Annotated in this window: 38 protein-coding genes and 1 tRNA gene (1 of these 39 cut by a window edge); 17 read left to right on the top strand and 22 right to left on the bottom strand. The window is 72.1% G+C overall.

The annotated features are described in order from the left end of the window. Positions 1-329 precede the first annotated feature (329 nt). Positions 330-1,883 carry a serine/threonine protein kinase gene (locus tag WMF26_RS15620; RefSeq protein WP_438000962.1) on the top strand — a complete coding sequence of 518 codons (1,554 nt, stop codon included), beginning with the start codon at positions 330-332 and terminating at the stop codon, positions 1,881-1,883. A 218-nt stretch (positions 1,884-2,101) separates the two neighbouring features. Here WMF26_RS15620 and WMF26_RS15615 read toward each other — a convergent pair whose 3' ends face one another. From WMF26_RS15615 to WMF26_RS15605, 3 genes are all read right to left on the bottom strand, one after another. After that, complete coding sequence (locus WMF26_RS15615) at positions 2,102-2,578, bottom strand: single-stranded DNA-binding protein (protein ID WP_061627762.1); 477 nt, start codon at positions 2,576-2,578, stop codon at positions 2,102-2,104. Between the two features lie 278 nt (positions 2,579-2,856). Then, complete coding sequence (gene recA / locus WMF26_RS15610; RefSeq protein WP_437940870.1) at positions 2,857-3,885, bottom strand: recombinase RecA; 1,029 nt, start codon at positions 3,883-3,885, stop codon at positions 2,857-2,859. 156 nt (positions 3,886-4,041) lie between these two features. Continuing rightward, positions 4,042-5,646, bottom strand: a complete 1,605-nt coding sequence (locus WMF26_RS15605; RefSeq protein ID WP_438000961.1) for a YifB family Mg chelatase-like AAA ATPase — start codon at positions 5,644-5,646, stop codon at positions 4,042-4,044. A 250-nt stretch (positions 5,647-5,896) separates the two neighbouring features. Here WMF26_RS15605 and WMF26_RS15600 point away from each other — a divergent pair, with 250 nt between their 5' ends. Further along, complete coding sequence (locus tag WMF26_RS15600; protein ID WP_438000960.1) at positions 5,897-7,033, top strand: hypothetical protein; 1,137 nt, start codon at positions 5,897-5,899, stop codon at positions 7,031-7,033. Positions 7,034-7,150: 117 nt separating this feature from the next. On the opposite strand, the gene WMF26_RS15595 is transcribed toward WMF26_RS15600, so the two are convergent. Next, positions 7,151-9,613: a SpoIIE family protein phosphatase gene (locus WMF26_RS15595; RefSeq protein ID WP_438000959.1), complete on the bottom strand. Its 2,463-nt coding sequence runs from the start codon at positions 9,611-9,613 to the stop codon at positions 7,151-7,153. Between the two features lie 17 nt (positions 9,614-9,630). Continuing rightward, a complete protein-coding gene (locus tag WMF26_RS15590; RefSeq protein ID WP_061626502.1) occupies positions 9,631-10,008 on the bottom strand; it encodes an STAS domain-containing protein in 378 nt (125 codons plus the stop codon). A gap of 604 nt (positions 10,009-10,612) precedes the next feature. Between WMF26_RS15590 and WMF26_RS15585 the strand changes: the two genes are divergently transcribed. After that, positions 10,613-13,408 (top strand): beta-propeller fold lactonase family protein, encoded by a 2,796-nt coding sequence (locus WMF26_RS15585; RefSeq protein ID WP_438000958.1) that lies wholly within the window; start codon positions 10,613-10,615, stop codon positions 13,406-13,408. A gap of 78 nt (positions 13,409-13,486) precedes the next feature. On the opposite strand, the gene WMF26_RS15580 is transcribed toward WMF26_RS15585, so the two are convergent. Together WMF26_RS15580 and WMF26_RS15575 are read right to left on the bottom strand one after the other, a co-directional pair. Beyond that, positions 13,487-18,481 carry an AAA family ATPase gene (locus WMF26_RS15580; RefSeq protein WP_438000957.1) on the bottom strand — a complete coding sequence of 1,665 codons (4,995 nt, stop codon included), beginning with the start codon at positions 18,479-18,481 and terminating at the stop codon, positions 13,487-13,489. A gap of 278 nt (positions 18,482-18,759) precedes the next feature. Then, positions 18,760-19,302 carry an SPW repeat domain-containing protein gene (locus WMF26_RS15575; RefSeq protein ID WP_438000956.1) on the bottom strand — a complete coding sequence of 181 codons (543 nt, stop codon included), beginning with the start codon at positions 19,300-19,302 and terminating at the stop codon, positions 18,760-18,762. A gap of 164 nt (positions 19,303-19,466) precedes the next feature. Between WMF26_RS15575 and WMF26_RS15570 the strand changes: the two genes are divergently transcribed. From WMF26_RS15570 to WMF26_RS15560, 3 genes are all read left to right on the top strand, one after another. After that, on the top strand, positions 19,467-21,110 hold the full coding sequence (locus WMF26_RS15570; protein ID WP_438000955.1) for a ribonuclease J: 1,644 nt from the start codon (positions 19,467-19,469) through the stop codon (positions 21,108-21,110). Between the two features lie 346 nt (positions 21,111-21,456). After that, positions 21,457-22,806 (top strand): RNA polymerase sigma factor RpoD/SigA, encoded by a 1,350-nt coding sequence (locus tag WMF26_RS15565; RefSeq protein WP_438000954.1) that lies wholly within the window; start codon positions 21,457-21,459, stop codon positions 22,804-22,806. A 368-nt stretch (positions 22,807-23,174) separates the two neighbouring features. Continuing rightward, the gene (locus WMF26_RS15560) at positions 23,175-24,191 is read left to right on the top strand and encodes a sugar-binding protein (protein WP_438000953.1); all 1,017 of its coding nucleotides are present in this window, start codon (positions 23,175-23,177) and stop codon (positions 24,189-24,191) included. 48 nt (positions 24,192-24,239) lie between these two features. Here WMF26_RS15560 and WMF26_RS15555 read toward each other — a convergent pair whose 3' ends face one another. From WMF26_RS15555 to WMF26_RS15525, 7 genes are all read right to left on the bottom strand, one after another. Next, positions 24,240-26,711: a substrate-binding domain-containing protein gene (locus WMF26_RS15555; protein ID WP_438000952.1), complete on the bottom strand. Its 2,472-nt coding sequence runs from the start codon at positions 26,709-26,711 to the stop codon at positions 24,240-24,242. 267 nt (positions 26,712-26,978) lie between these two features. Beyond that, entirely contained in the window at positions 26,979-27,974 is a 996-nt protein-coding gene (locus WMF26_RS15550; RefSeq protein WP_438000951.1) for an aldo/keto reductase, read from the bottom strand. A gap of 251 nt (positions 27,975-28,225) precedes the next feature. Continuing rightward, positions 28,226-28,984, bottom strand: coding sequence for an SDR family NAD(P)-dependent oxidoreductase (locus WMF26_RS15545; protein WP_437946917.1), 759 nt, complete (start codon positions 28,982-28,984; stop codon positions 28,226-28,228). Between the two features lie 259 nt (positions 28,985-29,243). Beyond that, entirely contained in the window at positions 29,244-30,008 is a 765-nt protein-coding gene (locus WMF26_RS15540; RefSeq protein WP_438000950.1) for a hypothetical protein, read from the bottom strand. A 25-nt stretch (positions 30,009-30,033) separates the two neighbouring features. Then, positions 30,034-30,885 carry an SDR family NAD(P)-dependent oxidoreductase gene (locus WMF26_RS15535; protein WP_438000949.1) on the bottom strand — a complete coding sequence of 284 codons (852 nt, stop codon included), beginning with the start codon at positions 30,883-30,885 and terminating at the stop codon, positions 30,034-30,036. Between the two features lie 94 nt (positions 30,886-30,979). Next, positions 30,980-33,190: a glycoside hydrolase family 3 N-terminal domain-containing protein gene (locus WMF26_RS15530; RefSeq protein WP_438000948.1), complete on the bottom strand. Its 2,211-nt coding sequence runs from the start codon at positions 33,188-33,190 to the stop codon at positions 30,980-30,982. Between the two features lie 131 nt (positions 33,191-33,321). Beyond that, a complete protein-coding gene (locus WMF26_RS15525) occupies positions 33,322-34,326 on the bottom strand; it encodes a beta-ketoacyl-ACP synthase 3 (protein ID WP_438000947.1) in 1,005 nt (334 codons plus the stop codon). Positions 34,327-34,437: 111 nt separating this feature from the next. Between WMF26_RS15525 and WMF26_RS15520 the strand changes: the two genes are divergently transcribed. Together WMF26_RS15520 and WMF26_RS15515 are read left to right on the top strand one after the other, a co-directional pair. Then, positions 34,438-35,169 (top strand): hypothetical protein, encoded by a 732-nt coding sequence (locus WMF26_RS15520; RefSeq protein WP_437946914.1) that lies wholly within the window; start codon positions 34,438-34,440, stop codon positions 35,167-35,169. Positions 35,170-35,315: 146 nt separating this feature from the next. Continuing rightward, entirely contained in the window at positions 35,316-35,843 is a 528-nt protein-coding gene (locus tag WMF26_RS15515) for a hypothetical protein (RefSeq protein ID WP_438000946.1), read from the top strand. A 168-nt stretch (positions 35,844-36,011) separates the two neighbouring features. Here WMF26_RS15515 and WMF26_RS15510 read toward each other — a convergent pair whose 3' ends face one another. Continuing rightward, positions 36,012-36,383, bottom strand: coding sequence for a hypothetical protein (locus WMF26_RS15510; protein ID WP_437337779.1), 372 nt, complete (start codon positions 36,381-36,383; stop codon positions 36,012-36,014). 253 nt (positions 36,384-36,636) lie between these two features. On the opposite strand from WMF26_RS15510, the gene WMF26_RS15505 reads away from it, so the two are divergent. After that, positions 36,637-37,818, top strand: coding sequence for a hypothetical protein (locus WMF26_RS15505; RefSeq protein WP_438000945.1), 1,182 nt, complete (start codon positions 36,637-36,639; stop codon positions 37,816-37,818). Between the two features lie 256 nt (positions 37,819-38,074). Continuing rightward, positions 38,075-40,075 (top strand): DUF1565 domain-containing protein, encoded by a 2,001-nt coding sequence (locus tag WMF26_RS15500; protein WP_438000944.1) that lies wholly within the window; start codon positions 38,075-38,077, stop codon positions 40,073-40,075. Positions 40,076-40,117: 42 nt separating this feature from the next. Here WMF26_RS15500 and WMF26_RS15495 read toward each other — a convergent pair whose 3' ends face one another. After that, entirely contained in the window at positions 40,118-41,641 is a 1,524-nt protein-coding gene (locus WMF26_RS15495; protein WP_438000943.1) for a cyclic nucleotide-binding domain-containing protein, read from the bottom strand. 231 nt (positions 41,642-41,872) lie between these two features. Here WMF26_RS15495 and WMF26_RS15490 point away from each other — a divergent pair, with 231 nt between their 5' ends. The 4 genes from WMF26_RS15490 (at position 41,873) to WMF26_RS15475 (ending at position 45,640) form a co-directional block, all read left to right on the top strand. Next, positions 41,873-42,709: a metallophosphoesterase family protein gene (locus tag WMF26_RS15490; RefSeq protein WP_438000942.1), complete on the top strand. Its 837-nt coding sequence runs from the start codon at positions 41,873-41,875 to the stop codon at positions 42,707-42,709. Positions 42,710-42,796: 87 nt separating this feature from the next. Beyond that, positions 42,797-43,531 (top strand): AgmX/PglI C-terminal domain-containing protein, encoded by a 735-nt coding sequence (locus WMF26_RS15485; protein ID WP_438000941.1) that lies wholly within the window; start codon positions 42,797-42,799, stop codon positions 43,529-43,531. Between the two features lie 177 nt (positions 43,532-43,708). After that, entirely contained in the window at positions 43,709-43,867 is a 159-nt protein-coding gene (locus WMF26_RS15480; protein ID WP_437337773.1) for a hypothetical protein, read from the top strand. Between the two features lie 75 nt (positions 43,868-43,942). After that, positions 43,943-45,640, top strand: a complete 1,698-nt coding sequence (locus tag WMF26_RS15475) for a L,D-transpeptidase family protein (protein WP_438000940.1) — start codon at positions 43,943-43,945, stop codon at positions 45,638-45,640. Here WMF26_RS15475 and WMF26_RS15470 read toward each other — a convergent pair. The 5 genes from WMF26_RS15470 to WMF26_RS15450 form a co-directional block, all read right to left on the bottom strand. Next, positions 45,627-46,883: a pyridoxal phosphate-dependent aminotransferase gene (locus WMF26_RS15470; protein ID WP_438000939.1), complete on the bottom strand. Its 1,257-nt coding sequence runs from the start codon at positions 46,881-46,883 to the stop codon at positions 45,627-45,629. The two genes, WMF26_RS15475 and WMF26_RS15470, sit on opposite strands and share 14 nt — an antisense overlap. Positions 46,884-47,024: 141 nt before the next feature. Further along, positions 47,025-49,457, bottom strand: a complete 2,433-nt coding sequence (locus WMF26_RS15465) for a S8 family serine peptidase (RefSeq protein WP_438000938.1) — start codon at positions 49,455-49,457, stop codon at positions 47,025-47,027. 107 nt (positions 49,458-49,564) lie between these two features. Beyond that, positions 49,565-51,097 (bottom strand): acyl-CoA carboxylase subunit beta, encoded by a 1,533-nt coding sequence (locus WMF26_RS15460; RefSeq protein ID WP_061625368.1) that lies wholly within the window; start codon positions 51,095-51,097, stop codon positions 49,565-49,567. 16 nt (positions 51,098-51,113) lie between these two features. Further along, positions 51,114-52,517, bottom strand: coding sequence for a VWA domain-containing protein (locus tag WMF26_RS15455; protein ID WP_437946902.1), 1,404 nt, complete (start codon positions 52,515-52,517; stop codon positions 51,114-51,116). 33 nt (positions 52,518-52,550) lie between these two features. After that, positions 52,551-53,321, bottom strand: coding sequence for a redoxin domain-containing protein (locus WMF26_RS15450; RefSeq protein WP_437940838.1), 771 nt, complete (start codon positions 53,319-53,321; stop codon positions 52,551-52,553). Positions 53,322-53,429: 108 nt separating this feature from the next. Between WMF26_RS15450 and WMF26_RS15445 the strand changes: the two genes are divergently transcribed. From WMF26_RS15445 to WMF26_RS15435, 3 genes are all read left to right on the top strand, one after another. Beyond that, the gene (locus WMF26_RS15445) at positions 53,430-54,050 is read left to right on the top strand and encodes a hypothetical protein (protein WP_438000937.1); all 621 of its coding nucleotides are present in this window, start codon (positions 53,430-53,432) and stop codon (positions 54,048-54,050) included. A gap of 813 nt (positions 54,051-54,863) precedes the next feature. Beyond that, positions 54,864-54,937: transfer RNA gene (locus tag WMF26_RS15440), tRNA-Arg, on the top strand. A gap of 34 nt (positions 54,938-54,971) precedes the next feature. Then, entirely contained in the window at positions 54,972-55,511 is a 540-nt protein-coding gene (locus WMF26_RS15435; protein WP_437946899.1) for a nucleoside deaminase, read from the top strand. Positions 55,512-55,672: 161 nt separating this feature from the next. On the opposite strand, the gene WMF26_RS15430 is transcribed toward WMF26_RS15435, so the two are convergent. Beyond that, on the bottom strand, positions 55,673-57,671 hold the 3' portion of the coding sequence (locus WMF26_RS15430) for a biosynthetic peptidoglycan transglycosylase (RefSeq protein ID WP_438000936.1). It continues 341 nt past the right edge of the window; the window shows 1,999 of its 2,340 coding nt (coding positions 342-2,340); the start codon falls outside the window, past its right edge — the gene reads right to left on this strand; it ends in the stop codon at positions 55,673-55,675.

Below are 57,671 nucleotides of genomic sequence, written 5' to 3'. Positions count from 1 at the left end.
CGCTCGTGGCGCCTTAACGCCGCCCCCGCGCGCTGGTCGCTCCGCGGCCCAGCGGCCGTTTCCGCCTCGCCCTCAGGCGCCACGGACGCAGACGCCCTCCGCAGGGTACACGCGTCCAACTGACCGGCTAACCTGATGACTCTACCCGTCTTTTCCAGACGCCATGCGCGCCGGCGCGCCGGCGCTCCACGACCGCGCGCGCCGCGTGAGAGGGCTCGTGAACGCGCCGAGCCCGTGGTATATAAGCTTCCTGGCGGGACGACTGCGGCCCGTACGGCGCAGAATGAGCGACCGCATCACGGTAGAGCACCTTCGAGAACGCTGCGGTTATGAACGCCAGAACGCTCAACGGTAGGTACCTGCTGGGCTCGCTGCTCGGCGAGGGGGGGATGGGAGCGGTCTACGAGGCCGAGGACCTCGCCGAGAAGCGGCGCGTCGCCGTGAAGCTCATCAACCCGGAGCGCGCCGAGCGCAGCGGCTCCGCCATCGGGCGGTTCGAGCGCGAGGCGAGGGTCGCCGGCGGCATCGACACCGACCACATCGCGCGCGTGCTCGACAGCGGCAAGGACGCGGAGAGCGGCGCGCCCTTCATGGTCATCGAGCTGCTCCGCGGCGAAGACCTCGGCCAGCTCCTCGGCCGGCTCGGCCCCCTACCGCCGCCCCTCGCCCTCCGGATCGTCGCGCAGACGTGCGTGGGCCTGCAGAAGGCGCACGAGGCCGGCGTCATGCACCGGGACATCAAGCCGGCCAACCTGTTCCTCGCGCGCCGCGAGGGAGAGCCGACGATCACGGTCAAGCTGCTCGACTTCGGCATCGCCAAGATCAGGCGGCCCCACGGCTCCGAGGACCCGTCGACGGGCCTCACCCAGACAGGGACCATGCTCGGGACCCCGCGGTACATGTCGCCGGAGCAGGCGCGGGGGCGCAGAGAGATGGACCACAGGACCGACATCTGGTCGCTCGGGATCGTCCTCTACCGCGCCCTCGCGGGACGCACGCCGCATGAACATATCGAGGCCTTCGTCGAGCTCATCGCCGCGCTCGTGCAGGAGCCGCCCCCGCCCGTGCAAGACTTCGCGCCGTGGGTCTCGCCGGAGATCTCCAGGATCGTGCACACGGCTCTCCAGCACGACCGGGAGCGGCGCTACCCGAGCGCCGCCGCGATGCTCAAGGCGATCCTGCCGCTGCTCGACGGGGATCTCACCATCGACGAGAGCATGCTCGTTCCCCTCACCGAGACCGAGCGCGCGATGGTGGCCGACCGACCCGACATCGCGACGACCATCGGTGTGACCGCCCGCGACGTGAATACGACGACGCTCACGTCGAGCAACACCATCCCTGAGCCCCCCGCAGCAGCCGCGGCGCCGCAGCCGAACGGGCTGGCGTGGCGTCGCATCTGGCACGCGGCCGGGATCAGCGTGTTGCTCGCTGGGAGCCTCGGCGCCTACACCGTGGTTCGAGCTGTCAACGGCTTCGCGCAGGGTGGCGCCTCCCAGGCGCCACCGCAGGCGACAACCGAGCAGCCCGCACCCAGACGCCGCGTCAACCTGGTGGTGCTGCCCGCCGACGCTTCGGTGGAGATCGACGGGCGCCCCGCGACGATGCGGGACGGCATCCTCGAGCTCGAGGGCGAGCTGGGCAGCATGCGCCGGGTTCGCGTCTTCAAGGGCGAGGTGGAGATCGTCGCGGACGTCGCGGTGACGGAGCTCGGCGCGCATCCGACCAAGCTCGAGCTGCCACAAGCGCCTCGCAAGGATGGAACGGAAGACGCATCGACCGCGCCGTCCCTCGCCTCGACGAGCGCCGCGGCGCCGAACGGCTCCAGCCCTCGGAAGCGCGCGCCCCAATTCTCCCCGCTCGTCCCGAAGAAATTCGAGTAGTCGCTGGTGCTCCGCGCAACGGCGTCGACGACGACGCGCGCAGCGGCCGGGTTGCGACCGGTGCGGGAACTCTGTCCTCGCCCTCGCGGAGATTCCCCGGTCCATCGGGGCGAGCGCGTCATCGCGTGCCCGGCTGGGTTAGGTGAGATAGGCGGCGAGGCGTACTGGGAGCCGCCGCGAGGCGGCTTCACCCAGCCGCCTCGCCCGTCTCTCGTCCCTCAGTACGGCAGCTCATCCAGCGCAGGCACCTCCGGCGGCCGCCCCCGCGCCCCGTTCTTCCCGGGCCGCGCGGTGGCCGGCACCGCGGCCCCGGGCTGCGTCGCCTCGCCGTCGTCCTCCAGCCCGGGCGGCGGCTGCGCCATGGACCGGCGCCCGGTGAAGCGGAGCTCCCGCGCGATCACCTCGGTGCGGTAGCGCCGGATCCCGTCCTTCTCGTAGCTCGACGTCCGCAGCCCGCCCTCGATGAGCACGCCGTCGCCCTTGGTCAGCACCTTCGCGAGCGCCTCGGCGCGCGGCCCCCAGAACACGATGTTGTGCCACTCGGTGCGCTCCTTGGGCTCCTTGTTCTTGTCGACGAACGACTCGTTCGTCGCCATGCGCAGCTGGAGCACCGGCGTGCCGTTGCCGGTGTAGCGCAGCTCCGGATCCGAGCCGAGGTTGCCCATGAGAATCACCTTGTTCATTCCGTCGTTCATGATGCGCTCCAGATCGTGATGTTGTTGTCGTTGTCGTCGTTTGTTGTCGTTGTCGTCGTTTGCTGTCGATTACGTGGTTTGCCGTCGATTACGTCGTTAGCTGTCGCATTCCGCTGTCACCCGTCGCTCGATATCGCTCGAGCGCCGTCCATCGAGATCTCCTGCTGCCTCGCGCCTCTCTCCACGAGGCGCGGTGTCTCCCCGTGAGCAAACCGTCGTTCGAGCCGAGCGGGCGGCGCCCGGCAGCCCCGGGCCGCCGGCGCGCCGCCCGCTCGGGCTCACGCATCCATCGCCGCGCTCGCGCCGGGCCGCGCCGGCGCGGCCGCGTCGACGGCCGCGCGGAGCGACGTGGCGAGCGTCGGCTTGCCGATCAGCGCCTCGCGGGCGCGCTCCCTCCCCTGCCCGATGTGCTCGCCCGCGAAGGACAGGTGCGCTCCGCTCTTCTCCACCACCCCGAGCTGGCACGCGAAGTCGATGAGGTCCGCCGCGCCGTCGATGCCGGCGCCCCAGCGGATGTCGAACTCGGCCTCTCGGAAGGGCGGAGCCATTTTGTTCTTTACCACCTTGACGCGTGTCCTCGATCCTATGGCCTCGTCGCTCACCTTCACCGGCCCCACCCGACGCACGTCGAGCCGCACGCTCGCATAGAACTTGAGCGCGTTGCCGCCGGTCGTCACCTCGGGGTTGCCGAAGACGACGCCGATCTTCTGCCGGAGCTGGTTGATGAAGATGAGCGTCGTGTCCGTCCGGTGGCATATCCCGGTGAGCTTCCGCAGCGCCTGGCTCATCAGCCGCGCCTGGAGGCCCATGTGCGACTCGCCCATGTCGCCCTCGATCTCGGCCTTGGGCGTGAGCGCAGCCACCGAGTCGACGACGATCACGTCGACCGCGCTCGAGCGCGCGAGCATCTCGACGATCTCCAGCGCCTGCTCGCCGTTGTCCGGCTGCGAGACGAGGAGCCGGTCGATGTCGACGCCGATCGAGCGCGCGTACGTGACGTCGAACGCGTGCTCGGCGTCGATGAACGCGGCGACCCCGCCCGCCCGCTGCGCCTCCCGCATCGCGTGGAGCGTGAGCGTGGTCTTCCCCGACGACTCCGGGCCGTAGATCTCCACGATCCGCCCGCGCGGGTAGCCGCCGATCCCGAGCGCCGCGTCCAGCGACAGCGAGCCGGTCCGGATCAGGCCGATGTCCCTGGTCTCGTTCTCATCGTTCAACGACATGATCGCCCCCTTCCCGAACTGCTTCTCGATGGTGCCGACGACGGTCTTCACGGTGCGGAGCTTCTCAGCGATCTCGGTCATCATCTTGGTCTCTTCCTTTCAACGTGCCTTCGTTGCGTGTCGCGTGCTTCGCGTGCGCGCCCCCGAGCGCGCGAACAGCCGATTCGACGCGGCCGTCGGGGCGGCCGCGATCGCGCCTGCGTCGCTGCAGGCGCGATGATCTTGGGTCGCGCGGCAGGCTCAGGCGCCCGCCGCGGCGGTGACGGGCGGAGGCCCGGAGGCGGCCTCACGGTCGAACAGCCGCGCGCCGATCGCCTCGGCCACGTGCGCCGCGCGCACGGCAGCGCTCCTGTCCATGTCGGCGAGCGTCCGGGCGACCCGCAGCACCTTGGTGTACGCCCGCGCCGAGAGGCCGAGCCGCTCCACGGCCGACGCGAGCACGCGCGCCCCGGAGACGTCCGGCATGGCCACGCGCGCGAGATCCCGCGGGCCGAGCTCGGCGTTGTGCGTCGCCGCGACCTCCCCCGCCTCGAAGCGCGCGCGCTGCGCGGCCCGGGCCTCGACCACGCGCGCCCGCACCGCGGCCGAGCTCTCGGGCGCGTGCAAGGGCGCCCGGCCGTCGTCCATCGCCGTCCCGAGCGGCGCGCACAGGTGAGCGACGTCGACCGGAGGCAAGGCGATGTGCAGATCGATGCGATCGAGCAGCGGCCCGCTCAGCCGCGCGCGGTAGGCGCGCACGCGGTCGAGGGAGCAGACGCAGCGATTCCCGCGATCCCCGTAGAAGCCGCACGGACAAGGGTTGATGGCGGCGACCAGGATCGGACGCGCGGGGAAGACGACGCGGGCGCGCGCGCGACAGAGGGCGACCGTGCCCTCCTCGAGGGGCTCGCGGAGGGCCTCGAGGACGCCGCGGCGGAACTCGAGGAGCTCGTCGAGGAACAGGCAACCATGGTGGGCCAGGGAGACCTCGCCCGGGCGGATCGGATCGCCGCCGCCGACGAGGCCCGCGGCGCTCACGGTGTGGTGCGGGGCGCGGAAGGGGCGCGCCGCGACGAGGCCCCGGTCCGGGGAGAGCAGCCCGGCGACCGAGTGGATCGCGGTGATGTCCAGCGCCTCCTCGTAGGACATGGGCGGCATGATCGTGGGCAGTCGGCGAGCCAGCATGGTCTTTCCGCTGCCCGGCGGGCCCAGCATGATGAGGTTGTGTCCACCGGCCGCCGCGATCTCGAGCGCGCGGCGCGCCCCGTGCTGGCCGCGGACCTCGGCGAGATCCACCGCCGCGGCGCTGGGCTCGGCGACGACCGTGGCCACGGAGCCGGCGCCGGGGAGGGCCTTGTTGCCGCGGAGGTGCGAGACGACCTGGCCGAGGTGCTCGGCGATAAAGACGTCGACGCCGGCCACGCTCGCCGCCTCGCGCGCGTTGCCGTGAGGCACGATCGCGCGCAGGATCCCCTGCTCCGCCGCGCCGCGCAGCGCCGGCAGCACGCCGCGCACCGGGCGCACCGCGCCGCTCAACGAGAGCTCGCCGAGCAAGCCGATCTGGTCGAGCCCTCCGGCCGGGACCTTGCCGAGCGCGGCGAGCGCGGCGATGGCGATCGCGAGGTCGTACGCGCCGCCGCTCTTCTTGAGGTCTGCCGGGGCGAGGTTCACGGTGATCACATATTCGTCGAGCTCGACGCCGAGTTGCTGGAGCGCGGCGCGGACGCGCACGCGGCTCTCTCGGACGCTCGCCTCGGCGAGGCCCACCATCTGGAAGAACGAGGGGCCGCGGCCGGAGTCGACCTCCACGCGGATGGGGTGGGCGTCGAGCCCGAGCAGCGAGAACGTGAGCGCCGTGGCCTGCATGTCCGAGCCCTTTCGCGAACGGCGTGCCAGGCAGGGACGCACGCGATTTCAGGTACTTACGGGCAGCCAGGGGTGGCGGATGCGGCGGAGGGGGTGGCGGCCGCCAGGGGCGCCGGGACCGAGGCGCTCGCGGGCCCCTCCCCCCGGCACACCCACGTTGGGTTCGCGGCAGGTCGACATGGCCGCTCTCGGTTCCTCAGGCAGGCAGCGCCTGGCGCGCTCGGCACCTCATTACGTGCGCCAGGCGTGCTTGGTCAGGAATAGCAAGAAAGGTTCTCACGAATGCTCAGGTGGGTCGGCGGGCCTCATCAGACGAGCATCGATCTCCCGACTTGATGCCTCGCCAACTCTTCTCGCGTCGAGTAGAGAGGAGCGCATGCCGGGAACACCGCACGAGGTGCTCATCGTCGCGCTGCGGGACCGTCCAGCGCTGCTCGCCGACCTCTTCCAGCGGCTCACCGGTAGCTCGTTCGGCACGCCGGCGGAGGCGGTCGATGCCACCGTGCGTTTCACCAGGGCCATCGAGGTTCGTCCGGACCTGCTCCTGCGTTCGCGGCGGCCGGGGTGGGTGATGGTCGAGATCCAGAACTCCATCGATGAGCGCAAGCGGAGGAGCTGGCCGCTCGCGGTCAGCGTGCTCGTCCATCAGGAGAAGACGATGGGCGAGGTGATCGTGATCACGGCCAGCCGCCGCGTAGCCTCGTGGGCGAAGCAGGCCGCGCGCTTTCGGGGCGAGCTCGGCACGCGTTTCGAGCTGACGCCGCGGGTGCTGCTCCTTTCGGGTCGGCGCGTCGAGGCGCTGCTCGATCCGGCGTATCCGGAGCTCGCGCTCTTCGCCGCCTGGGCCGTGCACCACCGCCACGGGCCCGCTGCGCGCAGGATCGTGGCGCGCGCCTTGGAGCTCACCGAGCAGCACCTCACCGACGAGCCGTTGCGAGACGCGCAGGCGCGTGCGATCCTGGCCGTGCTGAGCGACGCCATGCTCGCCTCGCTCAGGGAGCTGGCCATGGATCCGAGCAAAGTCCCTGAAACCCAAGCGTCTCGGCGTTTCCGGCTCTTCTTTGAAAAGCGCGGGAGAGCCGCGGGCAAGGCGGAGGGCAAGATCGAGGGCAAGATCGAGGGCATGCAGGAGGCCCTGCTCGCCGTGCTCGACGCGCGCGGCCTGTCGCTGACGGCTGAGGAGCGCGCTCACGTCAAGGCCTGCACAGTCCCGGCGGAGCTCGATCGATGGATCGCCCGCGCCGCAACGGCCGCCTCCGTGAGCGAGGTGTTCGCGCCGGAACCGGCCAGGGCGGCACAGCGCTCGATCCCGGGGAATCGCTCGCGCGTCCCGGAGCGAAAGGTGCGTAAGTCGCCGACCCCGCGGAAGCCGACGCGGGCGTCGTAACGAGCGCGCCGGCTTCCCCGGCGGCATCCGCGGGCCACCGTACGCGAGCGGCTCACCGGCGTGCTCCTGGCGCACGCCGTCCCGAGCACGAATGAGCGCTCGCTGGCCTCGGGCGCGCTACTCGGGCGCGCGATGCCTCGCCACGACGATCGTGATGTCGTCGTCCGGGCTCGGGCACCAGCCCTCCACCGCCTCGAGGATCCGGTCGCGGATCACGTCGACGGGCGCGGTCTGGACCGCCTCGATGATGGCGCACAGCCGCTCCAGCCCGAACTGCTCGTGCTGCGCGTTGCGCGCCTCGGTCACGCCGTCGCTGTAGAGCACGAGCAGGTCCCCGTCCTCCAGGAAGAGCTCGGCGTCCCGCGTCATCGCCCCGATCTCGGGCAGCGCGCCGATCCAGACCCCGGAGCTCGCGATGCACGTGCAGCGCCGGGAGCGCGCCGAACACACGATCATGTCGTCGTGCGCGCCGGCGAACGTCACGCGCCCGCTGCGCTCGTACCGGAGCAAGAGGAGCGTCGCGTGCTCGTCGCGGTCCAGGCGGCCGCGGACGTTCTTGTAAATCGCCTTGTTGAGCGCGACGACGACCCTCGCCGGGCTCGCGCTCGGGTCGTTGCTCGTCAGCGCCGACACCATGCTCTGGATCATCAGCATGATGAGGCCCGCCGCGAGCCCGTGCCCGGCCACGTCGCCGATCCCGAGCCAACCGCCCCCCGGCGTCGCGAGCACATCGTAGTAATCGCCGCCGACCTCGGCCGCCGGCTGCATCACCGCGCAGAGCTCGAGCCCCTCGATCGAGAGCTGCTTCGGCACCAGCGCGGTCTGGATGCGCGCCGCGACCTGGCTCTCCTGGCGCACGCGCTCCTGCTCCAGGCGCTCGCGCAGCTCCACCTCCCGCACGACCTCCCGGTGCAGCGCCGCGGCCTTGACCGCGGAGCCGAGCTGGAGACGCAGCACGTCGTAGCTCATGGCGCTGGCGCGGCTGTCGAGCACCGCGACGCCGAACGTCTCCACGTCGCCGAACGCGACCGGGAGGACGATCATGCTGCTGCGCTCCACGCCGCCGAGGAACCCCGGCGGCGCGAGGCGGCGCGCCGGGAAGCTCACGGGCGGCGCCTCCACCTCGCGGCCACGATCCATCAGGAACAGCGGCCTCAGCGAGGCGCGCTGGGCGTCGTCGTAGAGCGACACCGCCACGTGCGACAGCTGCATCCGCGGCAGCTCCGACGCCAGCAGGCCCTTGAGGACCGGCAGGCTCAAGCACGCGGCGAACCCCCGAGCGCCGTAGATGACCTCGATCGCGGCGAGCTCCACGCGCAGCCGCTGCTCGCCCTCGACGTGCACGGACTCGCTCCCGATGAGGATCCGCGCAGCGTGCCAGAGCGGCTCCAGGGCCGCCGCGTCGCCGGCCGCGGCCGCCGGCCGGACCCGCTCGCGCAAGAGGGAGATCACGGCCTGGAGCTGGTCGAGGAGCACGCCCTCGCGCCTCGCCTCGTCGAGGAGCGCCTGGAGCGCGCGCAGGAAGCGGCCCCGGTCGCCCGCGAGCTCGTCCTCCAGCGCCGTCAGCAGGTCGCCCGCCCAGCCGTCGAGGGCGCCGATCGGGATCGCCACGCTCCTCCTGAGCGCGCTCTCCAGAGAGGCCCGCTGGTCGGAGGCCGGGCGCGGAGAGCCCTGCGCCGGCGGCGACGGCGGGAGGACCGTGTCGCCCGGGCGGTAGCCGCAGCCGCAGGACTCGCGCTGCGTGAGCTCGACCTCCGCGAGCTCCAGCGCCGGGACGGCCTCGCCGCCGATCAGGCGGAGGATCGTGCTCACGGCCATCCCCCCGAGGCGCTTGATCGGCTGATGGACGGTGGTGAGCGACGGCTTCGTGAAGCGGGCAATGCCGACGTCATCGAAGCCGCACACGAGGACGTCCTCGGGGATGCGGAGCCCCTCCGCCTTGAGCACCTCGATCGCCGCGAGCGCCATCCTGTCGTTGGCGGCCACCACGGCGTCGAACTCGGCCCCGCGCGCCAGGATCTCGCGCATCGCCTCGCGCCCGGTCGGTATCGTGAACGCGCCGACCGCCACGAGGCGCTCGTCGCAAGGGAGCGCCCGCGCCGCGAGCGCCCTCCGGTACCCGCTGGCGCGCAGCTGCGCCTCCTCGCTGCTCAGCGGCCCGCCGATATACGCGATGCGCCGGCGCCCGTGCTCGTCGGCCAGGTGCGCGACCGAGATCTCGCTCCCGAGGGCGTTGTCGACCATGAGGCTCGGGACTCCATCGATCGCCGTCCCGATGCTGCACACCGGCAGCGGCGCGAAGGACCGGCAGAACGCCCGCATGACGTCGACGCCGCCGTAGCGGGAGAGCGTCGACGAGGCGACGATGACGCCATCGGCCGTGTCCGGACCGATGAGGTGATAGAAGGTGCTCCGGTCCGTCTCGTCCGGCCGGAGGGCGCTCGACGGGTCGCCGAACGCCGTCAGCAGGTTGACGTCGTGCGCCTCGGCCGCGCGCTCGACCCCCGCGCGCAGCTCCGACTGGTAGTCGCCGACGACATTGTCGATCAGAAACGCGATCGTCCGGCGCTTCCTCGTCATGGCCTCGGGCCCTCGGCTCATGCGTCGGCGATCGAGACGAGCTCCGGGCACATGCGATCCAGGGGCCTGAGGCTCCGGCGCTGCCACGCGAGCTGCGGGTCCGTCACGAACCGTATCCTGCATTTCATGCCGTGGCCGACGAGGCTGCAGATGAGGCTGACGAACGCCTTGAGGCAGCTCGAGCTCATGAAGCACAGCCCGCGCACGTCGAGCTCGAGCGTGCTCACCGACAGGCGCGCCACCTCGCCCTCCAGGGCCTTGACGTACCTGCTGAGCGGCGCGGCAGCCGCCATGTCCCCCCTGCCGGTGAGCTTGACGCTGAGGGTGTCGTCCCTCAGGGCCGGCTCGATCCCGAAGCCGTCGGTAACGAGAGGGTCCACGCGCAAGCTCCTCATAGCTTCTCCATCCCGCGACCGGCGCGCCGTGCCCGCCAGATCGCCTCCCTCGGTACTACAGCCAGAGCTGGTCCGGTGGTCGATACGAGCCCTCCATCCTACAGCGTCCTCGCGCTGGATCCAATCCCCTCCTGCGCGCACAGCCGTTCGGAGCGCGACCCGCGCGCGTCATTCGTGCTCCTCATCACAGCCGAGCCGCCCCCCGCTCCGCCGATGCTCCGATCCCCGCCGGCCCCCGCCGGCACCGGCGACGCGGTCCACCGACGCTGAGCGCGACTCAGGTGACTCGCGTGACTCACGTAACCCAGGTAGACGAGCGCACACGCCGCCTCGCCTCCCGCGTCGCACGCGCGCCCAGCCACGGTGACGCGTCGTCCAGCGCGCCGCCGCTATCGACGCCTACATCAGCGACAGAGACGCGAGATCGGCGATAGGGCGCGAGGACGAGATGACGAGAGGACGAGGACGAGAGAACGAGAGATCGCCCCTTTGCAAAAAATCGCGCCGAGCTTCTTTGCATGCTTGAACAATCATTCGATTTTGTCTTACAGTCTTGGATTGTCGTTGTGTGGCTGGGGAGCCACTCGACACCACGGAGGCATCCATGACTCGATTGCCCGGTTCACGGTGGGCGACGCTAGGCGCTCTCGTCGCATCCCTGACTGCAGTATCGCTCTCCGGGGCCCCGGCGCTCGCCGCGCCGTCGTTCACCGCGTTCGAGAGCGGCCAGGTCCGCCCGCTGGCCATCTCGCCCGACGGGAAGCTGCTCTTCGCCGTCAACACGCCGGACAACCGCCTCGAGGTGTTCCGCATCGGCAGCGGCGGCCTGGAGCACCGCACGTCGATATCTGTCGGCCTGGAGCCGGTGGCCGTGGCCGTCCGCAGCAATAACGAGGTCTGGGTCGTCAACCACCTGTCGGACAGCGTGAGCGTCGTCCAGCTGGGCCTCGGCGGGCAGACCGGGCGCGTCGTGCGCACGCTCCTCGTCGGCGACGAGCCGCGCGACATCGTGTTCGCCGGTCCGGGGCGAAACCGCGCCTTCATCACGACGGCGCACCGCGGCCAGAACGTCCCCTACGACCCTCAGTTCACGACGCCTGGCGTCGGTCGCGCCGACGTGTGGGTCTTCGACGCAAACCAGCTCGGCCAGTCGCTCGGGGGTAATCCGCTCAACATCATCACCCTCTTCAGCGACACGCCGCGCGCCCTCGCCGTGACCCCGGACGGCACCCGCGTGTACGCGGCGGCGTTCCACTCCGGCAACCGCACCGCCACCGTCAACGAGGCGCTGGTCCCCGACGGCTTCGGGCCGAACGGCGCGCCCGGGCCCAGCACCAACTTCGAGGGCGCGCCGGCGCCGGAGGTCGCCGTCATCGTGAAATACGACGGCGGACACTGGTACGACGAGCGGGGCAAGCTCTGGGACGACCAGATGAGGTTCTCGCTGCCCGACAAGGACGTCTTCGTCATCGACGCCACGGCGAACCCCCCGGCGTGGATCAGCGGAGCGCAGGGCTTCTTCTCCGGCGTCGGGACGATCCTCTTCAACATGGCCGTCAACCCGGTGAACGGGAAGGTCTACGTCGCGAACACCGAAGCGTTCAGCCAGCAGAACTTCGAGGGCCCCGGCCTCTTCGCCGGCGAGACCACGCGCGGCCACCTGCACGAGAGCCGGATCACCGTCCTCAGCCCGGGGAGCGTCGCGCCGCGGCACCTCAACAAGCACATCGACTACAGCACCTGCTGCGCCCCGGTCCCCAACGCCGAGAACGCGAAGAGCCTCGCCTTCCCGCAGGAGATGGCCGTGACCAGCAACGGCGCGACGCTGTACGTCGCCGCGCTCGGGTCGAGCAAGATCGGCGTGTTCAGCACCGCCGCGCTCGAGAACGACACGTTCGTGCCGAGCACCGCGAACCAGATCCCGGTGAGCGGCGGCGGGCCGACCGGCCTCGTGCTCGACGAGAGCAGGAATCGCCTCTACGTGCTGACCCGCTTCGACAACTCCATCTCGATCATCAACACCACATCGAAGACCGAGGTGGGACACGTCCCGATGCACAACCCCGAGCCGGCCAGCATCGTGAACGGCCGCCGCTTCCTCTATGACGCCTCGCTCACGTCGAGCCACGGCGACTCGGCCTGCGCGAGCTGCCACGTCTTCGGCGATCTCGACGACCTGGCCTGGAACCTCGGCAACCCCGACGCCCCCGTCGTGCCGGACCCGGGCCCGTTCCCGTTCGGCCTCTACGACGTCATCTTCAACCAGGAGATCACGGACCCGATCTTCCACCCGATGAAGGGGCCGATGATGACGCAGAGCCTGCGCGGCCTCGCCAACCACGGGCCGATGCACTGGCGCGGCGACCGCACCGGGGGCAACCTCGAGCCGTCCGCGCAGCCGGACGACGGGGCGTTCGACGAGCGGGAAGCCTTCCGGCAGTTCCAGGTGGCGTTCGCCGACCTGCTCGGGCGCAGCGGGCCCCTCCCCCCTGAGGACATGGAGGCGTTCACCGACTTCATGCTCCAGGTCACCTACCCGCCGAACCCGATCAGGAACCTGGACAACTCGCTCACGCCCGATCAGCAGGCAGGGAAGGACTTCTACAACGGCCCCGTTGTCAACTCGATCGCGAGCTGCGGCGGCTGCCACGTGGTCGACCCGGACGCCAACCCGGGCGACGACTTCCCCGGCTTCTTCGGGACGAGCGGCGCCTCCGTCTTCGACTTCCAGACGCAGCTCTTCAAGATACCGCAGCTCCGCAACGTGTACACCAAGGTCGGCGCCTTCGGCCTCCCGGATATCCCCTTCGTCTTCCTGCCGCGCGACAACCAGCACATGGGGGACCAGATCCGCGGGTTCGGCATCCTGAACAACGGCACCGTCGACACGATGTACCGGTTCTTCTCCGCGATCGGGTTCTCCGACCAGTTCCCGAACAACCCCGACGCCATCCCCTTCACCCCCGCGGGCGACGTGCTGCGCCGGCAGCTCGAGGCCTACGTGCTCGCCATCGAGAGCAACATGGCGCCGATCGTCGGCCAGCAGGTGACGCTCAAGCATAACAACAGCGCGGTGGCCGGGCCGCGCATCGACCTGCTCATGGATCGCGCCGACGTCGGGGAGTGCGATCTCGTGGCGAAGACCCAGGGATTCCTCCACGAGGTCGGGTTCCTCTACGTCGGCAATGGCCACTTCCTCACCGACCGGCAGCTCCTCCCGCCCATCAGCGACACGGTGCTCCGCCTGCTGTCCACCCAGACGCACCACGATCTGACGTACACGTGCATGCCGCCCGGCTCGGGCGCGCGCGCCGGCATCGATCGCGACAGCGACGGCTTCCTCGACGGGGACGAGCGCGACGCCGGCAGCGACCCCGCCGATCCGAACAGCACGCCCTGACCCCTCCCCGACGCCGCTGCGCGCGCGGCGGCGCCGCCCGCACCGCCTAGGCGGAGCGCGCGCAGCGGCGCCGCGTTATCACGCCTGCCGCGACGCCCCCGGCCGACGCCCGGGCGAGCCGGACAGCCCGTTCGGGCCCAGCGCATACGCGATGCTGCTCTGCAGCGTCCCCATCGTCACGATCGACCCCAGGAAGACGTTCTGCTCGATGAGCGCGCGCGCCACCTCGGGCCGCACCCCCGACAGCACCGTCTTCGCCCCGAGGAGCTGCAGCGCCTTGGCCGTCTTGATCAGCGCGTCCGCCACCGTGGCGTCGACCTGCGCCACGCCGGTGATGTCCAGGATCACCACCTTGGCCTGCCTCGAGTGGAACCCGGTCAGCGCCGTCTCGAGCACCTGCTGCGCGCGCTCCCCGTCCATCGCCCCGACGATCGGCATGACCAGCACGTCGTCCGTGATGGGGATGATCGGCGTCTGCCGGCGCATCATCTCCTGCTGCAAGAGCGCCCGCTCCGCCTCGGACGCGGCGCGCAGCTCGAGCTCCCGCTGCAGCTGCTCGTTCGAGCGCTGCAGCGCCTCGGTGCCCGCGCGGATGCTCGCGATGAGCAGCGCGTTCTCCAGCGCGATGGCCGCCTGCGAGGCGAGGAGCCCGCAGACCTCGACCCTGCCGGGCGTGAACGCCCGCTGCACCACGTTGTTCTCCAGGTACAGGAGCCCCGCCGAGCGCCCCTGGTGCGTCATCGAGAGGCACAGGATCGAGCGCGGCCTCCGCTCCGCGACGTACGGATCCGCCGCGAAGCGACTGTCGTGGCGCGCGTCGTTCACCACGACCGGCTCACGCGTCCTCGCGACGAGCTGGACGACGCTCGCCGCGACCTCCCTGCCGTCGAGCGCCGGGATCGACAGCCCCGTCTCCACCACGTCGGGATCGACGCGCATCGACGCCACGATCGCGAGCTTCCCGTCGCGCTCCAGGATCAGCGCGCCCCGCTGCGCCCCCGCGTTCGCCACCACGCTCCGCATCAGCCGGTCGAGCAGCCGATCGAGCACGTTCTCGCCCGCGACCGCCTGCATGGCCTTCACGACCGTCGCGACGTCGAACGACTCGGTGCTCCCCCGGCGCGTCACCGTCGTGCCGACGACCCGGGCCGGCTGCGCCTCGCCGAGGGACGAGAGGTCGAGCAGCTGCTCGTGCTCCTTCGCGAGGTGCTCCGCCTTCGCGATCGCCCCCCACCGGAGGTACGCCCGGTACGCGTCGGCCATGTGCCACCGCGCGATCCGCTCCCGGCCCCGCTGCAGGTAGAACCGCGCGCACAGCTCGTGCGCGAGCGCCTCCTGGTGCGTGAACTGGCCCTGCCGCGCGCCCTGGATCGCCTGATCGTAGAGCTCCGCCGCCTCCGCGTCGTCGCCGAGGACGCGCGCCACCTCCGCCCCGATCAGCCGCTCCTTGTGCGCGTAGTTCTCCGGCGCGTGCCGCGCCCAGCCCGCGATCTTCGCCCGGTGCTCCGCGACGGCCGCGAGGTGCCGCTCCCGCTCCTCCGCCGTCGCCGTCGCGCAGAGCGCGAGCAGCGCGAGGCTCACGTAGAAGGGGATGTCGTTCGCGAGGAACAGGCCCATCGCGCTCCCGCTGTGCTTCTCGGCGCGCGCCGCCATCAGGAGCGCGCCCTCGGCGTCGCCGTACAGCACCGCGAGCACGAGCATGTTCACGAAGTACCAGCACCGCGGCAGCTCCTGCGCGGGCGCGAGCCCCGCGAGGAACGCGCCCTCGTCGAACGCGCCGTCGCTCAGGCTCCTCCGCCCGTTCGTCCTGCCCTCCAGGCAGGCGATCATCTGCTGCGCGACGACGAGCACCGGCGTGCCGAGCGGATCCTGCGTCCGCTGCAGGAAGCGCAAATACCCGGTCAGATCCTCGCGGAGCGCGCCGAGCTCGTGGCCCGAGCAGAGCAGGATCGTCACGATGTTCAGGCAGGCGTACGCCCCGAAGCTGAAGTCGCCCGAGCTCAGCCCGGCCTCGTACGCCCTGGCGAGGCACGCGACCGAGGCGCGGACCGGCTCGAAGAGGTGGGACGGCGCGCCGCACACGACGTACGCCTTGCACTGGAGCTCCACCCCCGCGGGCCGCTCGCAGAGCGCCAGCGAGACGCCCTGGAACTGCCGCGCCTCCTCCGGCCGCCCCATCCCCCCCGCGAGCAGCAGGCAGTAGAGGCCGTACGCGCACGCCGCCGCGGGCGAGTTGCCGTACCTCAGCGAGAGGTTGACCTGGGTCGCCGCGATGAGCGCGAGCAGCGCCGGGCTCAGCGTGTACGCCCCCGGGATCATCGCCGCCAGGAGCCGCAGCGCGGCCAGCTGCTCCTCGTCGCCGACCCACGGCGCGTCCGCGAGCTCCTCGACGCGGCGGCCGGCCAGGTGGACCGGCACCTCCGCGAGCGCGGCCCCGAACGCCGCCTGGATCGCCTCGAGCGGCTCCGGCAGCTCGATCCCGAAGAGCGCCACGCCCTCGCGGCCGACCCGCAGCACGTCCTCGAACTCCCCGCGCATCGTGTGCACGAGGATCCGGAGGTTATAGACTTCCGCGCGCTCGAGGCGCGAGCGCGCGTGCCCGAGGAGCTCGCGGATCGAGGCCTCCGCGTGCTTCTCGTTGCCGCTCAGCCACTCGGACTCCGCCCGCTCCCGGTGCAGCGCGAAAGAGAGCGCGTAGTCCTCCTCCCACCCCCGCGGCCCGAGCAGCGACAGCCCCGTCCTGAAGTGCTCGGACGCCGCCGCGTGCGCCATGGACGCCTTGGCGCGCTTGCCCACGGTGAGGTTGAGCCGCGCGAGCTCGAGCTGCTCCGCCCGGTCGTCGATCAGCGCCGCGCCGAGGTTGCAGTGGCTCACGACCTTGAACAGATCCTCGTCGCGCGACTCCCCGCTCAGCTGCGCCCGCATGAGGCGGCCGATCCGGAGGTGCACCTCCTGCTTGCGCGCGTCCTCGATCAGGCTGTAGGCCGCCTGCTGCCCCCGGTCGTGCAGGAACCGGTACCGCACCGAGAGCGGCAGCTCCGCCGGCGCGCCGCCCGGCGCGTGCAGCAGCCGGTAATCGGAGTCGAGCGGCAGCACGAGCCCCTCGCGCAGCGCCTCCCAGAGATCGGCCGCGACGTCCGCCGGCGGCAGCTCGCGCACGGTCGCCAGCGTCTTCAGATCGAACTGGTGACCGATGCACGCGGCGAGCTGGAGCACGAGCTGCGTCTCCGGCGAGAGGCGCTGCATCTTGTCGATGAGCAGATCGTGCACGTTCACGGCGCCCCAGCGCTGCCGGATCGGCTCGAGGTCCCACGTCCACCGCCCGGCGCCCGGGTCGAAGGACACGAGCCCCGCCGCATAGAGCTCCTTGAGCAGCTGGCTCAGGAAGAACGGATTGCCCTTGCTCGTCGCATACAGCACCTCCGCGAGCGCCTGCACCTGCTCCGGGCGCGCGCCCAGCGCGTCCGCGACGAGCTTTTGCACGTCCGCGAGCGAGAGCGGCGGGAGCAGGAGCTCGCGCCGCGGGACGCCCGCCGCCTTGAGCTCGCCGAGCCAGGTCATGAGCGGCTGTCCCGCGATCGCCTCCTGGTCGCGGTAGGCGCCGATGATCAGCAGGTAGGCCCCGCCCGGATCGGTCAGGACGACGTGCAAGAGCTTGAGCGAGGCCGAGTCGGCCCACTGGAGGTCGTCGAGGAAGAGCACGACCGGGTGCTCCGCCGACGTGATGACGCGCAAGAAGTCCTGGAACACCAGGTTGAAGCGGTTCTGCGCCTCGTTGGGCCCGAGCTCGGCCACCGCGGGCTGTGGCCCGATGACGAGCTCGAGCTCCGGGACGAGCTCCACGAGGATCTGCGCGTTCTTCCCCGCGGCCGCGAGGAGCTTGTCCTTCCATTGCTCGAGCGACTCGGCCGGCTCGGTCAGGAGCTGCCGGACGCGCTGGCGCAGCGCGCCCGCCACGGGCGCGTGCGGCATGTTCCGGCTCAGCTGATCGAACTTCCCCTCGATGAAGTGCCCGCGCCGCTGCGCGACCTCCTTCTGGAGCTCGTTCACGAGCGCCGATTTCCCGATCCCGGCGCCGCCCGCGATGAGCAGCAGCTCGCACCGGCCCCCGCGCGCCCGCTCGAAGGCCGCGAGCAGCTCCGCCATCTGCGCGTCGCGCCCGTAGAGCTTCTGCGGCAGCCTGAGCTCGCTCGAGACATCGCGCGACCCGAGCTCGAACGGCTCGATACGGCCGGTCGCCTCGAGCGCCGAGAGGCACGCGTCGAGATCGGCCTTGAGCCCGGTCCCGCTCTGGTACCGCTCCTCGGCGACCTTGGACATCAGCTTTTGCACGATGTCGGACACGGCCTTCGGGATCTCCGGCGAGCGCTCGCACAGCGGCGTCGCGACCCGCGCGATGTGGCTGTGCATGAGGTCGACCGGATCGGCCGCCTGAAAGGGGAGCACCCCGGCGAAGAGCTCGTACAGCGTCACTCCCAGCGAGTAGAGGTCAGTCCGGTAATCGATGACGCGGTTCATTCGGCCGGTCTGCTCCGGCGACATGTAGGCCAGCGTCCCCTCGAGCAGATCCGGGCGCTCCGCGGCCAGCGTCTCCTCCGAGAGCCGCGTCGAGCTGCCGAGGTCCGTCAGCTTGACCTGCCACGTCTCCGGGTTGACCAGGATGTTCTGCGGCTTGACGTCCTTGTGGATGACGTGCTTTCCGTGCACCGCCGCCAGCGTGCCGGCCAGCGACGAGGCGATACGCAGCTTGGCCTTGAGGTCGAGCGGCGCCGAGCGGGCGAGCTTGTCGAGCGGCGCCCCCGGGAAGTACTCCATCACGAGCGCCGCCCCGCCCGGGATGCTCTCCAGCCGATGGGCGCGAACGACGCTATCGATGTTGAGGTGACGCGAGATCTCGAGCTCGTGCCGGAGCTGCGCGACATGCCGCTGGCCGGGGTGCTCACCCTTCAGCACCTTGATCGTCACCGGAGTACCATCGGCGTCGCGCTTCGCGCGGTAGATGACGGTATCCGCGGTGTCGTACATCTGCTCAACCAGTGTGAAGGGCAGATCTTCGATCCTGGTCTTGCGCATAGTTTGTCGATGGTTGCATGGGCCGAACGCCCGTGGCAAGCGCTTAAGCTCGCTGCGGCAGGGCGGGCGATGTGCGTTGTGGTGCGGTGATCGCGAGTCCGATCGGCGCGATACCGCAGTTCGCGGAGCGTGGGTGAGCCGGAGAACGGGGGTCTCGGCGCGGGGCGAGTGCGCACCTCGGGAGGCTCGTCGCCGGCCGGGCGCGCATCGCCTAGCCGCGCGCATCGCCTAGCCGCGCGCATCGCCTAGCCGCGCGCATCGCCTAGCCGCGCGCGCGGCTAGGCGATGCGCGCCCGGCGGCCGACGCCCCTCACCGCGCGGTAGTCGGTGAGCAGCGATCCGAGGATGGTGGCCGCGCCCGTCGCGGCGTGGATGAGCGCGGCGAGCGGCGAGCGCTTCGCGTAGCCGAGCACGAACGGCGCCGCGATCGCCGACGCGCCCCACGCGTGGTCGATGGCCTCGTGCACCTCGATGGGAATCAGCTTCGCCAGGCTCAGGCGATAGTCGGTGAGCAGGGATACGGACACGACCGATGCGCCGAGGATCACGCCGGCGATCCTCGCCGACGGCTTGCGCGCCGACAGGCCGGCGAGGGCGACGATGATGCCATTCGAGTAATCGATGACGGAGTGGACGTCCTGGGGGACGACGCGCGCGAGGGGCAGGACGCCGAGGAGCGGCCTCGAGGGGATCGTCGCCCTCCGCTGCGTCTCCCGCGCGAAGAGGCCCGGTCGTTCGAGCTCTGCGGTGGGCCGGTCGTCCGGCGGCAGGCGGGTCGCCGGCAGGTCGTCCGCGCCCAGAGAAACGTTGGATTGTGCCATGGATACCTCCCGTGACGCGGGAGAGGCAATCCGCAGACCGGAGCACAAGCGCACACACCTATTCAGCGAGCGAGCCGGCTCAGCGGGCGAGCCGGCTCATCGGGCGAGCCGGCTCAGCGGACGAGCCGGCTCTCCGGGGATGGGCGATGCTAGGCTGCGCGCCCATGGGAGTCCGGATCATTCCTCTCGGCGGCCTCGGCGAGGTCGGGATGAATGCGATGCTGATCGAGGAGGATGGCCGCCGCGTGCTCGTCGACTGCGGCGTCATGTTCCCCAACGACCAGGTGCTCGGCGTCGAGGTGGCGATCCCCGACCTCAGCTACGTGCGCGAGGCGGGCGGGGTCGACGCGGTGATCGTGACGCACGGCCACGAGGATCACATCGGCGGGCTGCCGTCGCTGCTGCGCGAGTTCCCGGTCCCCGTGTACGGGACGCGCTTCACCCTCCGGCTCGTGCGCGAGCGCCTCGCCGAGCACGGCATCGACGTGCCGCTCCGCGAGGTCGAGCCCCAGCAGCACTTCACGGCGGGCCCGTTCCGCGCCGAGCCCCTGCGCGTGACCCACTCCATCCCCGACGCGGTCGGCTTCGCGATCGAGACGGGCGAGGGCATCCTCATCCACACCGGCGATTACAAGATCGATCTCACCCCCGTGGGCGGCGAGCGGCTCGATCTCGGCCGCTTCGCCGAGTACGGCCGCGCCGGCGTGGCGGCCCTCCTGTCCGACTCCACCAACTCCGAGCGCGACGGCTGGTCGGTGAGCGAGACGGCGGTGGCCGAGGGGTTCCTCCGGCCGTTTCGCGAGGCGAAGGGCCGCATCCTCGTCGCGCTGTTCGCCTCCAACGTCCACCGGGTCCAGAGCGTCCTCGACCTCGCCGCCCAGCTCGGCCGCAAGGTCGTGCTCGCCGGGCGCAGCCTCGCGACCAACACGCGGATCGCCGAGGAGATCGGCATCCTCACCATCCCCCCCGGCGTGCTCGTCGACGACGCCACGGCGGCCACGCTCCCGCGCGAGCGCCTCGTCGTGCTCGCCTCGGGCGCGCAGGGCGAGCCGAACAGCGCGCTCGCGCGCATGGCCGTCGGCGATCACCACCGGCTGCGGGTCGACCCGGGCGACACGGTGATCTTCTCGTCCCGCGCCATCCCCGGCAACGAGATCGCCGTCAGCCAGCTCGCCAACCGCCTGGCGAGGCGCGGCGCCGTGGTGCTCGATCGCGGCCTCGATCCGATCCACGCGAGCGGCCACGCCCAGGCGGAGGAGCAGAAGGTGCTCCTCGACGCGGTCCGGCCGGAGCACTTCGTCCCGATCCACGGCGAGTACCGGATGCTGCTCGCCCACGCGCGCACGGCGCTCCGGATGGGCGTGCCGGCGTCGGGGGTCTTCGTGGTCGAGGACGGCGAGTCGCTGGTCATCGAGGACGGCCGGATGCGGCTCGGGGACGCGGTGAAGAGCGGGCGCGTGTGGCTCGACGCGCGCGGCGGGCTCGACGTCTCCGAGCTGGTGCTGCGCGAGCGCGAGCAGATCTCGGATCAGGGCCTCGTGATGGTGCTGGTCGTGGCCGACCGCAAGACGGGCGAGGTCCTGCGCGGCCCCGAGCTCCTGGGGCGCGGGGTGGCGCACTTCGAGGAGGGCGGCCCGCTGTTCGCGGCCGCGCTCGAGAGCGCGCGCGACGCGCTCGCGGCGCTGTCGCCGGCGGCGCGCACGCTGGCGCCGGCGCTGGAGGACGCGCTCAGCCGCGGCGTGCGGCGGGTGTTCCGGCGCGAAGCCTCGCGCCGCCCCGCCGTGCTCCCCCTGGCCGTGCTCCTGTGAGGGGCCGCGGGCGCGCGGGCGGCGTCGTGCGCCGCACGCGGCGCGGGCGGCGTCGTGAGCCGCGCGCGGCGCGGGCGGCGTCCGGCGGCGGACCGGGGGCCTCAGGCGCCGCGCCGCGCGCTGACGCGCCCATTTCCCGCCTCCTCACGCTGGGCCCTTTCCTGAGCGCAACGAGTGATTACGGTGCAGGGACCGGCGGAGCCCCTTTGCTCTGCCGTGGCACGGCCGGCGTCGGCTCGTGGTTCCTCCTGGGGATTGCCTCCAGGGCTTCGCGCTCCGGTGCGCAGCCGGGTGGACCACCGCGGCACGGCCCCATGGTGGAGCGATCGAGATGAAGGAGAAGCCCATGAGCTCGCTCCTGGCGGGCGAGACCGGAACGACAAAGAGGGAAGAGAGGGACGCTCGCGACGAGGTGCAGCTCGACGCCGGGCTCGGCGCGGCCTTGCCATCTCCGTGGGACGCGCCTCCGGGCGAGCGAGCTGCGCCGCCGGGCGAGGACGTGACCGAGATCTACCTGCAGGAGATCTCGCGCAACGCGCCGCTCAGCCGGGATCTCGAGGTGGAGCTCGGCCGGCGGATCGAGTCGGCGGAGCGCGCGGGGATCGAGGCCTGGGTGGCGTCGCCGGTCGCGCTGCGCGAGCTCGCGGCGCTCGCGGACGACCTCCGGGCGGGGCGGGTCACCGTGAGCGAGCTGCTGCTGAACGCGGACGCGGACGAGGAGGTGCGCGACGCGGCGTCGGCGCGGCTCGCGCGGCTGCTCGGGCTCGCGCAGCCGGTGGCCGACGCCGGCGAGGGCGCGTCGGGCCGAGCCCGGGGCGAGCTCTCGGCCGGGCTCACCGACGCGCGCCTGGGCCCCGCGGTGGAGGAGCGGATCGAGCGCGCGCTGCGCGAGGCCGCGGCCGCGGCCGGCGGGCCCGAGCGAGCGGCGATCGAGGGGACGCTCTCGGCGATGCGCGACGCCCGCCGCGCGGCGGCCGAAGCGCGGGCCGAGATCGTCCGCGCGAACCTGCGCCTGGTGGCGTCGGCCGCCCGGCAGCTGAAGCACCGCGGCGTGCCGCTGCTCGATCTGATCCAGGAGGGCAACCTCGGGCTGATGCGCGCGGCGGAGAAGTTCGACTACCGGCGCGGGTACCGGTTCAGCACGTACGCCACCTGGTGGATCAAGCAGGCGCTCTCGCGCGCGCTGCTCTACCAGGCCCAGGTCATCAAGGTGCCGGTCCACTTCGCCGAGACCCGGCGCCGGGCGCTGCAAGCGCGCAAGGAGCTCGAGCAGGAGCACGCGCGCGAGGCGGCGCCGGAGGAGGTGGCCGAGCGCAGCGGGCTGCCGATGGAGAAGATCCAGACGCTGCGGGAGATGGCGCTGCCGCTCGTGTACCTGGACGCTCCGGCCGGGGACGACGACGGCGCGCGCGCGGGCGACTTCTTCGCGAGCGAGGGAGCGGCGCCGGACGAGCTCCTGGTCCACCGGCGGCTGCACACGCAGGTGCGCTCGCTCCTCCAGTCGCTGACCCCGCGCGAGCGCGAGGTGCTGCGGCTCCGGTTCGGCCTCGACGGCGAGCAGACGCACACGCTCGCCGAGATCGGCGGCATGTTCTCGGTGAGCCGGGAGCGGGTGCGGCAGATCGAGGAGAACGCCCTGAGCAAGCTGCGGACGCTGTCGCGCCGGCGGGCGCTCGACACCCCGCTCGGGGGTTAGGCCGGCCGCGCACCACGGTCCGATTCACCGCCTCTCCGCGCTCCCGATCTGGCCCTCGGTGCGCCTCGCGCGCACCACGTCGCCGCCTCGCGGACACATCCTCGGCAGCAACCCCACAATCAGGAGGTCCGCACGGCATCTCCGACGTACCTCGCCTCACTTGTTCTCCAGATCTGGTGGGCTCGCCCCCCCAGCCATCCGGAACAGGTGGACCGGCGCGTCGCCTCGAGGATCGGACTGGGGCGTTTCCACGAGGCGCGACATCGGCGAGGTGAGTCGCTAGCATCGATCCGGGGGATCACCGATCTCGCGGATCAGCGACGTCGTCTCGACGCACGCTTGGCGCGGACGAACCGAGGAGAACCGCCGTGAATCATCAGAAGGATTTCTGGAGGCTCGCGTGTGCAGCGTTCGCCATGCTGTCGATGGCGTCGATCGCAGGCTGCGATCAGGGGGGTGGGAACGAGGTCAGCAGCAAGGACAACGGCAAAGGGGCCACGACCGACGTCGTCAAGCTCGCGTTCGTGACGAACGGGTCCAGCGACTTCTGGAAGATCGCGTTCGCCGGCGTCCACAAATACGAGCGAGAGGCCAAGATCCAAGTTGACATCAAGGTGCCGCAGATCAGCACGCCCACGGAGCAGAACCAGATCCTCGAGAGCCTCGCCAGCCAGGGCTACGACGCCATCGGCGTGAGCGTCCTGGCGCCGGACGATCAGGTGACCGTGCTCAACAAGGTCGCGGAGAAGGTCAAGCTGATCACGTTCGACTCCGACGCCCCGAAGTCGAACCGGCTGCTCTACATCGGCACGAACAACTACGAGGCCGGCAAGGTGCTCGGCAACGAGATCGTGAAGCTCTTGCCGAACGGCGGGAAGATGGCCGCCTTCGTCGGCATGTTCGCGGTCGACAACGCGGCTCAGCGCCTCAAGGGCATCCAGGACGTGGTCGCTCAGCACGACATCCAGCTCGTCGACAAGCGCGAGGACAACACCGATCTCGCCAAGGCGCGCGCGAACGTGGAGGACATCATCAACGCCCACCCGGACCTCAACGTCGCTATCGGCCTCTGGTCGTACAATGGGCCGGCCATCGCCGCCGCCGTCGACGCGCTCGGGAAGAAGGGCAAGGTCCTCCCGGCCGTGTTCGATGAGGAGGACGCGACGCTCGCCGGCATCGAGAACGGCACCGTCGCCTGCACCGTCGTGCAGAAGCCGTTCCAGTTCGGTTACCTGGGGAGCAAGTGGCTCCACGACCTCGCGACCAAGGGCGACGCGGCCATCGCCGCCATCCCCCCGAGCAAGGTGATCGACACCGGCGTCGACGTGATCAACAAGGAGAACGTCGCTCAGTTCAAGGCCACGCTCGCCGAGATGAAGAAGTAGCCCGTCCCCCCGGCGGCTCGGGCGAGGGCCGCTCCTAGCCGCCCCGGTTCAGCTCGGCTCAGAAGGGCTGGACGCGGGCGAGCGGCGATAGACGATCTGGCCGCCGGTCTTCGACAGCGCGTAAGCGAACCCGAGCTCCAGGGTCGAGCGGGTGATCAGGCTCCCGAGCTCCACGCCCTGCTCCACCATCAGCCGCGCCGCCGCCGGCGTGACGCCGACGAGCACGACCTCGGCGCCGAGCAGCCGCGCCGCCCGCGCCGCCCGCAGGAGGTGCTCCACCGACGCGGCGTCGACGACCGCCATCCCCGTGACGTCGACCAGCACCACGCGCGCGTGGTGCTCGGTGATGTCCTGCAGCATCGACTCGATGAAGCGGCCGGATCGCTGCGCGTCCATCGTCCCGACGATCGGCATCACGAGGATGTTCCGCGCGATGGGCACGACCGGGCTCGAGAGCTCGCGGATCGTGTCGAGCAGCGACTCCTGGTGCCGGTTCGCGCGCTCGAGCTCGTGGGTCCGCTCGGTGATCCGGTGGACGAGCCGCGCGTTCTCGATCGCCACGGCCATCGTGTCGACGACGCGCTCGATCATCGTGAGGTCGTCGAGCGAGCACGCCGCCCGGCGCTCGCTCTCCAGGACCAGGGCGCCGAAGGCAGACCCGCCGGCGAGCAGCGGGACGGCGACCAGGGTGCGCGCTCCCTTCTCGCGCGCCTCGACGACATCGGGCGCGTCGTGGAGCTCGCTGGAGTGCGTATCGACGACGAGCGGCCGGGCCGCGCGCAGCACCCGCCCGACCATCGACCTCGCGTCGAGGGGGGCCCGCTCCTCGCGGTACCCCTCGTTCCCCGCGTCCACCGTGACGAGGAGGAGCTCCTTCGCGCGGCTCTCGTAGGGGATCTGCTCCCTTCGCTTCGCCGCCTTGCGGTTCGCGTCCAGGGCCAGGTAGTCGGAGAGGGGGAGCGACCAGGGCGTGCGCTCGATGGTCACGACGTCGATGCCGGTGTCGATGAAGCGCAGCGCCGACCCTGCCCCGGAGCCGGCGCGCGTGGGCAGCCCGGCCAGGGCCGCCTCGACGCCCTTCGATGCCATGTCGTGGAGCACCTGCACCGCGCGGTAGCCCATCTCGTGCTCGCGCTGGACGAGGACCGCGTGGATGGTCCCTTCCCGGAGCATCGCGAGCGTGTCCGTGAGGAGATCGAAGGCGACGATCTTGAGCTCCCCCGCCCGCCCCAGCGCCCTCGCGGCCGCGCCCCACGACAGGCCGTTCTCGGCGCAGACGCCGAGGGCGCCGGCGATTCCTCCGCTCTGCACGGCCTCCCGGGCGATCCGCATCCCGAGCTCGATGTCGAACCGGTCCTCGGCCGGCGGCTGCAGGTCGAAGGGCGTGCCGGAGGCCGCCGCCCGGAACGCGTCGATGCGCTCGCGGCTGTTGATGGCGCTGAGCCAGAACGTCAGCGCGCCGATCTTGCCTCCGCCCGGGAGCAGCCGGGCCATCATCTCCGCGGCGAGCCGCCCCGCCGCCACGTTGTCGGTGCCGATGTAGGCTCGAGCGCAGCTGCCCTCGGCGGGAGGCGTGTCGATCGTGACCACCGGAACCCCTGCCTCCGCCGCCCGACGGATCGCCGGCTCGAGGACCTCCGGGGTGATCGGCGCCACGGCGATACCGTGCACGCCCCGGTCGATGGCGTCCTCGAGGATCCCGCGCTGCTCGACGGCGCTGTGGGCGGGGGCGTTGCGGACGTCCACGTGGATGCCGACGCTGCGCCCCGCGGTGAGGGCGCCATCGCGGACGTTGTTCCAGAACGACAGCGGCGACCGGTGCGGGACGTGGTAGATGCGGAGCTCGCGGGCCGCGGCGTCGCCGCGCGCGCCCCCGGAGGGGGCGTCGCTCAGCAGGACGAGGTGCACCGAGCGCCATTGCGGCGTGAGCTGCACGCTCTTGATGCCTTTCGAGATCATCTCGACGAGCTCATGCGTGCTGGTCCGCGTGGCCACCGCGTTCAGCACCGCCTCGAGCACGCGCACCTCCTGGGCCGACCGCGCCTTGTCGTTGTAGAGCTCTCGCCGCTCCAGCGCCGCGCCGGCGCTCGCGGCCAGCGCGAGGAGCCGCGCCCAGCGCTCGCCGGAAGGCGCCTGCCCGTCCGGCTGCTCGACGGCGAGCACGCCGATCGTCTGCTCCTGCACGCGCACCGGGGTGAGGACCACGACCGCGCCCGCCGGGACGAGGTGCAGCGCCGACGCCCCCGGCAGGTGCTCGCGGTACCAGTCGGCGGCCGCCACGACCCGAGCGCCGTCCGCGGAGTCATGCCTCGAGAGCGCCGCGATCACGGTGGCCGGCCCCGCGCCGCCGACGACCTCCTGCGCGCTCGCCAGCACGCCAGCGAGGCCCACAGAGGCCTTGTAGACCAGCTGCTCCCCGTCCCGGACCAGGAGGCTCCCGCGCTGCGCGGAGGGCACGGTGCCCACGGCGTCGATCACGATACGATGCAGCGTTGCATGAAGATCGAGACCGGTGACCATGCGCCTTGCGTCCCTGCACCCCACCCCGACGACGGCGCGGCTTCACGCCAGTGGGCGTGATTGGACGGCATCTTGTCAAGGGTGACCGAACCGCCTCCGGGCGCCGTTCGCCTCCTCCGCGCGGCGTCCTCCGCGCAGGGCCGAGGGAAACTTTGGGTTAGGCGGACAGGGACCCAGAAAGGCGAGCGCCGATGCAAAGGACGATCGGCGCGCTTGGCGGGATGGCCTCGAACGTGAGCCGCGGCTGGATATCGCGCGAGGCGCGGCTCAGCGCGGCGAGTCGCCGCGGCGGTACTCCGCGGTCACCTCGTCGAGCCGGGCCTTCAGCTGCGGATCGAGCGTGAGCTCGGCCGCGGCGAGCGTGGCGTCCAGCTGGTCGGGCCGGCTGGCGCCGATGATGGCCGAGGTGATCGCCGGGTTGGCGAGCACCCACGCGACGGCGACGGTCGTGAGCGACTGGCCGGCTTCGGCGACGATGCCCTGCAGCTTCTCCACGGTCGCGAACGCGCGCTCGTTCCAGTAGCGCTGCTGGTAGTTGCTCGCCGCCGTGCCCAGCGTGAAGCGCGTGCCCGGCGTGGGCTCGCCGCGGCGGTGCTTGCCCGTGAGGAGCCCGCCGGCGAGCGGGTTGTACGGGATCACGCCGAGGCCCTCCTCCTGCGCGAGCGGGAGCAGCTCGCGCTCGATCTCGCGGAACAGGAGCGCATAGCGCGGCTGCACGGACACGAACCGCGTGAGCCCGCGCACGTCGGCGCGGCCGAGCGCGCGCGCCAGGCGATAGGCCAGGTAATTGGATACGCCGATGTACCGCGCCTTACCGGAGCGCACCACGGTGTCGAGCGCCTCCAGCGTCTCGTCGATCGGCGTGTCGCGATCGTCGGAGTGGAGCTGATAGAGATCCACGTAATCGGTGCCGAGGCGGCGCAGCGAGGCGTCGATGGCGTCCAGGATGTGCTTGCGCGAGGCGCCCTGATCCCAGTCGTTCGGGCCGACGCGGCCGACGCACTTTGTGGCGAGGATGAAGCGGTCGCGCTTGCCCTTGAGCCAGCGGCCGACGATCTCCTCGGTGCGCCCCGCGGTCGGCAGGCCGCCGCCCAGCGGATACACATCGGCGGTGTCGAGGAAGTTGACGCCGGCGGACGCGGCCTTGTCGAGGATGGCGCGGGAGGTCTCCTCGTCCGTCTGGAAGCCGAACGTCATCGTGCCCAGGCACAGGCGAGAAACGGTGAGGCCGGTACGGCCGAGGCGGGTGGTCGGGATGCTCATGGTCTTCCGTGGGTTCTTCGGGGGCTGGCCCGTACAGTTTCAGACAGGGCGGCTCGGAGCGTCAATCGGGTACGCCGAGCGGGGTGAAGCGGTGTGAAAACGAGAGAGATCGACCGCAGAGGCACAGAGAGCACAGAGGGAGAGACGGAGAGGGAGAGACGGATCCCCGTGCTCTCCGTGGCCCTGTGGTCGATCCGTCGGTGGCCCGCGCCGCTCGGCGCGCGAGCCGAGGGCCGGCCGAGCCGGGCAGATCAGTAATAGATCGGCCCGACGCTGCCGCCGCCGGCGACCACGGCGTCGCCGTTGATCGCGACGCTCCTCGGCGAGGCGAGGAACGTGACGACCCACGCGACCTCGCGCGCGTCGACGATGCGGCCGATGCTCACCGAGGCGGCGAGGTCCTTCTCCGGCTCGGGCCGGACGCGCTCGGTGCGCGTCGCGCCGGGGTGCACGACCGTGACGTTGATCCCCTTCGGGCCCAGCTCGTCCGCGAGGTTCTTCGTGATCGCCGCCACGCCGACGTTGCGCAGGGTGGCGACGGGGCGGCCGGTCTTGCGCACGGCCAGCCCGCCGATGTTGATGATGCGACCCCAGCCGTTCGCGATGAGGTGCGGCGCGACGGCGCGCGCGGTCCGCAGGTAGCCGACGACCTTGATGTTGATGTCCTCGATCACCTGCGCATCGACGATCTGATCGAGGCGCGTGGCGGGCGAGATCCCGCCCGGCAAGGCGGCGTTGTTGACCAGGATGTCCACGCCGCCCAGCGCGGCGACGGCGCGCTCGACGAGCGCGTTGACCGAGGTCTCGTTGCCGGTATCGACCACCAGCGGGACGACGCGGCGGCCGGTCTCCGCCGAGAGCTCGGCGGCGGTCGCCTCCAGCTTGTCCTTGCCGCGCGCGGCGATCACGACGTCGGCGCCCTCGCGCGCGAGCTCGCGCGCGATGGCCTTGCCGATGCCGCGGCTGCCGCCGGTGACGATGGCCCGTTTGCCGGTGAGTTCGAGATCCACGATCAGCTCCCTTTCCTTCGCAGACACGACGCCTGCGGCCTCGTACGTGGCGGGAGCCGCGCAGGGCACGTCTCGTACCATGCTCGTCTCGCCATGTTCGATCCGGGGAGCGAGCGCGCGGCTCGCCCGGTCCTGGTTCCGGCGCGCCCTCCGGGCGGCGCCCGCGGCGAAGGCGGGCCCGGCGCCCGCCTGCTTCGCGAGCAGCAGGCTGCTTCCGCTGTGTTGCCGGCGGAGCAGCCCGCGCGCCGCGCGGCTCGGATCAGCGAGGGGCGGCCTTCCGGAAGAGCCTCCTCGCGACGGCGCGGGTCATGGCGAGGAGGTTGTCGCTGGTGAAGCGGAACCAGAAGCCGGCGTAGCAGCCGTTCGTGCGGAAGCCCGGGTTGACCGCGGCGTAGCGCCTCGCGGCCGGGCGGTCGAAGTAGCGCGGCGGATAGCGGCTCAGCGTCTCTTCGGTCATGAAGATGTTGACCAGGAAGAGCCCGGTCTCGTCGTCGACGTGGTAGTTGCTCTCCCCTGCGAGCCGGAGGAACGCCTCGCGCACGGCCTCGTCCTCCGCGGTGCTCCGGCGCTTCGGATCGAAGATCTCGTAACGCGCGAGCGCCTCGGTGATGGAGACGAAGCCGAAGAGGCTGGCGATCGAGAGCCGGTAAAGACGCGTCCGCGGCGCGCGGCGCTTCGTCTCCAGCAGGAACAGGAGGCCGGAGGCGAGGTGCAGCCCGCGGGTCCGGAAGTCGGGCGCGATCCGCAGCTTCCCACCGACGATGGCCCGGCTGCGAGGCAAGGCGATGGGCGCGGTCTTCCAGAACTGGAATCCGACGATCGCGCCCGTGTCGGCGCGGCGGAAGACATGGACGACGTCGTTGGTCCTGGCGTGGACGCAGAAGTGCTCGAAGCGCTCGGCCATGAGCGCGTTCGAGAGGGCGTGCAGCTCGCGCAGGCGCTGGTCGTCGAAGTCCCGCCGCTCGATGGTCTCGACGCGGACCGCGGGGCGCAGCGGGGAGAGCTGGAGGAGGAGGTTCAGCATGATGGCGCCGGCCCGCGGAGGTCGTCTACGCCCCGTACATGGCGAACAGCGTCCGCCCGGCCTCGTCCGCGGCGGCGTTCACGGGGCCGACCAGCGCCGCGTCCATGCCGAACGTCGTGCGCAGCGGCCTCTGGCCGTGCGGCATCTCGAGGAGCTTCAGCAGCACGCTCGCGAGCTCCGCCGGGTCGGGCCCCGTCAACGTCTTGACCGCCTCGAGCGTGGCGCGTATCACGCCGTCGAGCTCGCCGTACTCGGCGGCGCGCGCCTCGTCGTCGTGCGCCCAGACGTTGTGGAAGATCTTCGTCTGGACCAGCCCCGGCTCCAGGATCACGACGTCGATCCCGAACGACGCGAGGTCGGTCTTGTAGCCCTCGGCCATCATCTCCATCGCGGCCTTGGCCGCGCAGTAGTGCGCCGACCTCGGCATGAGGATGCGCCCTCCCATGCTGGACGTGAAAGCGAGCACCCCCGCCTTGCGCCGGCGCATGTGCGGCAGCACGGCGCGACAGACGCGCTGCGCCCCGAAGACGTGCGTCTCGAAGAACCGTCGCAGCTGATCGACGCTGCTGCACTCGGTCAGGCCGATCAGGCTGTTGCCCGCGTTGTTCAGGACCACATCGATCTGCCCCGCCTTCTCCACCACCGTCGCGACCGCCGCGGCGACGGACGCGTCGTCCGTCACGTCGAGCGCGACCGCCTCGATGGGGACGCCGGCGGCCGAGAGGCCGGCCACCTCGTCGCGCGCCGCCCGGTTCTTGCCCTCGGGATCGCGCATCCCCGCGAAGGCCGCATAGCCGTTTCGCGCGAGCGCCTCCGCCACGCTCCGGCCGATCCCCGTGCTCGCGCCCGTCACCAGCGCCACCCGCTTCGCCGTCATCGCCCCTCGCCTCCTCGAGCGCCGGGGCCCTACCCGGCGCTGCCCGCGCGAGCGATGCTAACACGCGGACTTCTGGATCGAGGTCGGCGCGCGGCTATGCGACGGCGAAGCCGGCGCTCAGCAGGTCTTGCGGCCGGGACGAGGCTCCGATGTGGACGCGGAACTCCCCCGGCTCCACCACGCGGCGCCCCTCCGCGTCGATGATCGACAGCGCCGAGGCGGGGAGCTCGAACCGCACCGTGCGCGCCTCGCCCGCGGCCAGGCTCAGGCGGCGGAACGCCTTGAGCTCCTTCACCGCCCACGTGGACGACGTCACCAGATCCTCGATGTACAGCTGGGCGATCTCGACCCCCTCGCGCTCCCCAGCGTTGGTGATCGTCACCTCGAACGAGGCCACGCCGTCTCGCCCCACGCTGGGCGTCAGGACCTTCAGGTCGGCATAGGCGAAGCGCGTGTAGCTCAGGCCGAAGCCGAAGGCGAACGCCGGCTCCTGCGTGAGGTCGGCGTAACGGCTCCCGTGCTGGCCGCGGGCCTGGTTGTAGAACACCGGCTGCTGGCCCACGTGGTAGGGAAACGAGATCGTCAGCTTGCCCGAGGGGTTGATCCGCCCGAAGAGCGCCTCGGCCACGGCCCGCCCGCCCATCATCCCCGGATTGAACGCCTCGACGATGGCCGACGCGCCGAGCACCGAGCGCGGCAGGACGAGCGGCTTGCTGTTGACGAGGACCGCGACCGTGGGGACGCCCGTCCTGGCGATCGCGTCCGCCAGCGCCTTTTGCCCGCCCATGAGCTCCAGGGTCGCCGTGCTCTTCGTCTCGCCGATGAACTCGATCCGATCCCCGAGGACCAGGACCGCCACGTCGGCGCCCCGGGCGAGCTCCACCGCCGCGGCGATGCCCGACTCGTCCTCGCTGACCACCGAACAGCCTGCCGCGTGCACCACCTCGCACCCCGGCGGCGCGAGCTCCCGGAGCCCGTCCACGATCGTGACGATGCTCGAGCGGGGGTGCTCGGGGCCGTTGCCGCCGCTCATCTGGCCCGATCCGAGCGACCAGTCGCCCAGCTGGGCGATCGGGTCGTCCGCGTTGGGGCCGATCACGGCGATCCGCCGGAGGGCCCTCGGCCCCGCGCCCGCCCCGGCGGCGGCGCTCGCGCCGTCCGCGAGCGGCAACAGGCCGTCGTTCTTCAGCAAGACCAGCGAGGCCCGCGCCGCCTCCAGGTTGAGCGCCCGGTGGGCCTCGCACCCGATGACCTCCTTGATCCGCCGCTCGCTGCTGTACCCGGGGTCCTCGAAGAGCCCGAGGGAGAACTTGAGCGCGAGGACGCGCCGCACCACCGCGTCGATCTCCGCTTCGGCCAGGAGCTCGCGGCGCACCGCCTCCTGCGCCCCCTCGTAGAACTGCGGGGTCGCCATCATCAGGTCGTTGCCGCTCCGGATCGCCACCGTGGCCGCCTCGGCCATGTCCTTGCAGACCTTCTGATCGAGCACGAGGTTGGCCACGTTGTTCCAGTCGGTCACGACGATCCCCTCGAAGCCCCACTCCTCCTTGAGGACCTCGGTCAGCAGCCAGCGGTTGGCGGTCGCCGGTATCCCGTCCATGGACTGATATCCGGTCATGAACGCCATGCAGCCGCTCTGCGCGGCCCTCTCGAAGGGCGGCAAGAAATACGAGCGCAGGTAGCGCCGCGAGATGTTCGCCTCCGAGGCGTCACGGCCGCCCAGCGTCTCCGAGTAGCCCGCGTAGTGCTTGGCCGTGGCCAGCACCGCGTCCGGATCGTCGAGGCCCTTGCCCTGATAGCCCTTGACCATCGCGCACGCGAGCTCCCCGATGAGGTAGGGATCCTCGCCGAACGTCTCCCCCACCCTGCCCCAGCGGAGATCGCGCGTGAGGCACAGGACCGGAGAGAACGTCCACTTGAGCCCCGTGGCCCGCATCTCGGCGGCGGTGACCCGGGCGACCTTCTCCAGGAGCCCCGTGTCCCAGCTGCACGCCATGCCGAGCTGCGTCGGGAAGATCGTGGCGCCCGCCCAGAAGGAATGACCATGAATCCCGTCGTCGGCCATCAGCACCGGAATGCCGAGCCGGGTGCCCAGCGCGCGCTTGATCGCCGCGTCCGCGTCCTTCCCGTTGCAGTGCAGGAGGCTGCCGACCTTCATCCGCCCGATCGCGTCCTCCAGGTCCCCCTGCGCGTCCAGCTGCATGAGCTGGCCGACCTTCTCATCCAGGGTCATCCGGCTCAGGAGATCTTCCACCCGCTTGCCCACGGGCTGCTTGGCGTCTTTGTAAAGGGGAGCGTCGTTCATGAGTCCTCCTGAGCGACTCCTCGAGCCGCCGTTCAGCGAAGCGCGGCGCGCGCTCGTTCGACGGGCGCGCCTTTCGGGCCACCGTCGGCCGCGCCGCGGTCCAATCCCATGTCGGCCTCGCCGCGGTCAAATCACATGCGGACCACCGCGCTGCCCCACGTGAGCCCGCCGCCGAGCGCGCACAGCAGCACGTGATGCCCGGGCAAGATCCGCCCGTCGCGGAGCGCCTCGTCGAGCGCGCTCGCGACCGAGCCGGCGCTCGCGCCGACCGCGCTCTCGCCGTCGCGCGCGCCGAGGACGCGCTGCCGCGGGCACCCGAGGCGATCGGCGAGGTGCGCGGCGAGCTGGGCGTCGGCGTGGTGCGGGATCACCCAGTCGACGTCCGCGGGCGCGAGCCCGGCGGAGGCGAGCGCCGCGAGCGCCTGCGCGCCGAGGTGCTCCTCCACGGCCTGCCGCAGCTCGGGCTGCTTCACGCGCAGGTACTGCCGCCGGTCGGCGAGCCGATCGACCGTGAGCGGCTCCGCGGATCCGCCGCCGGGGACCTGGAGCACGTCGGCCCTCTTCCCGTCGGCCCGGAGGCTGACGCTGAGGATCCCGCGCCCGTCGCCGGCCGCCGACCCGACGACGACCGCGCCGGCGCCGTCGCCGAAGAGCTGGGCCGCGGCCCGATCGCGCGGATCGACGCGGCGCGAGAGCAGGTCCGCGCCGATCACGAGCACGTGCTTCATGGTCCCCGCCGCGACGAACTGGCTCGCCACGGACAGCCCGTAGAGGAAGCCCGTCAGCGAGGCGGAGAGGTCGAACGACGGGATGAGCTCGGCGCCGAGCTTCTGCTGCACGTACACCGCGGTCGCCGGCATCGGCGCGTCGCCGCTCGACGTCGCGAGGATGATCATCTCGAGGTCGCGCGGCCCGAGGCCGGCCGCGTCGAGGGCCGCCTTCGCCGCCCTCGTCGCCAGGTCGCTCGTCGTCTCGCCGGCCGCGCCGCGGCGCCGCTCGTCGGCCGCGCTCGCGTCGCCCGCGGCGCCGTCCGCTGGCGGCGCGCCTGCGTGCGCCTCGCCCTCCGGGGCGGCGAGCGGCAGGGAGCGGCCTGTGCCGAGGATGCGCGCGCGGGGATTTCTGGCATCGGACGTCATTGGAAGCGCAGCCTACATCATGGGCTGCGGGTTGGGACGGGCGATCGCGCGCCGGGCCCGGTACACGGAATGCTTGAGTCGCGGACGCGCTCCGGTACATAAAGCGCCGCGATGGCTACGAGCTCCGAAGACAAAGACCGCCCCGACACGGACGACGCTCCTTCCGGCGAGGCCGACGCGCAGGACACCAGCAGGGAGGACGGCGAGGACCGCGCCGCTGCCCGCGCCGACGCAGCGGCCCCCGCGAGGGCCTCTCGCCCTGCGAAGCCGGCGGGCGCCGCGCGGCGCCCGGCCGGCAAGAAGCCCGGGGCGCGGCCTCGCGCGGCCGCCCAGCCGCAGGGCGGCTCGCTCGGCAAGAGCATGATCCTGTTCCTGATCATCATCGGCGGCCTGGCCGCGGCGTTCGCCTATTTCGGGCGCGAGCCCGCGCCCGGCGCGGCCGGTCCGAAGTGGAAGCCGGGCGACAAGGCGCAGGTCGAGGTCACCCTCGTGGCCAGCGACATCAAGGACCTCGCCTGCTGGTCGGCCGAGGAGATCAGCGGCCGGCACTGCGCGTTCGAGTCGCCCACCAAGGGCTGGTCCAAGGGGGACGCGGACGACAAGAAGCTGCTCCGTCCTTACACGACGACCGACCGCGTGCAGTTCCTCGCCGCCGGCCTCTGGAGTGAGCCCGCCCTCACGAGCAAGCTGCCGTCCGCACGGTTCGCGGTGAAGTGCACCTACACCGTCGAAGGCAAGATGAAGAAGCCCGGCATCCGCTGGTCCAGCGAGGGCGCATGGCTCGACAGGACCGATGACTGGTACACGGGGCTCTTGTCGGATTGCAAGCTCATCAACCCCTGATGTCGCAGGCGCTGCCGCGTTCGCCTGCGTCGCGCGTGGCCCGCGCCGCGCGACGCAGCGCGGGCGGCGCGCCGAGCGTGCTGCGCCATCGCTCTCGTGTGACCGCGACCCCCCGTGGTAGTGTCATGATCGGCTTGGAGGTGCTCATGCCCAGTCATCGGGTGACCGCATTGGTGTCGTTGGCCGCATTGTTCGCCGTTGCTGGATGTGAAGCTGACCCGGGCACCGTCAACGTCCTGCCGATCTACGTCACCGTATCGAGCTCCTCTGGCGGCGGCGCGGGCGGAGAGGCCGGGACGACGACGACGACCACCACCACCACCGTCTCGACGACGAGCGCTGGCGGCGAGGGCGGCGCCGGGGGCGTCGCGTGCACGTGCGACGCCGGGCTCTCGTGCTGTGGACCGGCCTGCGTCAACCTGGCCAACGATCCGCACAACTGCGGAACGTGCGGCACGCGCTGCCCCGACGAGCAGGCATGCATTCAGGGCGAGTGCAAGGATCCCTGCGATCCGAACTTCGGGTGCGAAGAGGGCATCTGCTGCGGGGTCGAGTGCTGCCTTGGCGGCACGATCTGCTGCGACTACGGGACCAGCGCCGAGGCGCCCGACCTGCACTGCCAGCAGCCGGAGAACGGGACCTGCCCGCTCGCCTGCACCGGCTGCGGGAGCTGACGGACATCGACAGCGGCGCGCGGTGCGCCCGGGCGATCCGGGAGCGCCGCGCGTCGGCGCATCGCGCGGCTCCCGTGAGCGACGCGCGACGCGCCGGCCTGCTGCGCGCCGCGCGTGCGGCCCGCGCCGCCCTGCCGAGCGCGCGCAGCGTCCGCGCGCGCGGACGGCTCACGCCTTCTCGAAGGCCTTGCCCGGGTACTTCCGCTCGAAGTGCCCCACGACGCCATGGCCGATCGCCTCGATCGTGAGCCCGGCGATCCCCATCTTGATGGCGGGTCCGACCAAGGGGACGAAGCCGACCGCCCGGGTGGCGAGGAATTTCAAGCCTCGCCCGAGGATGGCGAAGCTCCCGCCGGCGGCGGTCGTCGCCACGGATCCGACGCTCTCGCCGTAGATCGCGCCGATCATCGACATCATGTGGGTCTCGATCGCGACGAGCCCGGCGGACGTCGAGATCGGGAGCGGGAGCGCGGCGAAGGCGGCGCCGCCGATCGCGTAGCGGTGAACCCAGCGAAGAGCTTCATCCCTGCACGTCGTCATGCCTCGAGGTTGCCGCAAGTCGCGCCGTCCGTCCATCGCGCACCGCGCTGACGCCGCGAGCGCGACGATCGGCCGGGGCGCACGGCATGTCGTGTGTGCGCTGCCTTCCCGGCCGGCGGGAATCGCGCATGCATGACCGTCGCTCGGCTCGACCTCCGCGCTCGCGCCGGAGGTCGGCGCCGAGGCCACGCGACCCCGCGAGGGGATGTCGATCCGTCGGAGCCCCGGCCACCCGGGCTCCAGCGAGGTGACCATGACAGCGCGACGCGCGCCCTTCCGCCTGCCCTTCCTCTGCGCCTGCGCCGCCCTCGCGGCGTGCGGCGCGGCGCCACGTCCCGCCTCGCCCCGAGCGGATCCGCGGCCCGGCCACGATGCCGCGGGGGCGCCCTTCGCCGGGCGCGTCCCGCTGTTCGAGGACATCGGCTCACTCCATCACCCCGTGACGACGTCATCGGAGCTCGCGCAGCGCTATTTCGATCAGGGCCTGCGGCTCGTCTATGCGTTCAACCACGACGAGGCGCGACGGGCGTTCGAGGAGGCCGCCCGCCTCGATCCCGGCCTCGCCATGGCCCGCTGGGGCGTCGCGCTCACGCTCGGCCCCAACATCAACCTGCCGGCCGAGCCGGCGCGGGAGCGGGCCGCCTTCGAGGCCGTCGAGCAGGCGCGCGCGCTCGCCGCGTCCGCGACCGCGCGCGAGCGCGATTTCCTCTCGGTCTCCGCGAGCATGGAGGGGCGCAGCGCCGTCGCCGTGCGCGCGGCCCGCGAGCTCGGCGCCGCGGTGCCCGACCGCCACGTCCGGCACATGCCGATGCTCGAGATGTTCCGGCCAGCGCTGCTGTTCGCCCTGGTCCGGTTCGGCCGGTGGCAGGACGTCCTCGCGCAGCCGGCGCCGCCGTCCGAGCAGCGTTACGCGACGGGGATATGGCACTATGCGCGCGGCCGCGCGCTCGCGTCGCTCGCGTCGACGGAGCGCCCCGACGACGCCGCGCGCGAGGCGGCGGCGCTCCGGGCGGTGTCGTCCGAGATCGTCGGGGTCACGATCGGCATGAACCGCGCGGAGGACCTGCTCGAGATCGCCTCGCTCGTGCTGGAGAGCCAGATCGCCTCGGAGCGCGGCCAGGCCGGCGACGCCGTCCGCGTGCTCCAGGCGGCCGTACGCGTCGAGGACACACTGCGTTATTTCGAGCCGCCGGACTGGCCCGAGCCGGTCCGCCACACGCTCGGGGCGGCGCTCCTCAAAGCGGGTCGACCGCGCGACGCCGAGGCGGCTTATCGGGAGGATCTGGCCCGTAATCCCGACAACGGCTGGTCCCTCTCGGGCCTCGAGCAGAGCCTGCGCGCACAGGGCAGGGAAGAGGAGTCGGCCGCCGCACACGAGCGCTTCGAGCGCGCCTTCGCGCGAGCCGACGTGCGGCTGTCCGGGTCGCGCCCGTGAATGTCCGGCCTCGAGCGGCCGCGGACGACGAGGAAAAGCGCGCTTCGCCGGCATGCGCGTCGATTCGATCTGCTACGTTGATGGGGTGTTGTGCGCGAAGCTTGGACTCTCAGCGCTCCTGTGTCTCTTCTCTTTCACTGTCAGCCTGTGCGCCGCGTCGCTCCTCGGTTGCGAGGGCTCCGACTTCCCGCCGAATACGTACGTCCCGCGGAACGACGCGGGCGAGCCCCCGTGTGCGCCGGGGCAACTCCGCGGCATGAGCGGGTGTGTCTCCGTGGGCGTCCAGGGCTGTACCGACGATTCCGTCGGTGAGGACGGGCTCTGCCGTCCCGCGCTCGAGCGGTGCTCGCCCGGGACCGTCCCGACGTTCGACGGGGCCTGCCTCGAAGCCGGGATCCCCGGGTGTGCAGCGGAGTTCGTGGAGGGCGGCGGCTGTCATCCCACGATGGCCAAGTGCCCGGAAGGGACGTTCGCGGTCCCGCAGAGGGGGTGTATCTCCATCGACGGCCCAGACGGCTGCGGCTCGGGGCCGTGGGGCCAAGTCGCCGAGGCGCCCGGCGACATCCACGTCGATCCGAGCTACGCGGGTGGGGGCGGCGACGGGTCGCGGGACAGGCCGTTCGCGACGCTGGCGGAGGCGCTCTCGGCGGTGCAGGCGGACGGCCGCGTCGTCCTGGCCGAGGGCGAGTACGACGAGCCGGTCGAGATCTCGAAGCCCATCGAGCTGGTCGGGCGGTGCGCCTCCCGGGTCGTGCTCCGGGGCGAGCAGAGCGACCCGAGCGGCAACGTCAGCGCGGTGTGGATTCATGACGTCGAGGGCGCCGGCGTGCGCGGCGTGAGCGTGATCAGCCCGTCCATCGGGCTGCTCGTCCAGGCGGCGGAGGTCTCGGCGCGCGACGTCCGCGTGACGGGCGGGAGCGGCAGCGGCGTCGTGGTCGCGCTCCCCGGCGCGAGCCTCGAGCTGTCGCGCAGCCTGGTCCAGGCGTCGTGGGCGGGCGAAGGCACGGGCGATCAGTGGACGAGCGTGCTGGTCCTGTCCGGGGCGCGGGCGCGGCTCACCGAGAGCGCGCTTGTCGACGGCACGGTCCACCTGCGCATCACCTCCGGGGCCGAGGGGGTGGTCGCCGAGGGCAACCTCCTGGAGATCACGCCCCAGCAGGCGGAGACGACCGCCCCGGTCGGCGTGATCCTGGAAGCGGGCGCGCTGCAGCTCGACGCGAGCGCCCTCGTCCACCACCGCCTGGGCGCGCTGGTGACGGGCGCCTCCGCGGAGCTCACCGCGACGCGCTCCCTCTTCGCCGCTCCGCCCGAGGGGGTGCAGGAGGCCGGCGACGTGGTCGTGGAGCAGGGCGCTCGCGCGACGCTCGAGGGCAGCGTGCTGTCCGGCGCGTGCGACGCGCAGCTCGCCGTCGCGGGCGCCGGCACGGCGGTCGAGGTGTCCGGGACCCTCTTCCAGGGCGCGGCCGCCGCGGAGGCGGGCCGCCTCGGGTACGCCGTCGAGCAGCGGGGCGGCGCGCTCTCGCTGTCGTCGAGCGCCGTGCGCCAGGCCGGCGACGCGGGCCTTGTCGTGTCGGGCGGGACGTTCTCCGCCAGCGGTGTGGTCGTCGCGGGCACACGCGCGCGCCCGATCCATCGGGATCGCGCTGCTGGCGTGCTGGTGCGCGGCGCGCGCGCCACGCTGGCGTCGACGGTTGTCCTGGGCGCGCATGTCGCGGGCGTCGCCGCGTCCCAGGGCGCGGAGCTCGATCTCACGGAGAGCCTCATCGAGGGGACGCGGCCGGAGGAGCGCGACAGCACCGGCGGCGTCGGCCTGCTGAGCGCCGGGTCGGCGCGGATCGTCGTCCAGAGGTCGGCGGTGCTGGAGAGCCGCGTCGCGGGGCTGCTGCTGCTCGCCTCGCCGAGCACGGTCGAAGAGACGCTCATCCAGGGGGTGGAGAGCGGGACGTTCTCCACGCTCAGCGCCGGCGGGCAGATGGAGTCGGTTTCGGACCTGGGCGACGGGCTCCTCGTCCTCCGCTCGACGGCGCAGGTGAGCTCGGTGCAGGCGGAGGGCTGCGCGCGCGCGGGGCTGCTCTTCGGCGACAGCGACGGCGCGCTCGCGCACGCTCGCTCCACGGGCAACCGGTTCGGCCTTGTCGTGCAGGGCACGCGGGCGCCGGAGCTATCGCAGGACAACACCTTCGAGGACAACCAGGAGAGCGATCACGTCACCGAGGGCGCTCTCCCCGTCCCGAGCAGCGCCGCGCCCGCCCCGTGACGCGCCCGCTGGACGCGGCGCGCCGGTGTCCCCGCCGTGGAGCTAGACCGAGAAGAACTGCCTGATTTTCTCGAGGAGCGCGGTCGTCTTGGCCTCCTCGGCGCCGGCGCGGGCGCGGCGCACCGACACGTTCTCGTCGAGCGCCGACTGCCGAGCGACCAGCACCTCCGTAATCTTCTCGGCGATGCCGGGCGCCGCCGCGAGGATCTCGTGGAAGGCCTCCTTGTCGACCTTCACGAGCTCGCAATCGCTCACCGCCTGGATCGTCGCGCTGCGCGGCTCCCCGGTCATCAGCGACATCTCGCCGAAGAACTTGCCCGGGCCGAGGCGCGCCACCTCGGCCGTGCTGCCGCCCTCGCGCCCCACGACGACCGAGACCTCGCCCGACTGCACGATGAAGAGCTCGTGCCCCGCGGCCCCCTGCCGGATCACGACCTCTCCGGTCATGTAGCTGCACGTCTTCGACAGCGTCGCGAGCCGGTCGAGGAGCGGCGGGGGGAGCGCGGCGATGAAGTCGACGACGCGCAGCGACTGCAGGCGGCGCTGCCGCTCGTCGGCCTCGCTGCGCGCCCGCGACTCGGACGGCGCCTCGGCCATCCGGACGATGCGGGTGGGGAACGGGACCGCGATGCCCTCGCGGTGGAACGCGTACCAGATCCGCTGACGGACCTCCGAGTCGATGCGATCGCGGCGGGCGAAGTCCTCGATGAAGAAGTTGACCTGATAGCCGATGCTGCTCTCGTCGAACCTCGCGGCGAGCACGAACGGCGGCGGCGCGAGCAGCACCCCGGGCGCCGACGCCACGGCGCCGAGCAGCGCCTGCTCGACGATCCGCGGCGACACCTCGTAGGGGCCCCGCACCTCGATCATCCGCCGCGCGAGGGCGGTGGGCTTCGTGAAGTTCCGGATCGTGCTCTTCGCGAGCGTGCCGTTCGGCACCGTGAGCTCGATCTGATCGTTCGTGAGGACCGTGGTCGCGCGCCAGTTGATCTCGATGACCTGCCCGATGAGCCTCGGATCCGGGTCGATCTGGATCCAGTCCCCCACCTCGAACGGCCGCTGCGCCTGGATCGCGAGCCCGGCGAACAGGTTCCCGAGCGTCTCCTGGAGCGAGAGGCCGATCACCGCGGTGAGCAGCGCCGAGGTGGTGAGCAGCGATCCCGGCTCGACCCCGGCCGCGCGGAGCGTGATGAGCGCGACGCCCGCGTAGACGAGCCCCTGGATGATGTCGTGGATGATCCTGGAGAGCGGCCGCCCGAGGCGCACGCCGAGGATCAGGTCGACGACGAGGAGGAAGGCGGCGCGACCGAGCGCGGTCAGCAGCAGGAAGAGCGCGACGACCGAGAGCGCCACGTGAAGCGACGACGCCGGATCGAGCGGGAGCCGGGCGAGCAGCGCCGCCACGTGGAGCCCGAGCAGCGCGGCCGGCAGCCGCAGCTTCCCGCGCTGGGCTTTCGGCATCAGCAGCCGCAGCGCGAGGAGCAGCGCGGCGGCGATCCCGATGCCGATGGCGCCCGACGACGCGATCCGCACGAGCACGTCCGAGATGGTTGCGGCGCCGCGCATGGCGGCCGATGGTAGAGCTCCGCCTGCCCCTGTCACAACCGCGTCGCGATCGGGCTTCGTGACCGTCACAGCGCCGGTCATCGGCTGCGCCTGCGGCGCGCGTCGCCTGCCGGGGCCGCCGCGGGCGCGCCGCGCGATCGCCGGGGCGCCTCGCGCAGCGGCGGATGGAGTCGCCGAGAGCTTGCGTCGATGTCGCCGGAACGACGTCGGTCGGGTCTCACGATCGCGGCGATGACGACGATCGCTCACCTCACGGACTTTCATCTCCTCGAGGCGGATCACGACCGCCGCCGCGGCGCCGAGCGGTGGCGGCTTCGTTATCTGAGCTTCGGTCGCCCCATCGACGCCGCGCAGCGCCGCCGCCGCGCGCTCGCCGCGCTCGTCGAGGCGTGGCGGAGCGGGGCGGATCACCTGGTGCTCACCGGCGACCTCACCGAAGACGGGACGCCTGCCCAGTTCGAGGTGCTCGCCGCGGTGCTTTCGGAGAGCGGCTGGGACCCGGCCCGCGTCACGCTGGTGCCTGGCAACCACGACGCGTATGGCGGGGGCGACGCGTGGGAGCGCGCCCTGGAAGGCAGCCTCCGCCCCTTCGCGGCCACCAGCGGGCGGGGGGCGGTGGTCGCCCTCCCTGGGGCCTTCGTGACGGCGGTATCGACGGCCATGATGCAGCCGGTGACCCGCTCGGCGGGCTCGATCGCGGACCTCGAGCTCGCGCGCGTCGCCGCGCTCGCCGCCGAGACGCGCCGCACGGGCGACGCGCTCGTGCTCGCCCAGCACCACCCGCCGCTCCCGCACCCGATCGGCGCGATGCAGTGGCTGGACGGCCTCATCAACAGCTCCGAGCTCATGGCGCTGCTCCACGAGCACGATCACCTCCACGTGATCCACGGCCACGCGCACCGGGAATACGACGCGCCCGTGCGCTCCGGCGCTCCCCCTCGCATCTTCTGCGCGCAGGCGCTCGTGGACGGACCTTCTCCGCTGCGGTTCTACCGTGTGCGTTACGGGCGCCTTCTCTCGGAGCGCACGCGGGTCCGGAGCGGCGCGTCGACGTTCGCGTTGGCGTAGAATCTCTCACATGCACTGGAGGCGCGGGCGCCCCTCACCGCCCTCTTTTCGCCGGAGACGTGGCTCGTATAGAGTCCTCGCCGGATCATGAAATTCAATGTCTTGCTCAGGGGCACGGTCACCCTCGTTGCTGTCTCGGCGCTCGCGGCCCTCCCGGGCTGTGGCGGCGCCGAGCCCACGCCTGCGGCGCCGGTGATGCGCGACGCCGAGCCTGTCGAGACGTCGCGCCCGACGATGAGCTCGCGGTCCGAGATCGGCGGCATGAACGAGGAGAAGGTGCAGGCGGCGTTCGAGCGCGCCTCTCCGCGGCTCTCGCGCTGCTACCAGAAGGGCGTCGCGCGGATCCCCTACCTCGGCGGCGAGATCCGCTTCAAGGTCCGGGTGACCGAGGAGGGCACGGCGCGCTGGGCGTTCGTGAAGGACTCGACCCTGGGCGACCGCGAGACCGAGGCGTGCATGCTCAGCGTCCTGAAGGCGACGAAGTGGCCGAAGCCCGTCGGCGGAGAGGGCCTGGCGGAGAACAGCTTCACCTTCGAGCCGAGCAGCGACGAGCGCCCGCCGGTGCCGTGGACGCCCGACCAGCTCGGGACGCCGTACAAGAAGGCGCGGCCGGCGCTCGAGTCGTGCCGGAGCCAGGCCGGCGGCACCCAGCTCAAGGCGACGCTCTACATCGACACCGACGGCAAGGCGCTCAGCGTGGGCGTCTCCAGCGCCGACGAACGGGGCGAGGAGGCGGCCGAGTGTGTCGCCGGCGCGCTCCGCGACATCACCTTCCCCTCCCCCGGCAGCTACGCGTCGAAGGTGAGCGTCGACATCGACTGACGCCGCTCGCTGCCGGCTGCTCGCACGCCGTGCCGGCGCCGGCGGCCGGGCGCACCGAAAGCCGCCGCGTCCCGGCCCGGTCGCGCGTGGAGGACGGCCGTTGACGCTGTCCACCGCGCGCGAAATCTCCCGCCCTTGCTGGGGGCGCGCCCCGCGGGACTGCGCTAGGCTCTGATCGTGGGCAAGGTCCTCTGGCAGATCCTGGCGCTCTTGTGGAAGGTGGCTCGCCTCGTCCTGTGGAAGTGGCTGAAGCCGCGGCTGATGAGGCTGATGATGATCGCCGCGGCGGTCGTCGGGGTGATCCTGCTCGTGGTGGCCGTGCTCGGCAGGCTGTAGGGCGGTTCTCGCGGGACGGGCGAGCGCCGCTGGCTTGTCCGCGGCGGCTTCCGGCAAGTAGTCTCTCCGGCTTGCATGCCTAGCTCACCGTCCTCCTTGCTCCTCGCGGCCCTGACGTGCGCGATCGCGTCGGGGGGCGCCGCCGCTTGCTCGGAAGAGAGCCCCGCCGCGGCGGCGCCGGCTTCGCTCGAGGCCGACGCGCCGCGCGCCCCTGCCGAAGCCGACGCGCCGCGCGTCGCGACTGTTGAGGCCGACGCGCCGCGCGCCGCGATCGTCGAGGCCGACGCGCCGCGCGCCGCGATCGTCGTCGAGGCGGCGCACGTCGCGAACGCGCCGGCCCCGGTCCAGGCGGAGGACGGAGCGACGCCCCCGGCGAGCGCGGCGAAGGAGGGCGCGCGCATCTATTCGAAGGCGCGGTTTGCCTGGATCAACCCTGGCCCGTACCCGACGCGGGGCTGGAGCGGCTACCTGGGCCTCGGCGGGTCCGTCGTGCTCCGCGGCGGCAGCGTCGAGGCCGCGCGGACGCCGGGGGAGGGCTGCGACGCGTGGTACGCCGTCGAGCCGCGGGGTTACATCTGCGCCGGCGCCAGCGCCACGGTCGACCCGAACGATCCGGTGGTGGCCGCGCTGCGGCCGCACGCGCCCAAGATCGACTCGCCGTGGCCGTACGACTACGCGGAGTCGACGGGCGCGCCGCGCTACCCGCGGCTCCCGAGCGCGAAGGAGCAGCGGCGCTCCGAGTGGGACCTCGAGGCGCACCTCGCGAGCGTCTCCAAGGTGCGCGCCGCCGAGGGGTTGAGCGACGAAGCGATCCGGGAGATCGACGAGGCCCTCGTGGGCGTCGATGTGAAGCCCGCGGGCGTCGCCGCCCCGGCGCTGTTTCCCTTCGGCGACCTCGTGCGCGAGGCGCGCGACCGGATCGTGAACGGCTCGACGGTGGCGTTCACCCGGGCGTTCGACGCGCAGGATCGGACCTGGGTGGTGACCTCGGACCAGGCGTACATGCCGAAGGATCGGCTGAAGCCCTACCCGCGCTCGAGCTTCCAGGGCGTGTGGCTGAAGGACGGGCGTTCGCTCCCGCTCGCGTTCTTCCGCAAGACCGATCGGCCGAAGTACCAGCGGGGCGCCGGCGGCCGCTTCGAGCCCGCGGGCGCGTCGTTCGCGCGGCTCGCCTCGGTCGGGCTTACGGGCCGCGCCGAGGTCGAGGACGGCGAGCGGTTCCTCGAGACGCAGGAGCCGGGGGTCTACGTGCTCGCCGACGACGCCGTGGTGGTCGAGGCTGCGAAGCGCGCGCCGCTCGAGGGCGAGAACGATCCCTCGTCGCCGCCGCGCAAGTGGATCGAGATCAGCGTCCTCGGCGGCTGGTTCGTCGCCTACGAAGAGCTCACCCCGGTCTTCGCCACGCTCATCTCGCCGGGGCGCGGCGGCGTCCCGCAGAAGGGCATCCCCGCCATCGAGACCGCGGCGACGCCGACGGGGCGCTTCCGCATCGACGGGAAGTTCGTGACGGCGACGATGGTGTCGAGCTCGAACGACAACATCGTCCACTCCGAGGTGCAGTTCGTGCAGAACTTCCACGGCCCGCACGCGCTGCACGGCGCGTACTGGCACGACGCCTGGGGCGAGCTGAAGAGCGGCGGCTGCGTGAACCTCTCCCCCATCGACGCGAAGCAGATGTTCGCCTGGACCGACCCGCCGGTCCCGGAGGGGTGGCACGGCCTGCGGGCCTCTCGCGACGCCGGCCGCTCCACGGTCGTCCTCATTCACCGCTGATCGCGCGCGCCATCCGGTCCACGAGCCGCAGCGCGGCCTCCGCGAACACCTCCGGCTCGAGCAGCAGCCCGACCACGAGGAAGCCGTCGCGCGGCATGTCGAAGAAGTAGCCGGGGTGGACGATGATCCCCTCGTCGCGCACGAGCAGCTCGACCCAGCCGTCCTCGTCGTGCACGCGCGGGACCTCCAGCGTCGCGTACCACCCGCCGTCGATCGGCAGCCGCCGGACCGCGCCCCCGGCGCGCGCCGCGATCGCCGCGTCGAGCGCCGCCAGGTTGGCCTGCACGCGCGACAGGATCGCGCGCTGGACGGGCGCCCGCGCGGCGAGGATCTCCGGCAGCGCGAGCTGCACCGGGGTGCCGACCGAGAGGTAGGTATCGGCGATGATCTCGAGCCGCTCCACCGCCGCGGCGGCGAGCTCCGGCGGCCCCGAGACCGCGATCCAGCCGAGCTTGAGCTGCGGCAGCGCCATCACCTTGGACAGCCCGCTCAGCACGAAGGTCAGCGCCTGCCGCCGGCCGGCGAAGCTCGGCAGGCGGTCCGGGGCGAGGTCTCCGTACGCGTAGTCGCCGAAGACCTCGTCGACGATCAGCGCGAGGCCGCGCTCCCGGGCGTACGCCTCGAGCGCCGCGGCGTCGTCCCGGCGCACGAAGGAGCCGGTCGGGTTGTTCGGGTGGACGAGCACCACCGCGCGCGTCCGCTCGCCGGCGGCGCGCTCCAGCGCGCCGAGGTCGATGCGCCACCCCTCCTCCTTGACGAGCGGGTACGGCGTGAGCGCGACGTCCTCCAGGCAGGCGAGGTACTCGAGGAGCGGGTACGACGGCACCGGGACGAGCACGTCGTCGCCGCGCTCGGCGAGCAGCTTGAGCAGCCAGCCGTACGCCTCGCTGGTGCTCGCGGTCAACACGACGCCCGCCGGATCCACGTCGATCCCGCGCTCCCTGTAGTAGCGCGACACCGCGGCGCGCGCGCCAGGGTCGCCGAGCGGCAGCGGCGCGTACGTGGAGCCGCGCGGCTCGCCCAGGCGCGCGATCAGCGGCGCCGTCTCGACGATCCCGCAGCGCGTCGGGTTCGACTCGGTGAAGTCGACGAGCGCGCGCCCTGCCCGGCGGGCCTCGACGAGGACGGACGCGAGCCGGTTCTCCGAGAGATCCCACCCCGTGCGCGCCGCGAACCGGAGCGGCCTCGGCGCGGACGCGCGCCCCGCGTCTGCCTCTTCCGTGGGAGGTCGATCTGCGCTCACCCGTCTCTCCATGGTCCCTGCTCCATCCTCGTCGTGGTCTGCCCTGCCGTGCCGCCCGGCCACGCTGACATGGGCCGCGCCGGACGGCAGCCGGGGCGCGGGCCTCAGGGCGCGACGCCGAGCGCCGCGGGTGGCGAGCGCTCAGCCGCGGCGCCGGCGGCGCGCCGCGAGCGCCGCGGCCAGGGCGCCCGCGAGCCCGACGGCGACGCGGCGCGACGGCCCGTCCCGGTCCGCGCCGGCGGCCGCGCAGGTGCACGCGCCGCTCGTCACCTCGAGCTCGCCGTTCGCCATCCACACGTCGCTCCCGACCGGGAGCTCGCGCGCGCCGAGCGAGACGCCGTCGTAGAGCACGTCCACGGCCAGCGTGGCGCCGCCGGAGCCGTGCGGCGCCGCGACCGCGAACCGCCACAGCCCGCGGCGCACCTCCGTGAGCGGCGCGTGCATCGCCCCGCCTTGGACCGCGACCGTGAGCTTGTCGGCGGGGACCCTCACCGGGGCCCCGTCCGCGCGTCGCAGCTCGATCGTCCCCCAGACGGGCCAGGACGGGTCGGGCCTCGCGTAGGTGCTCGACAGCACGTACCAGCTCCTGTCGAGCGCCGGCGTGTTGTCCCCGCTCTCGGCGGCCTCCAGCGCGAGCCGCGTGCCCTCGAGATCGAGCACGCCGGGCCCGAGCTGCACCTCGAGCGGCACGGCGCCCCTCGGGTACCGCGCGCCCGCTTGGAGCGCGTCGGTGACCTCTGCCTGGGTCAGGTTCGGGTTGACCTGGAAGAGCAGCGCGATGGCGCCTGCGACCTGCGGGGCCGACATCGACGAGCCCGACGCGATCGCGTGGTAGTCGTCGACGACGAAGCAGGGCTGGTCGTCGGGGCACCCGGGCGTGTCGAACAGCCCTCCGGGGCCATTGCGCGGGTCGACCCCGCTCCCCATCGCGGCCGCGACCAGGCCGCCGGGCGCGCTGATCTCGGGCTTGGCCACCCCGAACGGCGTGGGGCCGGCCGCGCTGAAGTAGCAGGCGCTGTCCTCCTGGATCGCCTCGCCGTCGAGGCTCGTGAGGCGAATGCTCGTCGAGCTCCCCTGCGGCTGCCAGCGGACGCGGTTGATGGTGCAGCCCACGGCGAGCAGGCCGGGGTGGCTGGCGGGCACGTTGATCGTCCCCTGCTTGATGCCGCGCGTGAACTGGAGCCCGAGGTCGTGCGACGCCGAGACGTCGCCGAGCCCCGTCACCCAGAGCTGCGCGTCCCCGCGGCCTTTCAGGTGGATCGCGAACTCGCCCGCCTCCCACGCCCCGCTGAAGGCCACGACGGCGCTGTTCGTGTTCGCGTCGATGGGCTTTCCGTTCGCGATGCGGTTGATCACGGCGCCCGTCGTCTCGCCGTCGTCGGCGGTGTAGCCGGCGCTCTCTCCGGGCTCGATGAGGCCGATCCACGTCTCGCCGCCCGGCCCCTCGAGGCCGACCGACACCTCATCCCCGGGTCGGAAGGTGATCCAGACGTATGCCTCCCCGTTCGACGCCCTCGGCGTGCGAATGGGCACGCGCGTGTCGGCGTACGGCGAGACGTGCGCCTCGGTGTGGATCCCCATCGGCCCCTCGCCGTCGATCTCGTACAGCGCGCCGCTGTTGCCGGCGGCGACGACGATCGCGCGTCCCGGGTGATTGTCGCCGACCATCGCGGCGAGCCCTGCCTCGAGCGGGCTCGTCCCGTCGTGCGGCCCGAAATCGCTCCCGACGCTCAGGTTGACGACCGCCGGCATGCCGAGCTCCTCCGCGCGGTCGAAGATGAACCGCACCGCCTTGAGGATGTCCGGATCCTCGAAGCCCTCGCCGGGCAGCGAGGGCGCGGCGACGATCAGGGTCGCGGCCGGCGCCACCCCGACGTACCGCGGCCGCGCGTTGACCATCGGCCCGCCGTTGCCCGCCGCGATGGAAGCCACGTGCGTGCCGTGCCCCGCGATGTCGCGGACAGCGCGCAGATCCCCGCTCTCGATCATGGCGTCGATATCGGCGTCGGAGAGGATCGCGCACCGCGACTGGTTCGGGTCATCGCACCCGTAGGCCTCCTCGAGCTGCGCGTGCACCCCTTTGGGCTTCCCCGCCTGAAGCAACCATCGGATCCGCGTCTTGCCGTCCTTGCGCCGGAAATCCGGGTGGGCCACGTCGATGCCGGTATCCACGACGCCGACGATCACCCCGGTGCCGTCGGCCCCGGTGGCCTTCCGGTACGGGTCGACGCGGATCCACACCTTGGATCGATCGAGCTGGGGCTGCCGCGGCGGTCCTGTGAACAGCGAGAGCTCCGGGTGCGCGTCGGCGAAGGCGCCGATCTCGCCCGGCGCGAGCCGGACGGTCCCGAAGCCCGGCGCGACCGGGAGCAGCCCGAGCGACCGCGCGTCGGCGCCGGCGGGCAGCGGCACCAGCACCGGGATGCGCCCGCCCGGATCGGCGAGCGGGTGCCGCCCGAGGCGCGGGCTGAGCAGGCGCGCCACCGCCGCGGCCGGGACGTCGGCGCGCGCTTCGCCTGGCGCGAGAGCGAGGCCGAGCAGCGCGAGGGAGAGCGGGAGCCTGCGGGCAAGCACGCGGCGAGTCTACACCACCTTCGCGCGCGGCCGGCCCAGCGGAGCGCGGCCCTCGCGGCGCGCCCTCGAGGGCGCCACGGCGAGCCGCGCGCCTGCCGGCGCTCCGCTCACACCGGCGGGACGAGGTGCTTCTTGCGCGGCCGCTCTTCGACCTTGCCGGCGTACCGCTCGAAGCGGCGCGCCACCTCGCGGCGGAGGTTCGCCGCCGGCACGACCGCGTCGATCACGAGCTCGCTCGCGAGCTTCTCCAGATCGACGTCCGCGCGGTACTCATCGCGCAGCTTCTGGACGAGCGCATCGCGCTCCGGCCCCGCCGGTATCGCCTGGATCTTGTTGAAGTAAACGGCGTTCACCGCGGCGCTCGGCCCCATCACCGCGATGGACGCCGAGGGCAGCGCGATGCACTCGTCCGGCGCGAACGCCGGCCCGCACATCGCGTACAGCCCGGCGCCGTACGCCTTGCGCACGACGACGGACAGCTTCGGCACGGTCGCCTCGCTCACCGCGGCGATCATCTTCGCGCCGGCCCGGATGATCCCCTGCCGCTCGACGACGGTCCCGATCATGAAGCCGGGCACGTCGGCGAGGTACAGGAGCGGGATGTTGAAGGCGTCGCACAGCCAGATGAACCGCGCCGCCTTGTCGGCCGAGTCGACGAACAGCACGCCGCCCTTGTACTTCGGCTGGTTCGCGACGATCCCGACCGCTCGCCCCTCGATGCGCGCGAGCCCCGTGACGATCTCCCTCGCGTAGAGCTTCTTGATCTCGACGAAGCTGCCCTCGTCGATGACCGCGTCGATCACGGCCATGATGTCGAACGGCTTGTTCTCGTCCGCGGGGATCACGCCCTCGAGCGGCCGCTGCCCTGGCTTCTCCGGCCTCGGCTCGACGCGGGGCGGGGCCTCCGCGGAGCTCTGGGGCATCAGCGCGAGGTAGCGCTTCGCGAACGCGATCGCCTCCTCCTCGGTCTTCACGAGCACGTCCCCGCACCCCGAGACCGAGCAGTGCATGCGCGCGCCGCCGAGCTCTTCGAGGGTGACCTTCTCGCCGATCACCATCTCCGCCATCCGCGGCGAGCCCAGGTACATGCTCGCGTTGCTCTCGACCATGCACACGACGTCGCAGAACGCCGGGATGTACGCGCCCCCCGCCGCCGACGGGCCGAACAGCAGGCAGATCTGCGGCACCAGGCCGCTCAGCTCGACCTGGTTGTAGAAGATCCGGCCCGCGCCGCGCCTCCCGGGGAACATCTCGATCTGGTCGGTGATCCGCGCCCCCGCCGAGTCGACGAGGTAGAGCAGCGGGCACCGGAGGCGCCGCGCGGTCTCCTGCACGCGCAGGATCTTCTCGACGGTGCGGCGCCCCCACGAGCCGGCCTTCACCGTCGAGTCGTTCGCCATCACGCACACCGGGCGCCCGCCCACGGTCCCGCTGCCGGTGATGACGCCGTCGGCCGGCAGCTCGGGATCCAGCGCGTTGGCGAGCGCCGCGTCCTCGATGAAGCTCCCTTCATCGAGGAGCAGCGCGACGCGCTGCCGCGCGAACAGCTTGCCCTGCTCCGCGTTCTTGTCGTGGTACTTCTGCGCGCCCCCCTTCTCGATGCGCGCCGTGAGCTCCCTCAGCTTCTGATCGAGCGACATGGCGCGACCCATAGCCCTAAGCGCGCCGGGCGACCACCTCCCGCGCGGCCGTTTCGAGCTCCCGCGCGGTCCGGGCGACCAGCACCTTGGTCGACGCCGCGGCGTAGCGCAGCATCGCGCTGTCCCCCGTCCCCCAGGCGCCCGGCCCCTCGGGGCAGAGCCAGAGCAGCGCCCGCGCCCGGTCGCGGAGCCTCCTCACGACCTCCGCCTCGTCCGCGAAGTAGTTCGTGCGCCCGTCGCCGAGGATCACGAGGGTCACCCGCCGGTCCACGTCCCGCCCGTACCGCTCCTCGAAGGCGCTGAGGACGCGCCCGTAGTTCGAGTTGTGCGCCCGGCTCACCACCTCGCCGCGCTGGATGCGCTCGAGCGCCGCGCCCACCGGCATCGCCCCGAAGAGCTCGGTCGTCTCGGCGAGCTCGCTCACGAAGACGAACGAGCGCGTCCGGTCGAAGAGCTCCTGCGCCGCGCAGACGAACTCGAGCATGAACCGCGCGGCGACGCGGACCGAATCCGATACGTCGCACAGGACCATGAGGCGCGGCTTGTCGCGCCGGCGCGCCCGCCGGGCGGGCTGGAAGGGCACGCCGCCGGTCTGGAGGCTGCGCCGCAGCGTCCGGTGCGGATCGATCCTGCCGCGCCGCGCGCGGCGCCTCCGGAGCCTCTCCGCGCCGCGGAGCCGCTCGGACAGCGCCCGCACGGCGCGACGCACCTCGTCCATCTCGCCTTCGCCGAGCGAGGCGAACGGTACATCCATGCGGCCGGGGGCCGCGGGCTCCTCGCCCTCGACGCGCCGGAGCGCCAGCGTCACGTGCTCGCGCACGCGGTGCCGCATCCGCTCCATCTCCGCGGCGAGCGCGTCGGCGAGGGCCTTCCCCCGGTCCTCACCGAGCGCTTCCTCGAGCGCGCTCCGGATCCTCCGCAGCGCGCTGGCGACGGCGGGCACCCCGAGCTGATCCATCACCCGCTGCGCGAAGAACCCGACCTGGAGCGAGCTCGTCATCGGCGCGAGCACGCGCGCGATCCCCGCCGACCGGAGCGCCTGGTCGAGCTCCCCTGCGGTCCCTGCGAGCGCCTGGAACCCGAGCGCGTCGCCCGACGCCCCGCTCCGCTCGGCCGCCGCGGTCAGCAGATCGCGGAGGGCGGAGAGCTCCCCCTCGGAGAACCCTCGCTCCCGGAGGCGCGCCCACAGGTCGCCGACGTGCGCGCCCTCCGGGGAGAAGAAGCGGTCGAAGCAGGCGCGGTACCGGCGGAGATCGGCGGCGCGCTCGACGACCACCGCGCCGATCGCGTCCCGCAGCCTCGCACGGTCGCCGAACCCGACGAGGGCGCACGCGCGCGCGGCGTCGATGGCCTGCGCCGTCGACACCGCGAAGCCGTCGCGCCGCAGCGCCCACAGAAATTCGTCGATGGAGAGGAGCATCGGGGGCCTCGCCGGTCGCGCGACCCGCGGCGGCTACGGCGCCGGCGCAGGCTCCGCGAGCAGCGCCTGGAGGAGCTTCTCGACCTGCGCGTGCCGGGACGGGTCGTACCCGACCACCACGTCGCGGATGACGCCTTTCTTGTCGATCACGAACATCGTGGGGAGCGCCTTGACGCCGTAGGCCGCGGAGGTCGACTCCGAGGCGTCCGAGGCGACCGCGTAGCGCATGGACAGGGCCTGCGCCGTCTTCGTCGCGACGCCCACGCTGTCGGTCGTCAGGCCGATGACCCGCAGCCCCTGCGCGGCGTACGTCGTGTGCCACTTCGAGAGCTGCGGGGCCATCAAGCGGCACGGCCCGCACCAGGTAGCCCAGAAATCGAGCAGCACCACGTTTCCGCGCAGCGCCCCGATGTTCGCCGGAACCGTCCCCGCCACGGTGGCGAGCGGCTTCCAGCCGGGCGCGAAGGTGCCGATCTTGTCGAGGCGAAGGATCTGATCGTGCCCTGGGAACGGCACCAGCGTCGGCGCGACGTCTCGCTCCTGCCCGCCGCGTCGGATCCGGAGGTTCACCACGTTGCCCGGCCCCGCGAGCGCGACGCGGGCGACCAGCTGCTTCGGATCTTCGAGCGGCACGCCGTCCGCCGCGACGACGTGGTCCCCGTCCACGATGCCCGCCTTGGCGGCCGGCGAGCTGGTGACGACGTGCTTCGCGACCACCCCCCCGGCCGGTCCGGGCGCCAGCTCCACGCCCAGCCAGGCGCGGCGGGACGCTTCCTGCGCGACCGCCCGTGATGCCCCTCCCATCAGCGCAGCGCCTGACAGCGCCACCAGCGTCGCAGCGAAGAGGGCGCGCCACGCGCGGCCTCGCCTGGAAGAGGCCAGGTGCATCCTGGCAGTGTAGCATCTCGACCGGTGCGGTCCCGAACCCGCCTCCCTGCGTGGTGCGCGGTCGCTGTGGCGACCCTGGCCTCGCCGATCCTCTCGATGGAGGCGCAGTCCCGTCCCGGGTGGGCGCCCTTGCCCCTCGGCTGCGCGCCGTCGCGCTCCCGGACGCCCCACGACGAGGCGACCGCGTGGATCGAGCGCGGCTCCAGCCCAGTCGCCGAGCCGCGCGCGACGGCCGTCGCGCCCGCTGCGTCTGCGCCCGCGGAGCCGTCGGCGTGGGAGCTCGCCGGGCAGCTCGCGAGCTTCACGCCGGCCACGGGCCGTGCTCGCTCCCAGCATTTCACCGGCGAGATGGAGGCGGAGGTGCGCATCAACGCGGCCGCCGCTCCCTACCCGGCGCTCGGACCGGCGCGAGCGCTCCCGCCGGGCGCGGCCCTGGTCGAGCTCCACTACCCGGCGGGCTCGTCGGAACCGGTGACGTTGCTCGCCATGGTGAAGCGCCCGGCCGGCTACGACCCTGACGGCGGCGATTGGGAGTACCTCGTCCTCACGCCGCAGGGCACGTCCACCCACCGCGGCGCCTTGCCTCTCTGCAAACGTTGCCATGCGGACGCCCCGCACGATCACCTCTTCGGAGGCCCGCGATAGCGCGGCGCATCATCCCGCTCCATCGACGCGTGGCTCAACTCCGCAAAGATTGCGGGCCACGACCCCCGACGCGACACCGCTGCCCGAGCCTTCGTGGTGCGGAGCTCCGTGACCACGCAGGAAACCGCCGCGAATATTCCGCCGGGGCGTTCCGCGGCGAGGGTGTGCCGGCGTCGAAGCCGCGCAATGGCACGGAGGCTGCTCCAGGCGGAATTGACCGTGTTCTTCGCTGTGGGCTGCAGCGTGTCGCGGTCCTCCTCCCTCCTGACGGGCCTCATTAGCTTGCGCTTGGTCGTCCAGCTGGCGCGACTTCGCCTCGTCCGTCGCTCAGCTGCTGCTTGGCTTACGCCTTCTGCTGTTCTGTCTGCTTGGCCTGCTCGCCTCGTGGTGCGCTTCAGAGCTTCACTTGCCTTCGAGAGCGTGTGAGAGCGCGCGGCCATTCCGTGACGGAATCGCCGCGCGCCATGTTTTTGTCCTGCGACCGGCTGCCCCGGCGGTCGGCTCCGTGCGCATGGACGCCCGTGCCGCTGCAAGGCTCGCTCGCTCGGTCGTCTCGTTTGTACGGCGGTGCGACGGCCTGCGATGAGGCGGGCTCAGCCCTTGGCGAGAGCCAATCGACCGGAGGGGGCCACGAGAATCGAGCGGCGTTCGCCCGTGAAAGCCACGCCCTCGAGCGAGCGTCCCCAGGTCTCGATCACTTTTCCTTTGACAGGCCGCTCTGGGGCGTATAAACGCCGGCACTCACTTCGCGCAAACGAGCGCGACGCGAGGAACGCGGTGGCGTAGCCACGTCTTACTGCTTGTCTTTACAGAGCGCCCATAGCTCAGCTGGATAGAGCATCGGCCTACGAAGCCGGGGGTCGGAAGTTCGAATCTTCCTGGGCGCGCCTGATCGGTTGTGTGACAGATCCAGAGACCCACATGGATGACGGAGCCGAGGTGCTCCTCTCCGCCGTGCCGCGGGCGGAGGATCCCGACGTCGGGGATGCTGCTGGCATCGACGTGATGCGGATGCGCGAGGCGCTCATCGAGGCCGAGGTCGCAGCAGCCGCTGGCGATGTGCCGGTCGGAGCGCTCATCGTCGATGCGGCGGGGGTCGTGCTGGCGCGCGGTCGAAACCGGCGCGAGATCGATCAAGATCCGACCGGACACGCCGAGGTCGACGCGCTGCGGGCGGCGGCGAGGCAGCTGGGCCGGTGGCGGCTCGAAGGGGCGACCGTCTACGCGACGCTGGAGCCGTGTCCCATGTGCGCGGGCGCGCTCGTCAACGCCCGGATCGCGCGGCTCGTCTACGGTTGTCCGGATCCGAAGGCAGGGGCGGTCGACACGCTCTTCGCGATCGGGCGCGACACCCGGCTCAACCATCGCTTCGCGGTCACGTCGGGCGTGCTCGCGGACGAGTGCGCTGCCCTGCTTCGCGCGTTCTTCGCCAAGCTCCGGACCGCCGCGCAGCGACGCTGACGGCGAGGCCCGCGGGGGGGCGCGGGTCGCGTCGCGCAGGCGCGGGTCGGCATGCAGCGGCTCAGCGGTAGGGCCCGCCAGAGCGCCGCGCGCGCAGGTCGTGGCGCGGGGTTGACGGTGAAGACCACGAGGGCGCGGGGGGAGGGCCGCGCGGGCGCGGGTCAGGGCGCCGTCCAGGCGCCCCCCTGCTCTTCGGGTCGATCCTCGATGGCTTCGTCGCCGTCTGCGGCGGGTTGCCGGGGCGCGAGGTGGGGCGCGGGGGAGCCTCGCACGACCGTCTCCTGCAGCCCCTTCTCGAGCTCCTCGTCGGAGATCCGGTTGCGCCTGTGCGCGATCTGCATGAGCTTGCGCAGGTACTCGCTCCATGCGGGCGTCACCTCCCCGCTCGCATCGAAGTGCTGCACGCTCGGGTTGGGCAGGATCGACGCGATGTAGAGCGCCTGCCCGAGCGAGAGCTGCGCCGCGGACGCGTTGAAGTAGTGCCGCGCGGCGGCGCCGATGCCGTAGACCAGCGGCCCGAACTCCACCACGTTCAGGTAGAGCTCCATGATCTGCTCCTTGGTGAGCTCCTGCTCGAGGTACATCGTGAGCAGGGTCTCCTGGAGCTTGCGCGCCACGCTCTTGGTCCGCTCCAGATACAGGTTCTTGGCGAGCTGCATGCTGACGGTGCTCGCCCCCCGCACGAACCGCCTCTTCCGGAGGTTCTCGCGGATCGAGTTCTTGATGGCTTCCTCGTCGAACCCGTGGTGCCGATGGAAGCCGCCGTCCTCCGTGGTCAGCACGGCGACCTCCATGAAGCGGGAGATGTCCTCATAGGGCACCCACTCGGCGGTCCCCGGACCGGACTCGATCTCGACGCGCTGGCCGCCTGGTCCGTAGACCAGGCGCCGGAACGCGCGCTTGAAACGATCGACGCTCAGCTCCGGCGGCATCTCGGTCACGCGGCAGGTGTTGGAGATGCCCCAGTCCAGCGAGAAGGTCCGATCCAGGTTGGCGGTATCGAAGCGAAGCTTCCCCTCGATCCCGAACGAGCCGGCGAGCCTCATGCCGTGGAGCTTCGCCACCACCCCCTTGGGCGCCGAGTCCAGCATCGACTGGCACGCCGACAGGGGCACCTCGAAGCTGCCGCGGACCCGGTGCGAAGCCCCGACTTGCTCGTACTCGCCGCGCGCGATCAGCCGCAGGGCGCCGAGGTCGATCTCGGCGTCCTCTGCGACGATCCTGGACCCGTCGAGCTTGCCGTTGGCCTTTGCCCGCCATGCCAGGTCGAGCCCGGCGATGGGCTCGTCTGCCAGGGCCGCGCTCCGCAGGGAGAGGTTCTTCAGCCTCCCGTCGCCGTCGACGCCCAGCGTCTGACCATCGGCCGACAGGACCACCCGCGCGCGGCTCACGATCGAGGTCCGCGCCACATCGAACAGCCCCATGTCGCCCTCATGGACACCGAGGGTCGAGAGCCAGATGGGCCCCCCCTGCACGTCGGCGACGATCTCTTGCGGGGTCTCCTTCGCGTCGTTGATGGGCACGCGAAGCCGGAAGGTGAGCGCCTGCTGGGCGTCGGAGCCGGCGGTCGAGATCGCCGCCTCGCCGGGCGAGAGCTCTACCACGAGGGAGCCGACCTCGCGCCGTACGGCGAGGCTGCCCGGTCCCAGGTTGAGCATATCGGCCCTGCGCTTGAGGCGTGCCGTGACCCCTGCGACGTCGACTTTTGCCCCCTCCCCGAGCGCGAGATCGATCATCCGGGCCGTCCGCAGGAGCGCTTCTCGGATCGCAACCCCGCGGTTCTGGCCCGAGTCGTCGCCCTCGCCCGATTCCGCCGCTCTCTTGATTTGCGCCGGCCGGGTGTTCCCACCCCGCTCGGGCGCCACCTGGGGTTCGGGTTCGGCCTCTGGGAGCGTCACCTCGGCGTCGATGGCCGCGGCCGAGAGCTCGCTCACCTGGTAACGAGCCTGCTCCCGGGCGAGCACCAGCCGGCCCTCTCGGACCGAGAAGGCGGCGTGTCCCAGGGACAGCATCGCTTCCTGCGCGGAGATGGAGGTCTGCCCCTCGGCGCGCGCCAGGTGTACCCCGGCCGCGGACAGGCTCTCTCTGGGCGCGTCGGTTCGATCGGACCAGACGACCTTCAGACCCTCCAGGTCGGTGCTCCCGCCCCCCTCGCTCGGG

The sequence above is a fragment of the Sorangium sp. So ce185 genome (genome assembly GCF_051526825.1).
GTDB classification, from domain to species: domain Bacteria; phylum Myxococcota_A; class Polyangia; order Polyangiales; family Polyangiaceae; genus Sorangium; species Sorangium cellulosum_D.
Note: the sequence above shows the minus strand (reverse complement) of the source record. Positions and strands in the feature narration are given on the sequence as shown.

Excerpts from the sequence above, each read along its gene's own strand:
- WMF26_RS15620 (WP_438000962.1), top strand. The coding sequence starts at position 330 with ATGAACGCCAGAACGCTCAACGGTAGGTACCTGCTGGGCTCGCTGCTC.
- WMF26_RS15615 (WP_061627762.1), bottom strand. The coding sequence starts at position 2,578 with ATGAACGACGGAATGAACAAGGTGATTCTCATGGGCAACCTCGGCTCG.
- recA (WP_437940870.1), bottom strand. The coding sequence starts at position 3,885 with ATGATGACCGAGATCGCTGAGAAGCTCCGCACCGTGAAGACCGTCGTC.
- WMF26_RS15605 (WP_438000961.1), bottom strand. The coding sequence starts at position 5,646 with ATGCAGGCCACGGCGCTCACGTTCTCGCTGCTCGGGCTCGACGCCCAC.
- WMF26_RS15595 (WP_438000959.1), bottom strand. The coding sequence starts at position 9,613 with ATGACGAGGAAGCGCCGGACGATCGCGTTTCTGATCGACAATGTCGTC.
- WMF26_RS15590 (WP_061626502.1), bottom strand. The coding sequence starts at position 10,008 with ATGAGGAGCTTGCGCGTGGACCCTCTCGTTACCGACGGCTTCGGGATC.
- WMF26_RS15585 (WP_438000958.1), top strand. The coding sequence starts at position 10,613 with ATGACTCGATTGCCCGGTTCACGGTGGGCGACGCTAGGCGCTCTCGTC.
- WMF26_RS15580 (WP_438000957.1), bottom strand. The coding sequence starts at position 18,481 with ATGCGCAAGACCAGGATCGAAGATCTGCCCTTCACACTGGTTGAGCAG.
- WMF26_RS15575 (WP_438000956.1), bottom strand. The coding sequence starts at position 19,302 with ATGGCACAATCCAACGTTTCTCTGGGCGCGGACGACCTGCCGGCGACC.
- WMF26_RS15570 (WP_438000955.1), top strand. The coding sequence starts at position 19,467 with ATGGGAGTCCGGATCATTCCTCTCGGCGGCCTCGGCGAGGTCGGGATG.
- WMF26_RS15565 (WP_438000954.1), top strand. The coding sequence starts at position 21,457 with ATGAGCTCGCTCCTGGCGGGCGAGACCGGAACGACAAAGAGGGAAGAG.
- WMF26_RS15555 (WP_438000952.1), bottom strand. The coding sequence starts at position 26,711 with ATGGTCACCGGTCTCGATCTTCATGCAACGCTGCATCGTATCGTGATC.
- WMF26_RS15550 (WP_438000951.1), bottom strand. The coding sequence starts at position 27,974 with ATGAGCATCCCGACCACCCGCCTCGGCCGTACCGGCCTCACCGTTTCT.
- WMF26_RS15540 (WP_438000950.1), bottom strand. The coding sequence starts at position 30,008 with ATGCTGAACCTCCTCCTCCAGCTCTCCCCGCTGCGCCCCGCGGTCCGC.
- WMF26_RS15535 (WP_438000949.1), bottom strand. The coding sequence starts at position 30,885 with ATGACGGCGAAGCGGGTGGCGCTGGTGACGGGCGCGAGCACGGGGATC.
- WMF26_RS15530 (WP_438000948.1), bottom strand. The coding sequence starts at position 33,190 with ATGAACGACGCTCCCCTTTACAAAGACGCCAAGCAGCCCGTGGGCAAG.
- WMF26_RS15525 (WP_438000947.1), bottom strand. The coding sequence starts at position 34,326 with ATGACGTCCGATGCCAGAAATCCCCGCGCGCGCATCCTCGGCACAGGC.
- WMF26_RS15520 (WP_437946914.1), top strand. The coding sequence starts at position 34,438 with ATGGCTACGAGCTCCGAAGACAAAGACCGCCCCGACACGGACGACGCT.
- WMF26_RS15515 (WP_438000946.1), top strand. The coding sequence starts at position 35,316 with ATGCCCAGTCATCGGGTGACCGCATTGGTGTCGTTGGCCGCATTGTTC.
- WMF26_RS15510 (WP_437337779.1), bottom strand. The coding sequence starts at position 36,383 with ATGACGACGTGCAGGGATGAAGCTCTTCGCTGGGTTCACCGCTACGCG.
- WMF26_RS15505 (WP_438000945.1), top strand. The coding sequence starts at position 36,637 with ATGACAGCGCGACGCGCGCCCTTCCGCCTGCCCTTCCTCTGCGCCTGC.
- WMF26_RS15500 (WP_438000944.1), top strand. The coding sequence starts at position 38,075 with ATGAGCGGGTGTGTCTCCGTGGGCGTCCAGGGCTGTACCGACGATTCC.
- WMF26_RS15495 (WP_438000943.1), bottom strand. The coding sequence starts at position 41,641 with ATGCGCGGCGCCGCAACCATCTCGGACGTGCTCGTGCGGATCGCGTCG.
- WMF26_RS15490 (WP_438000942.1), top strand. The coding sequence starts at position 41,873 with ATGACGACGATCGCTCACCTCACGGACTTTCATCTCCTCGAGGCGGAT.
- WMF26_RS15485 (WP_438000941.1), top strand. The coding sequence starts at position 42,797 with ATGAAATTCAATGTCTTGCTCAGGGGCACGGTCACCCTCGTTGCTGTC.
- WMF26_RS15475 (WP_438000940.1), top strand. The coding sequence starts at position 43,943 with ATGCCTAGCTCACCGTCCTCCTTGCTCCTCGCGGCCCTGACGTGCGCG.
- WMF26_RS15460 (WP_061625368.1), bottom strand. The coding sequence starts at position 51,097 with ATGTCGCTCGATCAGAAGCTGAGGGAGCTCACGGCGCGCATCGAGAAG.
- WMF26_RS15455 (WP_437946902.1), bottom strand. The coding sequence starts at position 52,517 with ATGCTCCTCTCCATCGACGAATTTCTGTGGGCGCTGCGGCGCGACGGC.
- WMF26_RS15450 (WP_437940838.1), bottom strand. The coding sequence starts at position 53,321 with ATGGGAGGGGCATCACGGGCGGTCGCGCAGGAAGCGTCCCGCCGCGCC.
- WMF26_RS15435 (WP_437946899.1), top strand. The coding sequence starts at position 54,972 with ATGGATGACGGAGCCGAGGTGCTCCTCTCCGCCGTGCCGCGGGCGGAG.